Source organism: Bradyrhizobium sp. WYCCWR15520 (assembly GCF_056174665.1).
In genome coordinates, this window is the sequence record NZ_JBWBWM010000014.1 from 1 (window position 1) to 56338 (window position 56338).

The 56338-nt window shown below is 63.2% G+C and carries 53 protein-coding genes and 1 pseudogene (1 of these 54 cut by a window edge); 29 read left to right on the forward strand and 25 right to left on the reverse strand.

All coding sequences use genetic code 11. The features are described from left to right. Window positions 1–358 precede the first annotated feature (358 nt). The 3 genes from AC0QUY_RS17205 to AC0QUY_RS17215 all read right to left on the reverse strand — a co-directional run bounded on the left by AC0QUY_RS17205 (window position 359) and on the right by AC0QUY_RS17215 (window position 2488). The gene (locus AC0QUY_RS17205; protein ID WP_475387682.1) at window positions 359–805 is read right to left on the reverse strand and encodes a hypothetical protein; all 447 of its coding nucleotides are present in this window, start codon (window positions 803–805) and stop codon (window positions 359–361) included. Window positions 806–925: 120 nt separating this feature from the next. After that, on the reverse strand, window positions 926–1285 hold the full coding sequence (locus tag AC0QUY_RS17210) for an ElaB/YgaM/YqjD family protein (RefSeq protein WP_161850218.1): 360 nt from the start codon (window positions 1283–1285) through the stop codon (window positions 926–928). Window positions 1286–1360: 75 nt separating this feature from the next. Continuing rightward, window positions 1361–2488 (reverse strand): AI-2E family transporter, encoded by a 1128-nt coding sequence (locus AC0QUY_RS17215; protein ID WP_475387815.1) that lies wholly within the window; start codon window positions 2486–2488, stop codon window positions 1361–1363. Between the two features lie 264 nt (window positions 2489–2752). On the opposite strand from AC0QUY_RS17215, the gene AC0QUY_RS17220 reads away from it, so the two are divergent. Then, on the forward strand, window positions 2753–3508 hold the full coding sequence (locus tag AC0QUY_RS17220; protein WP_475387683.1) for a L,D-transpeptidase: 756 nt from the start codon (window positions 2753–2755) through the stop codon (window positions 3506–3508). A gap of 35 nt (window positions 3509–3543) precedes the next feature. After that, entirely contained in the window at window positions 3544–4191 is a 648-nt protein-coding gene (locus AC0QUY_RS17225; RefSeq protein ID WP_475387684.1) for a DUF2865 domain-containing protein, read from the forward strand. A gap of 39 nt (window positions 4192–4230) precedes the next feature. On the opposite strand, the gene AC0QUY_RS17230 is transcribed toward AC0QUY_RS17225, so the two are convergent. Beyond that, window positions 4231–6324, reverse strand: a complete 2094-nt coding sequence (locus AC0QUY_RS17230; RefSeq protein WP_475387685.1) for a methyl-accepting chemotaxis protein — start codon at window positions 6322–6324, stop codon at window positions 4231–4233. Window positions 6325–6524: 200 nt separating this feature from the next. On the opposite strand from AC0QUY_RS17230, the gene AC0QUY_RS17235 reads away from it, so the two are divergent. After that, window positions 6525–6677 carry a Thivi_2564 family membrane protein gene (locus AC0QUY_RS17235; protein WP_475387686.1) on the forward strand — a complete coding sequence of 51 codons (153 nt, stop codon included), beginning with the start codon at window positions 6525–6527 and terminating at the stop codon, window positions 6675–6677. 86 nt (window positions 6678–6763) lie between these two features. Here AC0QUY_RS17235 and AC0QUY_RS17240 read toward each other — a convergent pair whose 3' ends face one another. The 5 genes from AC0QUY_RS17240 to cysD form a co-directional block, all read right to left on the reverse strand. Next, a complete protein-coding gene (locus AC0QUY_RS17240) occupies window positions 6764–6964 on the reverse strand; it encodes a CsbD family protein (RefSeq protein ID WP_057837434.1) in 201 nt (66 codons plus the stop codon). Between the two features lie 99 nt (window positions 6965–7063). Next, entirely contained in the window at window positions 7064–9757 is a 2694-nt protein-coding gene (locus AC0QUY_RS17245; protein WP_475387687.1) for a DUF2235 domain-containing protein, read from the reverse strand. A gap of 235 nt (window positions 9758–9992) precedes the next feature. Continuing rightward, on the reverse strand, window positions 9993–12155 hold the full coding sequence (locus AC0QUY_RS17250; protein WP_475387688.1) for a malate synthase G: 2163 nt from the start codon (window positions 12153–12155) through the stop codon (window positions 9993–9995). A 199-nt stretch (window positions 12156–12354) separates the two neighbouring features. After that, window positions 12355–14271, reverse strand: coding sequence for an adenylyl-sulfate kinase (gene cysC, locus AC0QUY_RS17255; protein WP_475387689.1), 1917 nt, complete (start codon window positions 14269–14271; stop codon window positions 12355–12357). Between the two features lie 24 nt (window positions 14272–14295). Next, window positions 14296–15090 carry a sulfate adenylyltransferase subunit CysD gene (gene cysD, locus AC0QUY_RS17260; RefSeq protein WP_161856236.1) on the reverse strand — a complete coding sequence of 265 codons (795 nt, stop codon included), beginning with the start codon at window positions 15088–15090 and terminating at the stop codon, window positions 14296–14298. A gap of 255 nt (window positions 15091–15345) precedes the next feature. Between cysD and cysG the strand changes: the two genes are divergently transcribed. The 12 genes from cysG to AC0QUY_RS17320 all read left to right on the forward strand — a co-directional run bounded on the left by cysG (window position 15346) and on the right by AC0QUY_RS17320 (window position 26787). Continuing rightward, window positions 15346–16782 (forward strand): siroheme synthase CysG, encoded by a 1437-nt coding sequence (gene cysG / locus AC0QUY_RS17265; RefSeq protein WP_475387690.1) that lies wholly within the window; start codon window positions 15346–15348, stop codon window positions 16780–16782. Beyond that, window positions 16779–17093, forward strand: a complete 315-nt coding sequence (locus AC0QUY_RS17270; RefSeq protein ID WP_161850207.1) for a DUF2849 domain-containing protein — start codon at window positions 16779–16781, stop codon at window positions 17091–17093. Before cysG ends, AC0QUY_RS17270 begins: the two co-directional genes overlap by 4 nt. A gap of 12 nt (window positions 17094–17105) precedes the next feature. Beyond that, on the forward strand, window positions 17106–18761 hold the full coding sequence (locus tag AC0QUY_RS17275; RefSeq protein ID WP_475387691.1) for a nitrite/sulfite reductase: 1656 nt from the start codon (window positions 17106–17108) through the stop codon (window positions 18759–18761). Further along, window positions 18748–19263 carry a DUF934 domain-containing protein gene (locus AC0QUY_RS17280; RefSeq protein ID WP_475387692.1) on the forward strand — a complete coding sequence of 172 codons (516 nt, stop codon included), beginning with the start codon at window positions 18748–18750 and terminating at the stop codon, window positions 19261–19263. The genes AC0QUY_RS17275 and AC0QUY_RS17280 overlap by 14 nt, the downstream gene beginning before the upstream one ends. Before the next feature lie 5 nt (window positions 19264–19268). Then, complete coding sequence (locus tag AC0QUY_RS17285; RefSeq protein ID WP_475387816.1) at window positions 19269–19991, forward strand: phosphoadenylyl-sulfate reductase; 723 nt, start codon at window positions 19269–19271, stop codon at window positions 19989–19991. 138 nt (window positions 19992–20129) lie between these two features. Further along, window positions 20130–21119 carry a sulfate ABC transporter substrate-binding protein gene (locus AC0QUY_RS17290; RefSeq protein ID WP_161850203.1) on the forward strand — a complete coding sequence of 330 codons (990 nt, stop codon included), beginning with the start codon at window positions 20130–20132 and terminating at the stop codon, window positions 21117–21119. A gap of 69 nt (window positions 21120–21188) precedes the next feature. Beyond that, window positions 21189–21995, forward strand: a complete 807-nt coding sequence (cysT, locus tag AC0QUY_RS17295; RefSeq protein WP_475387817.1) for a sulfate ABC transporter permease subunit CysT — start codon at window positions 21189–21191, stop codon at window positions 21993–21995. Window positions 21996–22005: 10 nt separating this feature from the next. Beyond that, the gene (gene cysW, locus AC0QUY_RS17300; protein ID WP_475387693.1) at window positions 22006–22983 is read left to right on the forward strand and encodes a sulfate ABC transporter permease subunit CysW; all 978 of its coding nucleotides are present in this window, start codon (window positions 22006–22008) and stop codon (window positions 22981–22983) included. After that, entirely contained in the window at window positions 22973–24022 is a 1050-nt protein-coding gene (locus AC0QUY_RS17305) for a sulfate/molybdate ABC transporter ATP-binding protein (protein WP_161850201.1), read from the forward strand. Before cysW ends, AC0QUY_RS17305 begins: the two co-directional genes overlap by 11 nt. Window positions 24023–24176: 154 nt before the next feature. Further along, window positions 24177–24713 carry a CAP domain-containing protein gene (locus AC0QUY_RS17310; RefSeq protein WP_161850200.1) on the forward strand — a complete coding sequence of 179 codons (537 nt, stop codon included), beginning with the start codon at window positions 24177–24179 and terminating at the stop codon, window positions 24711–24713. A gap of 104 nt (window positions 24714–24817) precedes the next feature. Beyond that, complete coding sequence (locus AC0QUY_RS17315) at window positions 24818–25993, forward strand: DUF3734 domain-containing protein (RefSeq protein WP_475387694.1); 1176 nt, start codon at window positions 24818–24820, stop codon at window positions 25991–25993. 5 nt (window positions 25994–25998) lie between these two features. Then, window positions 25999–26787, forward strand: a complete 789-nt coding sequence (locus tag AC0QUY_RS17320; RefSeq protein ID WP_475387695.1) for a 3-hydroxybutyrate dehydrogenase — start codon at window positions 25999–26001, stop codon at window positions 26785–26787. A gap of 173 nt (window positions 26788–26960) precedes the next feature. On the opposite strand, the gene AC0QUY_RS17325 is transcribed toward AC0QUY_RS17320, so the two are convergent. After that, window positions 26961–28322, reverse strand: coding sequence for a flippase (locus AC0QUY_RS17325; protein ID WP_202639178.1), 1362 nt, complete (start codon window positions 28320–28322; stop codon window positions 26961–26963). Window positions 28323–28673: 351 nt separating this feature from the next. On the opposite strand from AC0QUY_RS17325, the gene AC0QUY_RS17330 reads away from it, so the two are divergent. Continuing rightward, window positions 28674–28856, forward strand: coding sequence for a hypothetical protein (locus AC0QUY_RS17330; protein ID WP_475387696.1), 183 nt, complete (start codon window positions 28674–28676; stop codon window positions 28854–28856). A 105-nt stretch (window positions 28857–28961) separates the two neighbouring features. Then, entirely contained in the window at window positions 28962–29216 is a 255-nt protein-coding gene (locus tag AC0QUY_RS17335; protein WP_475387697.1) for a hypothetical protein, read from the forward strand. A 181-nt stretch (window positions 29217–29397) separates the two neighbouring features. Here the strand turns inward: AC0QUY_RS17335 and AC0QUY_RS17340 are convergent, their stop codons facing one another. Further along, entirely contained in the window at window positions 29398–30234 is an 837-nt protein-coding gene (locus AC0QUY_RS17340) for a protein-disulfide reductase DsbD domain-containing protein (RefSeq protein ID WP_161850194.1), read from the reverse strand. A 137-nt stretch (window positions 30235–30371) separates the two neighbouring features. Between AC0QUY_RS17340 and AC0QUY_RS17345 the strand changes: the two genes are divergently transcribed. Further along, window positions 30372–31022, forward strand: coding sequence for a YqgE/AlgH family protein (locus tag AC0QUY_RS17345; protein WP_161850193.1), 651 nt, complete (start codon window positions 30372–30374; stop codon window positions 31020–31022). A 110-nt stretch (window positions 31023–31132) separates the two neighbouring features. On the opposite strand, the gene AC0QUY_RS17350 is transcribed toward AC0QUY_RS17345, so the two are convergent. Continuing rightward, window positions 31133–32020 carry a TauD/TfdA dioxygenase family protein gene (locus AC0QUY_RS17350; RefSeq protein ID WP_161850192.1) on the reverse strand — a complete coding sequence of 296 codons (888 nt, stop codon included), beginning with the start codon at window positions 32018–32020 and terminating at the stop codon, window positions 31133–31135. Between the two features lie 99 nt (window positions 32021–32119). Continuing rightward, window positions 32120–32899 (reverse strand): annotated as a pseudogene (locus AC0QUY_RS17355) (SDR family NAD(P)-dependent oxidoreductase). A 224-nt stretch (window positions 32900–33123) separates the two neighbouring features. Here AC0QUY_RS17355 and AC0QUY_RS17360 point away from each other — a divergent pair. Then, window positions 33124–33858 carry an SDR family NAD(P)-dependent oxidoreductase gene (locus AC0QUY_RS17360; protein WP_475387698.1) on the forward strand — a complete coding sequence of 245 codons (735 nt, stop codon included), beginning with the start codon at window positions 33124–33126 and terminating at the stop codon, window positions 33856–33858. A gap of 89 nt (window positions 33859–33947) precedes the next feature. After that, window positions 33948–34322 carry a CsbD family protein gene (locus tag AC0QUY_RS17365; protein WP_475387699.1) on the forward strand — a complete coding sequence of 125 codons (375 nt, stop codon included), beginning with the start codon at window positions 33948–33950 and terminating at the stop codon, window positions 34320–34322. A 148-nt stretch (window positions 34323–34470) separates the two neighbouring features. Here AC0QUY_RS17365 and AC0QUY_RS17370 read toward each other — a convergent pair whose 3' ends face one another. Both AC0QUY_RS17370 and AC0QUY_RS17375 read right to left on the reverse strand, forming a co-directional pair. After that, entirely contained in the window at window positions 34471–36189 is a 1719-nt protein-coding gene (locus tag AC0QUY_RS17370) for a DUF459 domain-containing protein (RefSeq protein WP_475387700.1), read from the reverse strand. Window positions 36190–36347: 158 nt separating this feature from the next. Continuing rightward, window positions 36348–37730, reverse strand: a complete 1383-nt coding sequence (locus AC0QUY_RS17375; protein WP_475387701.1) for a lytic murein transglycosylase — start codon at window positions 37728–37730, stop codon at window positions 36348–36350. 242 nt (window positions 37731–37972) lie between these two features. Here AC0QUY_RS17375 and galU point away from each other — a divergent pair, with 242 nt between their 5' ends. Further along, on the forward strand, window positions 37973–38851 hold the full coding sequence (gene galU / locus AC0QUY_RS17380) for a UTP--glucose-1-phosphate uridylyltransferase GalU (protein WP_475387702.1): 879 nt from the start codon (window positions 37973–37975) through the stop codon (window positions 38849–38851). Between the two features lie 164 nt (window positions 38852–39015). Here the strand turns inward: galU and AC0QUY_RS17385 are convergent, their stop codons facing one another. Further along, window positions 39016–40539, reverse strand: a complete 1524-nt coding sequence (locus AC0QUY_RS17385) for a sensor domain-containing diguanylate cyclase (protein WP_475387703.1) — start codon at window positions 40537–40539, stop codon at window positions 39016–39018. 132 nt (window positions 40540–40671) lie between these two features. Here AC0QUY_RS17385 and AC0QUY_RS17390 point away from each other — a divergent pair, with 132 nt between their 5' ends. Continuing rightward, the gene (locus AC0QUY_RS17390; RefSeq protein ID WP_475387704.1) at window positions 40672–40959 is read left to right on the forward strand and encodes a hypothetical protein; all 288 of its coding nucleotides are present in this window, start codon (window positions 40672–40674) and stop codon (window positions 40957–40959) included. A gap of 71 nt (window positions 40960–41030) precedes the next feature. Here the strand turns inward: AC0QUY_RS17390 and AC0QUY_RS17395 are convergent, their stop codons facing one another. The 4 genes from AC0QUY_RS17395 to AC0QUY_RS17410 all read right to left on the reverse strand — a co-directional run bounded on the left by AC0QUY_RS17395 (window position 41031) and on the right by AC0QUY_RS17410 (window position 45731). Next, window positions 41031–41333, reverse strand: coding sequence for a HigA family addiction module antitoxin (locus AC0QUY_RS17395; protein ID WP_475387705.1), 303 nt, complete (start codon window positions 41331–41333; stop codon window positions 41031–41033). 48 nt (window positions 41334–41381) lie between these two features. Further along, the gene (locus AC0QUY_RS17400; protein WP_475387706.1) at window positions 41382–41651 is read right to left on the reverse strand and encodes a type II toxin-antitoxin system RelE/ParE family toxin; all 270 of its coding nucleotides are present in this window, start codon (window positions 41649–41651) and stop codon (window positions 41382–41384) included. Between the two features lie 84 nt (window positions 41652–41735). Then, entirely contained in the window at window positions 41736–44612 is a 2877-nt protein-coding gene (locus tag AC0QUY_RS17405) for an EAL domain-containing protein (RefSeq protein WP_475387707.1), read from the reverse strand. A 120-nt stretch (window positions 44613–44732) separates the two neighbouring features. Beyond that, window positions 44733–45731, reverse strand: a complete 999-nt coding sequence (locus tag AC0QUY_RS17410) for an NAD(P)H-quinone oxidoreductase (protein WP_475387708.1) — start codon at window positions 45729–45731, stop codon at window positions 44733–44735. Between the two features lie 102 nt (window positions 45732–45833). Here AC0QUY_RS17410 and AC0QUY_RS17415 point away from each other — a divergent pair, with 102 nt between their 5' ends. Together AC0QUY_RS17415 and rcdA are read left to right on the forward strand one after the other, a co-directional pair. Next, on the forward strand, window positions 45834–46025 hold the full coding sequence (locus AC0QUY_RS17415) for a DUF1192 domain-containing protein (protein ID WP_161850179.1): 192 nt from the start codon (window positions 45834–45836) through the stop codon (window positions 46023–46025). Between the two features lie 554 nt (window positions 46026–46579). Continuing rightward, a complete protein-coding gene (gene rcdA / locus AC0QUY_RS17420; RefSeq protein ID WP_161850178.1) occupies window positions 46580–47092 on the forward strand; it encodes a protease adaptor protein RcdA in 513 nt (170 codons plus the stop codon). 226 nt (window positions 47093–47318) lie between these two features. Here the strand turns inward: rcdA and rpmE are convergent, their stop codons facing one another. Further along, window positions 47319–47546, reverse strand: a complete 228-nt coding sequence (gene rpmE, locus AC0QUY_RS17425) for a 50S ribosomal protein L31 (protein ID WP_057833964.1) — start codon at window positions 47544–47546, stop codon at window positions 47319–47321. A gap of 179 nt (window positions 47547–47725) precedes the next feature. Here rpmE and AC0QUY_RS17430 point away from each other — a divergent pair, with 179 nt between their 5' ends. Beyond that, complete coding sequence (locus AC0QUY_RS17430) at window positions 47726–49582, forward strand: ABC transporter ATP-binding protein/permease (RefSeq protein ID WP_475387709.1); 1857 nt, start codon at window positions 47726–47728, stop codon at window positions 49580–49582. Between the two features lie 80 nt (window positions 49583–49662). Then, window positions 49663–49863: a hypothetical protein gene (locus AC0QUY_RS17435; RefSeq protein ID WP_161850176.1), complete on the forward strand. Its 201-nt coding sequence runs from the start codon at window positions 49663–49665 to the stop codon at window positions 49861–49863. Here the strand turns inward: AC0QUY_RS17435 and AC0QUY_RS17440 are convergent. The 4 genes from AC0QUY_RS17440 to AC0QUY_RS17455 all read right to left on the reverse strand — a co-directional run bounded on the left by AC0QUY_RS17440 (window position 49860) and on the right by AC0QUY_RS17455 (window position 52777). Beyond that, window positions 49860–50096, reverse strand: coding sequence for a hypothetical protein (locus tag AC0QUY_RS17440; protein ID WP_161850175.1), 237 nt, complete (start codon window positions 50094–50096; stop codon window positions 49860–49862). The genes AC0QUY_RS17435 and AC0QUY_RS17440 overlap by 4 nt on opposite strands. A 78-nt stretch (window positions 50097–50174) precedes the next feature. Beyond that, entirely contained in the window at window positions 50175–50624 is a 450-nt protein-coding gene (locus tag AC0QUY_RS17445; RefSeq protein WP_475387710.1) for a GNAT family N-acetyltransferase, read from the reverse strand. Next, window positions 50624–51652: a peptidoglycan -binding protein gene (locus AC0QUY_RS17450; protein WP_475387711.1), complete on the reverse strand. Its 1029-nt coding sequence runs from the start codon at window positions 51650–51652 to the stop codon at window positions 50624–50626. The genes AC0QUY_RS17445 and AC0QUY_RS17450 overlap by 1 nt, the downstream gene beginning before the upstream one ends. 132 nt (window positions 51653–51784) lie before the next feature. Next, a complete protein-coding gene (locus tag AC0QUY_RS17455) occupies window positions 51785–52777 on the reverse strand; it encodes a flagellar motor protein MotA (protein ID WP_161856234.1) in 993 nt (330 codons plus the stop codon). A 441-nt stretch (window positions 52778–53218) separates the two neighbouring features. Here AC0QUY_RS17455 and AC0QUY_RS17460 point away from each other — a divergent pair, with 441 nt between their 5' ends. The 3 genes from AC0QUY_RS17460 to AC0QUY_RS17470 form a co-directional block, all read left to right on the forward strand. Next, the gene (locus AC0QUY_RS17460; protein ID WP_475387712.1) at window positions 53219–54247 is read left to right on the forward strand and encodes an SAM-dependent methyltransferase; all 1029 of its coding nucleotides are present in this window, start codon (window positions 53219–53221) and stop codon (window positions 54245–54247) included. Between the two features lie 318 nt (window positions 54248–54565). Then, window positions 54566–55771 (forward strand): efflux RND transporter periplasmic adaptor subunit, encoded by a 1206-nt coding sequence (locus AC0QUY_RS17465; RefSeq protein ID WP_475387713.1) that lies wholly within the window; start codon window positions 54566–54568, stop codon window positions 55769–55771. Window positions 55772–55780: 9 nt separating this feature from the next. Further along, a protein-coding gene (locus AC0QUY_RS17470; RefSeq protein ID WP_475387714.1) for a multidrug efflux RND transporter permease subunit crosses the window boundary here: on the forward strand, window positions 55781–56338 show its beginning. Its footprint extends 2598 nt past the window's final position; only the first 558 of its 3156 coding nucleotides appear in the window; it begins with the start codon at window positions 55781–55783; the stop codon falls past the right edge of the window.

Sequence of the window (56338 nt, forward strand, 5' to 3'; positions counted from 1 at the left end):
GCGCTTGCAAAGCCGACAGACCGGTGAACGGGCGGGGTCAAGGCCGCAGCCGCCGTAGGCGGGGGCGCGCCAGCGCCAGCCTTGAGGCCGGCCGATCACCGGGCTACTTCCAGCACAGTTGCTCTGAACAAGCGGGCGATGAAGAGCTGCAAACCTCGGGCATAACATGTCCCGAGATCGCGAAACTATATCCACGTCCTTGCGAGCCAACGGGTCGGCGCGAAGCGCCGCCCGATGACAGGCTCAGCGAAGCAATCCAGCTATCCGCGCGCGGCGCTATGGATTGTTTCGCTTCGCTCGAATGACGTCGAGAGGCCGCGGCATGCTGGTTGCTTCGCCGTCACGGAGTCCGGACCCGCTACTCCGCCGGCGCCTCGCTGTTGCTTGTGTTGGCGCGGCTTGCCAGAAATCCCAGCGCCAGTCCGCCGACGGCGAGAATCGGGATCAGCCGCTTGACGCCGATGGCGCGGATCACCTGGATGCCCATCGCAACCATCGCCGGATCGGAGAGCACGGTCTGCGCGGTGGACTTCGCGGCCTTCGCCGCCTGTTCGGCGCGCGCCTCGATCTGCCGCTTGCGCATCATGTAGCAGCCGCCAGCGATCATGGCGACCACGAAGAAGATGGCGGCCCCGGTCAGGCAGGCTTGCACGGGACCATAATTTTGCAACACGAACACGAAAGCCGCCGCGCAGAGAAAGGCGGTCGTGACCAGCAACGCCATCGCCGCCGCCGCCGCCAGCGACGTCAGTCGCACCACCGTGGCGGTCGATTCCTTGAAATCATCGATGAATCGTTGAAACATGGCGCGCCTCAATCCGAAAATAGCTTCAACAAAACAAGCAGCGCCGTGCAACCGCTACGACGATGCAAGGGATGGCTCTCCCGTGCGCGCCGCCCTGCGCTGGATTCACCTGCGCCAGAATCACCTTCGCCAGGTCACGCCGATCAGAAAGCCGATACCCAGCGCCAAGGCGACGGTCGCCAGCGGCCGCTGCGTGATGGCGTCCTCCAGCGTCTCCTCGATCGAGGACGCCGCGTCATGGGCGGCATCCATCATCGCGCTGCCGCGCTCCGACATGTCCTCGACCGCCTGCTCCGCATTGGCGCGCGCCTGCTTGTAGCCGCGCCGGGCCTGCTTGGTGGCGGTGCCGGCAAAACTGTTCAGCGCGTCGGTGATCTGCTCGGTCAGGGCTGCGATATCGTTTTTCACGGCGACTACATCCTTTTCCAGGCGTTCATAGGTTGCTTTGTCCGTGAGATTTTTCGTGGCGGCGTCAGACATCGAAAGCTCCCCGGTGCTGAATTTAGCTGCGGAACAAACGCACCGTCTGATCGGAAGTTCCCGAGACGAAACCGGTTAATCCTCCGGCAATTGCGGGGAATCGGGCGGCATCAAATGCTCCTTCACGATCAGCGCGACGATCAGAAGCGGCGACGACAGGAATGCGCCCATCGGGCCCCACAGCCAGGTCCAGAAGGCGAGCACGATGAAAACGGCGAGCGCGTTCAGGGCCAGCCGGCGTCCGACGATCATCGGCGTCAGGAAATGGCCCTCCAGGAAGGTCATCGCCGCAAACATTGTCGGCGCCAGCAGGCCGGCGCTGATGGTCGGGAACGCGACGAGACCGACCACGACCAGGACGGCGAACATCGCCACCGGGCCGATGATCGGAATGAAATTGAGAATCGCGGCCAGCGCGCCGAGGCTGGCCGGATTGGGCATGCCCGTGATCGCGCAAATCAGGCCAGTGGCGATGCCAACGCCGACATTGATCATGGTCACCATCAGCAGGTAGCCGCCGAGATGGTCCTCAATCTCGTTGAGGATCCGCAGCGTCCGCAGCCGCCACTCGCGCTCGCCGAAATTCATGATCAGGGCCCGGCGCAGGTCCCGCCAGCTCGCGATGAACAGGATCAGGGTTGCCATGAAGAGCAGGAACTCGGCAAAGGTCGGCGACAGAAACTCCAATGTGGGCTGCACCCAGTCGATCTTGGGCAGATGGAATGTCGTGAGCGTGCCGGGGCCGCCGAGCATGCTCTGCAATTCCTGCCAGAGTGCGAGCGGACGGTCGAACACGTGCAGCTTCTCCCTCAGCGCCGACCCCAGCTCAGGCAGCTTGCCGCTCCATTCCACCGCGGGCGAAGCGATCAGGCCGACCATGAAGGCGACCGCGGCGCTGCCGACGGCCACGATCACGACGGCTGCGACGGCTCGCGGAATGCGGAAACGCTCGAGGAGACTGGCCGCCGGCGACAGCATGGTGCCGACGATGAAGGCCATCGTGACCGGCAGAAAGAACGCCTTGGCGAGATAAAGCCCGGTGATGACGCAGATGATCAAGAGGCCGACGAGGGCGATCGCCACCACTTCCGTGCGGCGAATGACCGGCGGCGACTCGGCTTTGCTGTCCGGCACCGGCTCGCCCTCGTGCGGAAGCTTGCGTTCTCCGGGCGGAGGTTTGGTCGGTGTAGATTTGGCGGCCAAAGGCTTGGCGGAGGAGGGCTTGGTGGGCGAAGGCTTGGGGGGAATGACGCTCACAATGGTTTTCCCTCGCCCGAAGCGGCGATGACACGGCAAAAAGCAACGTCGCAAAACGAACCGCGGTCATAACGTGGCGCGGCGGCACGGGTTCCAACGCGCAAGATGCGCCCGATGTCGCGCCGGACAGCCGCAAAGGAACTGCCGGCCTGTAGCTGCGTTTTGTTTGGCAGAGCATCCAGCGATGCACATACCCCGCGGGGCAGTCCCATGACACAGTCTTCCGACCGCCGACTTTCGTCGCGCGTGGCAAGCGCGCTCGTCCTCATCAGCGCTTTGCTGACATCGTTAGTGGTCTTGAGCGCCGCGAATGCGCAGACGTTTAGCTATGCCCAGCCGAGTGCATATCCCACCGATGAGGTGATAGGGTCTGACGAAGGCGCGACGCCCGAGCGGCTTCGCCGTGCCGTCGTCGCCTTTGGGACGACGGAAGCGCCGGGCACGATCATCATCGATACCGGCAACACCACACTCTATTATGTGCTCGGCCAGGGCCGGGCCATCAGGTATGGCGTCGGCGTCGGCCGCGAAGGCTTTACCTGGTCCGGCGTGCAGACGGTCAGCCGCAAGGCAGAATGGCCGGACTGGCATCCCCCGGCGGAGATGATCGCGCGCCAGCCCTATCTGCCGCGCTTCATGGCCGGCGGCCCCGGCAATCCGCTCGGCGCGCGGGCGATGTATCTCGGCACCAGCCAATACCGCATTCACGGCACCAACGATCCCTCGACGATCGGAAAATTCGTCTCGTCGGGCTGCATCCGCCTGACCAATGAGGACATCACCGACCTGTTCAGCCGCGTCAATGTCGGAACGAAAGTCGTGGTGCTGCCGAAGAACGCGCCGGTCATGGCGCGCGGCGGAGATGGCAGGACGGTTCGTCCGGCCGGCGTGCAGCCACGGCCCCTTGGGATCGCGCCGCCTTCGGGGCGTCAGGCCATGAACCTGACGGCGGCGCAGCTCTACTGAGCGGATGCGTTGTGTTGGATAGGAGGAGAAGATTGATGCGACCTGGAAAACTGGCAGCGTGGGGAGCAGCCGCGGTGGTTTGCGCGTCCGCGCTGGCGCCTGCCGCGCAGGCCCAGGACTTCTTCTCGCAATTGTTTGGCGGCTTCGGCCGCCAGCGCCACCAACCCTATGTCCAGATGCCGTTCCCCAATGAAGATGGCCGCGTATACGCGCCGCGCGGCGAGGGACGGGCGAGGTACAGCGGAGGCGGCGGCAGCCAGGCCTATTGCGTGCGGACTTGCGACGGCCGTTATTTCCCGCTTCCGGCGTCCGACAATGCCAGCCGCGCCACGGCCTGCAACAGCTTCTGCCCGGCGAGCGAGACCAAGCTGTTCTATGGCAGCAGCATCGACGAGGCGACCACCGACAACGGCAAATCCTATTCCGATCTGCCGAACGCATTCCGCTATCGCAACGAGCTCGTCAACGGCTGCACCTGCAACGGCAAGGACCCGGTCGGGCTGGCGCAGGTAAAGGTCGAGAACGATCCGACGCTGCGCAAGGGCGACATCGTCGCCGGCGAAAACGGCCTGCTGGTCGCCGGCCGCAGTGGCGACAGGCGCGGCGCCGAAGTGAACTTCTCACCGGCCTCTAAAAAGGTGCGCGCCAAGTATGACCGCGTGCCTATCGTGGCGCGGGAGTGAGAAGTCTACAGTCTGTCAAGCCCGGGGCATGACGAGCGGTTAAGCCGCGCGGATCTTGCCGAGGAATTCGGTGACCTGATTGCCGAGTTGCTGGCTCTGCGTCTCCAGCGTCTGGGACGCGTGCTTCACATCCTCGGCAGCGGCTGCCGCCGCGTCGGCATCGGCCTTCACGCCGTTGATGTTGTCGGACACGTTCTTGGTGCCCTGCGCGGCAAACTGGGTCGAGCGCGTGATCTCCTGCGTCGCGGCGCCCTGTTGCTGCACGGCGGCGGCAATCGCGGTCGCGACCTCGTTGACTTCGCCGATGATGCTGCCGATGCCCTTGATGGCGTCGATGGCCTCGCCGGCGACCCGCTGGATGTCCGAGATCTGCTCGGAAATCTCCTCGGTCGCCTTCGCGGTCTGGCTCGCCAGCGATTTGACTTCGGAGGCGACCACCGCAAAGCCGCGGCCGGCCTCACCGGCGCGCGCGGCCTCGATGGTGGCGTTGAGCGCGAGCAGGTTGGTCTGCGCGGCGATGGTGTTGATCAGGCCGATCACCTCGCCGATCCGTCCCGCCGATTGGGCAAGCCCCTGGACGGTGCCGTCGGTATCGCGTGCCTGGCCGACCGCGCGGCTGGCGATACCGGCGGCGTGCGCCGCCTGCTGGCTGATGTCGTTGATCGAGGCGCTCAGCTCTTCGGAAGCCGCCGCAACCGTCTCGACGCTCATTGAGGCCTCGCCGGAAGCTTTCTCGGCGACCTGGACGCGCTCGTTGGTCTGGCGCGAGATGGTCGAGAGGCCGGACGAGGTGGTTCGCATCTGGCCGGAGGCATCGCCGAGCTGGCTGAGCGTCTGGCGCACCATGCCCTCGAACTCGCCGACATAGCTCTCGATCGCCTGTTGCCGCGCCATGGCGCCGGCGTTGCGCTCGCGCTCTTGTGCCTCGATCCGGGCCTTGTCGGCGGCCTGCTGCTTGAACGTCTCCAGCGCGCCGGCCAGCGCGCCGATTTCGTCCTGGCGCGCGGCGTAGCCGGTATCGACGTGGAGATCGCCGGCGGCGACCTTCAGCATGGAGTCGCGCATGATGTGCAACGGCTTGATGGCGCGGCGGGCGACGATCACCTGGGCGCCGAAGGCCAGTGCGAGTGCGCCGATCAGCAATACGAGCTGCATCGTCAGCGAGCGGCGGGCGGTAGCGTACAAATGCGCGGCGTGATCCTTGGCGGCGTCGAGCGCGGCTTCGGCAACATTGACGGCGGCAGAGAGCCGCCCGACCGTGACCGGGGTCCACTGGTTGGCGGTCAGTTCCGGCTTCTCGCCGGCTACGATCTGCGCCAGCAGCCGGTCGCGCAGGCTGAGATAGGACGGCTCGAAATAGGCGGTCTTGGTCGCGGCGATCGCGCTTGAGATCGCCGGCGGCAACTGCATTCCCGACGCGGTGAGTTGCAGCGCGCTCCACGCGGCGTCGATACCGCCGGAGTATTTCGTGTAGGCAAGGCTCGCCTCGGGCGAGACCTTTCCGGTGCTGAGCCCGGTCGAAACGATCAGCGAGGCTTCGCCCGCGGTGTTGCGCAGCAGCCAGGCGATCTGCTTGATCGCCAGCAACTGGTCGATGGTCGCGTCCTGGTGATTGACGGCGGCGCTAAGGGCTCCCGAAAGCTTCTCCAGCGTCTCCAGCATGGTGCTGGCGGCAGCAAAGTACTCCTTGGCCAGTTCGGGCCGGCGCTGTGCCTTCGGCTTGGCCACGGCGTCCCAGAATTCCTTCTGCAGCGCGGTCATCGTCTTGTACAGGCGGTCGAACTCCGGGACGAGCGTTTGCGCTTGCGCGAATTCCACGCTGCCGAGGAGGCCAAGTGCGTTGCTCATCGCCGGCATCTCGGTGTCGCGGATGTTGCGCAGATATTTTTCGATATCGGCGTCCATCGGCGCGTCGGAGTTCAGCAGCCGATTGGTCGTGGAGCGGTCGGTGCGCAGATTATGCATCGCCTTGAAGATGTTCGCGGAGGCGTCCGCGATCACCGCAATGCGGCTTGCCGCCTGCAGGCGGCCCCAGGAATCCCAGGCATTGAGCGAAAATCCGACCACCACGCAGAAGGAGGTGACGAGGATGACGGTCTTCAGCAGCGCGGATACGGTCAGACGGTTCAACATGATGCTCCCCCAAAGCGCCCGGTCATTTGGGGGGAGAACGGTAAATGGTTTGGCCAGTTATATCCGCGTAGAAATACGAGGATCCTTGAAAAGACTGCCATTTTTCGTGTGGCGGGTAGTTCCTTGCCTGGAACTCGCCGCTCTCATTCACGTTAACAAAATACTACCAGCGCACTCATACGAGCGCCGAAGGGGGCCACATGCTGATCAGTATCCTCATCACGTTTCTGGTTGTTATCCTCGTCCTCTATCTCATCAACCTCCTGCCGCTCGACGGCCGCGCCAAGCAGATCGCACGCGTCGTCGTGATCATCCTCGGCGTGATCTCGCTGTTGAGATACATCACGGTCTAGGGTGTGCGCGGCGGACTTGCCCGCAGCGGAACGTCGTAACGAAAAAGCCCCGGCATCGAGCCGGGGCTTTCATTTCGAATACCAACTTACTTCAAGGTGCTGAACCAGTCGTCCACGTCCTTGCGGATCTGGTCCTTCGCAAAGCCGTAGCGCTGCTGCAGCTTGCCTTCGAGTTGTTCGCGGCGGCCCTCGATGACGTTGAGATCGTCATCGGTGAGCTTGCCCCACTTCTCCTTGGCGGAACCCTTGAACTGTTTCCAGTTGCCTTCGACCCTGTTCCAATCCATCGCTGTCTCCTTCCATGTCGGGATGTCCAACAACGGACAAGAAGCTCCAGCGTTCCTCCTAAACCGATGCGGCATCGTGGCTCGCTGATCGAAAACCCCTCAGTTAGGCTGCCGGGCGCGTTGCACGCTTATCGTGGCCTTGCCGGAATTGTCTTCGTAGAAATAGTTGCGCTTTCCCGGCCATCCCCACACCGCATCGTTGGCGTACAGGAACAGTTCTCCGCTTCGCTTGGGAATGATCTGAACGTCGAGCCTGTTGGTCCGGGTATCCTCGTCAGGTTCCAGCACGCGCTCGTCACTTCCGATCGATCCGACGCGCGCGATGACCTTGAACGGCTCAACGAACAGGTGACGCTTGAGGGGCCATTTGATCGCCTCCTTCACCTTGGTGACAAAACCCGAATTCAACCTGCCGCGGGTGCTGACAATGGTGCCGTCGCCGTCTCGCCAGGCGTGATCACTGTCCTTCGGATCGGGTGGCGTCACGGTGATGGTGTATTTCTGACCCTGCTCGAGCCAGATGCCCGTCGCGTGGCAGACCTCGCGAATATCCAGCTGCTTCCGCTTTTCGCCGACCGGACCTATTTCGCAGGTAAAGGGACAGGTGGCGACATTGGCAATACGCGTTGAGGGCGGCTTGCCAGGTTCGGGCGGATTGGCAACCCGGCACACCGGCATGTCGTAACTGCAGTTGGCCCTGCGATCGTCGCAGTTGGGCTTGCGCATGGAGTCACAGATGGGTTGGCCTTCTCCGCAAAACACGTCGCGGCCGTTGCTGCATTTCGGTGGGTCACCCGGTTTTGGACAGGAGGCAATGCCGGGAGAAACACAGGCGCCCAGACCTTGATCCGTAACCCTAGCGCCGCGGGCAATGGCGTTCGTGATATTGTCGCTCTGGCTGCAGACCCTTCCGCTGGCTTCCTCGAAGCTGAAAACAAGATGGCTGCCGAACAGGACAGCAAGCACAATAAAGCTGCAGGCAAACACCAACGGCAGTATGAAGAGCTTCAGGCCGCGAACCGTTGCTCGGTATGGCCGCCACGTGCGCAGGTGGTAGACCATACCATTTGGGGTGAACAGCGCGATCCAGGTTGCCACCATGATAGCGGCGACCGAGTGGCTGATGTGAGCGGCCAGAAATTGCTCTCCGCTTCCGGGCAGGCGTATCCAGGCCGGAAGATGGGCGTGTCCAATGAGATAGGCGATGACCACAAGACTGATGACACCACAAGCGATCCCGAACTTTGACGGAACTGGCGTCGGAGCAGAGCGCCAGACACGCTCCATTCTGTCTTCGATTTTTCTTCCGAGCCTGACGCCAAGCCAGATCAGAAAAATGACGAGCAATCCGAGCATCAGAAAATGACTGGGATCGCGCGCATAGGCATTAATCCACAGCGCAAGGCCCCCCGGCAGAACATGACCGACAGCTCTGATGGCCCCGGATACCAAGCTTAGCGGACTGGTGAACTCGCCCGAACTGGGGATGATCCGCGAGAGCGGATAGATCGCGATATAGAGCGAAGCGAACACGGTAACAAAGTAGATGATGCGCCGCCGCCAGACGTCGTTCCAGATTTGCTCCTGCATGTCGCATCGCGCCGCCGCCTGCGCCTGGGTCTCCAGTTTTGCCTGCGGCTGGATGCCGGCGTCGGTAAGGAGGTCATACCGCTGCGGGATACCGATCGGCGCATATCGATGAGCGCCCTTCTGCGCTCGGATGATCGCCGTCTCGTGAATGGTTGGCGGATTGTTGTCGACGCGATCGCCCTCGCGAAGTGAGAACCGCATATGACTCAGGTCCTCGATCCGTCGCGGACCATAACGGTAGTAACCACCGAGCCCGTTGCGGGAATCGTACAGCCGGCCGTCCTTGTCGCGGCGCCATTCTGCATAGACCATCATGTCGGGATCGGGATTGGTCGGCTGGCTCGGAATGGTCTTGAACTGCAGGCCGAGCGACTGGGCCTCCCGCATCATCCAATAGAGCGGAATATAGGCAAGCGAGTCGTCAGGGTAGCCGCCGCCGACGTTGGAATGGACGCCAGCAAACCACACCTGGCTTAGACGCTCGCGCGGCACGCCTTGCTCGTTCCAGAGCACGGGATGGAATGTCGTCCGCTCGTCGTCAAGCGACAGGGCGTGGCAGGCGCGCTGGATCCTGGGGTCGAAGCTTCGATCGGGCAGTTCAAGCGGCCAGATATACTGGCTGACGCCGCGCGCCATCTCATCGATCGGTAATCCATAGGCAGCGACCGTGTCCCAGACACCCACGAAGTCGATGCGTTCAACAGGGCGGTTCTGCGCCTTGTCGTAGCGTTTACCCGCCAAATAGAGGACCGCGTCGCGAAGCTTCCGAAATGGCCACTCAAGGCGCAGGAACGTATGGAAGCGCTCGGCACGATAGGCGCGATAGGCCATCGCCGCCTTTTCGTAGAGCTCGGCCTTGGTCGCCCCAGTGACGAGCCCCTGGTGCAATACCAGGCCGATGACGACGCGCATGGTGAAAGCGCCGCGGCTGAAGCCGAAGCCGAATATCTGATCGCCCGGCTGGTAGTTTGCGCAAAGGAATTTATAGATGTCGAGAACGTTGCGCTTGAGGCCCCATCCGAACACGCCGCCCAAGATCGCAAGCGGCTTGAAAGATGAGGTGCCGACGCCGTCATCGTAAAAGGCGACCTGATCGTTTCCCCTGAGATCAAGGCTCTCGAACACGCGCCAGACGTTGGACTTCCAGACCCTGGCGGCCGAATTGCCGGTGCCATCCGACAACAGGATGATGCGCTTGGACATGGATTGCCCCCGGAAAAACAATTTTGAAAATCAGCGCAGCCAAAATCAATAATGGGAATGCCGCGTCCTTCGGACACCGGGTGCTTCAAATACTGCCTCAGGTTGAGTGTCCGCGCAAGTCACCCGTCGCAAATCGCGCCGTGATGCGATTCAGGATCGGCGGGTTGCTTGCCCACGGAGCAGTGCAATGAAAAAGCCCCGGCATTTGCCGGGGCTTTCGAAAACGTCGCGCTGATCAGCCTGCCGCCTTTGCTTCGCGGCGGCGCGCGGTGAGGATGTATTCAGTGTAGCCGTTCGGCTGCTCGCGGCCCTTGAAGACGAGGTCGCAGGCGGCCTGGAACGCGACGCCGTCGAACGAAGGCGCCATCGGCTTGTAGAGTGGATCGCCGGCGTTCTGCTTGTCGACCACGACCGCCATGCGCTTCAGCGACTCCATCACCTGGTCCTTGCTGACGACGCCATGCGCCAGCCAGTTGGCCAGATGCTGACTCGAAATGCGCAAGGTGGCGCGATCTTCCATCAGACCGACGTCGTGAATATCCGGCACCTTGGAACAGCCGACGCCCTGGTCGATCCAGCGCACGACATAACCGAGGATGCCCTGGCAGTTGTTGTCGATCTCCTGCTTCACATCATCGGGCGCCCAGTTCGACTGCGACACCGGAATAGTGAGGATGTCGGAGAGTTTTGCGCGCTGGCCACCCTTGGCGAGTTCCTGCTGGCGCGCGATCACGTTGACCTGGTGATAATGCAGGGCGTGCAAGGTGGCCGCGGTCGGCGACGGCACCCAGGCGGTGGTGGCGCCGGCCTGCGGATGGCCGAGCTTCTGGGTCAGCATGTCGGCCATTTTGTCGGGCGCCGCCCACATGCCCTTGCCGATCTGGGCATGGCCGGGCAGGCCGTCGATCAGGCCCATGTCGACGTTCCAGTCTTCATAGGCCTTGATCCAGGGCTGCGCCTTCATGTCGTTCTTGCGGATCATCGGACCCGCTTCCATCGAGGTATGGATTTCGTCGCCGGTGCGGTCGAGGAAGCCGGTGTTGATGAAGCAGATGCGCTTCGACGCATTCTGGATGCAGGCCTTGAGGTTGACCGTGGTGCGGCGCTCCTCGTCCATGATGCCAACCTTCATGGTATTGTCAGGCAGGCCGAGTAGCTTCTCGACTTCGCCGAACAACTCGCAGGTAAGCGCGACCTCGTCCGGACCGTGCATCTTCGGCTTGACGATATAGACCGAGCCGGTGCGGCTGTTCTTCGTTTTCGAATTGCCCTTGAGGTCGTGGATCGCGAGCAGGCCGGCGACCGCGGCATCGAGCAGGCCCTCCGGAATCTCCTCGCCCTTCTCGTCGAGCACGGCGTCGGTGAACATGTGATGGCCGACATTGCGCATCAACAGGAGGCTGCGGCCGTGCAGCGTGATGTCCTTGCCGTCGGGCGTCTTGTAGGTGCGGTCGGGGTTGAGAGAACGCTTCAGCGTCTTGCCGCCCTTTTCGAAATCGGCCGAGAGCGTGCCGTTCATCAGGCCGAGCGTGTTGCGATAGACCAGCACTTTGTCCTCGGCATCGACGGCGGCAACCGAGTCTTCCATGTCGAGAATGGTCGAGACCGCCGATTCCAGGATCATGTCGGCAACGCCAGCCGGATCGTCCTTGCCGATGACGTGGTTGCGGTCGATCTTCACTTCGACATGCATGCCGTTGTTGACCAGCAGCACCGCGCTCGGTGACGCGGCATCGCCCTGGAAGCCGGCGAACTGCGCAGCCGTTTTCAGCGCAGTGGCATTGCCGCTCTTCAGCTTCACGGCGAGCTGGCCGGCGATGACGCTATACGACGTCACGTCGGTGTGGCTGCCGGTCGCGAGCGGCACGGCGGCGTCGAGGAAGGCTTTTGCCTTGGCGATCACCTTGTCGCCGCGCGCCTTGTTGTAACCCTTACCGCTCTCGCTCGGATCATGCGGGATCGCGTCGGTGCCGTAGAAGGCGTCATAGAGCGAGCCCCAGCGCGCATTCGCCGCGTTCAGCGCGTAGCGGGCGTTGGTCAGGGGAACGACGAGCTGCGGTCCGCAGATCTTGCCGATTTCCTCGTCGACGTTGGATGTCTCGACCTTCTGCGTGGCCGGCTCGGGCAGGAGATAGCCGATCTCCTTCAGGAAGGCGGTATAGGCGGCCATGTCGAACGCCTTGCCCTTGTGGGCGCGATGCCAGCCGTCGATCTTGGCCTGCAGCGCGTCGCGGAAGGCGAGCAGCTCGCGATTCTTCGGCCCCAGCTTTTTGATGATGGCAGCGACACCGGCCCAGAACGCGTCGGGCGAAATCCCGGTTTTGGGGGTCGCCTCCTTGGCGATGAACTCGAACAGGACAGGGGCGATCTTCAATCCGTGGGTATCGACACGCTTCATGATGGGCTTTCTCAAAAGAAATGGCGTTTGCAGGCTGTTTTCAGGCCAAAACAGCAAAAAACGCGCCAAAGGGGCGGCGTTGGCCGCCCTTTTAGCCCTAAAGCCGGGTCGATGAGAAGTGCCTAAAAAGGAGTCGAAGGGCCTTATTTGGTCGCGTTTTCTTCACGCGAACCGGGCTCCACTTCGCTTGAAAACGCTCCTAGATGTTGGCCGCCAGATCCACCAATTCGTCGAACAGGATGCCGGTCTCCCCAAGCATCCGCTCGATCTCCTCCGTCGCGTCCGCAACCGAGCGGATCGACGTATCGATCCTCAACTCGCAGGCGGTCGGCGGCTGGTAATCGTTGGTGATCCCGGTGAACGACGGCAGCGCGCCGGAGCGGGCCTTGGCATAGTGACCCTTGGGATCGCGGCTTTCGCACACCTCGGCGGGTGCGGCGACATGCACTTCGCGGAACATGGTGTCGGCGATGCGGCGTGCCGCGGCGCGGTCCGCGATCGCAGGCGAAACTGCGGCGACAATCGCAACATGGCCGTTGCGCGCGAGATGGGTCGCGACCTCAGCGAGGCGGCGAATGTTTTCGCTGCGGTCCTGCGGAGAGAAGCCGAGATCGTTATTGAGCCCGGCCCGCAAGGTATCGCCATCCAGCAGGATCGGCGAGCCGCCGCGCGAGAACAGCCGCCGCTCCAGCGCACGGGCGAGCGTGGATTTGCCTGAGCCCGGCAGGCCGGTCAGCCAGATCACCGCGCCGTTGTGATGGTAGCGCGCCGAACGCTCTTCGGGACGCAGCGCGGATTCGACCGGCACGATGTCGATCGGGACAGCGCGCTGCCCGGCGTCGACCGACAGCACGAGGCCGCCGCCGGCGATGCGGCCGTTGACCTCGATCACCAGCCGGCCGGTGCGCGGATTGTCCTGATAGGGATCGGCCGCGATCGGCTGCGCCAGCGAGATATCGATTTCGCCAACGTGATTGCGCGCGATCGCCTTGGTTTCCTCATTGGAGAGCTCGCCGGGATCGACCGCCTTTTCGATTGCGACCACGCTGGCGCGGGTTTCCCGTGTGCCGAGGCGGATCAGGATCTGATCGCCCTTCGACAACGGCTTGTCGTGCAGCCAGAAGATGCGCGCGCGAATCCGCCGCGTGTCGCGCGGTGTGGCGCCGGCGTGCGCAATGACATCGCCGCGCTCGACGAACAATTCGCGGTCGAGCGTGATGCCGACCGAACGGCCGGCGCCGTGGCTGCCCTTCAGCGGCGTCACCGGCCAGCTCTCGACGGTTTTGATCTTCGCAATCTTGCCGGCGGGCATGATGACGATTTCGTCGCCTGCGCACAAATGTCCGGACTCAATACGGCCCGCCACGATGCGGCGGTCATCGAATTTGTAGATCGCCTGCACGGGCAGGCGCAGCGCAAGCTGCTCCAGCGGCCGCGCCGGTTCGAGCGCATCGATGGCTTCGACCACAGTCGGGCCCTGATACCAGCCGATCCTTGGCGTATGTTCGGCAACGCCGTCACCATCGCGCGCGGAAATCGGAATGATTGCCGACGGCGTTACGCCGAGGCCGATCAGATGCGCCGAAATCTCGTCGCTGATCTCCTTGAAGCGATCCGCGCCGAAGTCCACCCGGTCCATCTTGTTGACGACAACCGCGACCTGCTTGATGCCGAGCAGATGCAGCAGATAGCCGTGCCGCCTTGTCTGGTCGCGCACGCCTTCCAGCGCGTCGATGATCAGCACGGCGCCGTCGGCCTGCGAAGCGCCGGTGATCATGTTGCGCAGGAATTCGGCGTGGCCGGGCGCGTCGATCAGCACGACGTCGCGCGAGCGGGTGCGGAAGCGGATTTGCGTGGTGTCGATGGTGATGCCCTGGTCGCGCTCGGTCTGCAGCGCATCGAGCAGGAACGACCATTCGAACGGCATGCCGCGCCGCGCGCTGACCGCCTTCAGCATTTCCAGCTTGCCCTCGGGCAGGCTGCCGGTCTCATGCAGCAGCCGTCCGACCAACGTGGATTTGCCGTGATCGACATGGCCGACGATGACGATGCGCACCTGCGGACGCGTGGTGCCGTTCGGGGTTGCCGAAACGCTGGCGGGAAGGATCATGTTCATAGCGACGCTCACACCAGGTGTCCGTTAGAGATAGCCGGCGACGCGCAGCCGCTCGAATGCATCTTCGGTTTCATGATCCAGCGCGCGGCCTGCGCGCTCCGGCACCTTGGTGCCGTCGAGCTCGGTCAGGATCTCGTCAATGCTGGAGGCGGTGGAAGTGACGGGGAAGGTGATGTCGGCGTCACCGAGCGAACGGTAGCGCTTACCCTCCTTCGAGAGGTACAGCGGAATGATCGGAATGTTCTCGCGCTTGGTGTAGGCCCAGATGTCGGCCTCGGTCCAATGCAGGATCGGGTGGATGCGCAGATGTGCGCCTTGCGGCACCGAGGCGTTGAACTGATCCCAGAATTCCGGGGGCTGATCGCGGACGTCCCAGCCGCCTTCGAGCCCGCGCGGCGAGAACACGCGCTCCTTGGCGCGGGTGGCTTCTTCGTCGCGACGAATGCCGGCGATTAATCCATCGAAGCCGTATTTGTTAAGCGCCCACTTTAGCCCTTCGGTCTTGCGGGCGGCAGATCGCGCGGCCGGCGGCAAGGTCGGATCGACGGCGTCGATCGGCGGGCAGGGTTCAATCTTGAGATCGAGGTCCCACTCCTTCCCGAAGCGGTCGCGGAACGCATACATCTCCGGAAACTTCTTGCCGGTGTCGACATGGAGCGCCGGGAACGGCACGCGGCCGAAGAAGGCCTTGCGCGCCAGCCAGATCATGACGTTAGAGTCTTTCCCAAGCGACCACAGCAGCGCGAGCTTCTTCAGCCGCGCGAACGCTTCCCGCAGGATATAGATGCTCTGCGCCTCAAGCTCGTCGAGATGGTCCATCGAGGGCGGCGGCAGCATCTCGCCGGGAAAAATTTTCGGCACAGATGATGCTTCGTGCAGGGCTGCGGACTGCAACCTGTGTCCGCTGGATTCGGGGTTGAGAAGATGCATCTCTGGGCCTTGGACTTGGGAGTGGAAAAATTCTAAAGTTGCGCCGCAATAGAGAAGAAATAATTTTCTCTTTGCGGCCCTTGATCGAGACATAAATAGAAAATAATTTCAGTCAACCCCCCAATTGGGGAAAGCGAGTGTCTGATGCGCTACCTGCCTGTGTTTCTGGATCTGCAAAGCGGCAAGGTGCTGCTCGTTGGAGCGGGGGACCTCGTGCGCGCAAAATTGCGCCTGCTGGTGTCGGCGGGCGCGCGGGTCCGCTGGTATGCGACCGACGGCAATCATGATCTGGCCGGTCTCGACGCCAATGACGCCGGGCGGATAGAGCTGGCTTCCGGCGATCCGCTGTCAGCCGATCTCTCCGGCATCATCGCGATTCTCTGCGCCGGCGCCGGCGACATCGGCATTGCGATGTCGGTGCGCGCGAAGGCGGTCGGCCTGCCCGTCAACGTGATGGACGATCTCGTGCATTCCACTTTCATCTTTCCGGCGATCGTCGATCGCGGCGACGTCGTCGTTGCCGTCGGCACCGGCGGATCGTCGCCGGTGGTCGCGCGCCGTGTGCGCGAGCGCATCGAAGCGGTGCTGCCGGCGCGCATTGGCGATCTCGCCGCCTTCATCGGCAGCTTTCGCAAATCGATGCATGCGCGCATTCCCGAATTTCCGCTGCGCCGGCGCTTCTGGGAGCGCGTGATCGACGGTCCGATCGGCGCATTGGTTCTTGCAGGGCGCAAGGACGAGGCTGAAAAGGCACTGAACGAAATCGCCGATCCTTCCGCGTTCGCCGGCGCGAGCAAGGATGGCAAGGCCGAGGGCAGGGTGACGCTGGTCGGCGCGGGTCCGGGCGATCCTGATCTGCTCACCATCAAGGCGTTGCGGGCGCTGCAGGACGCCGACGTCGTTTTCTACGACGAGCTGGTGTCGCCGGAAGTTCTCGACCGCATCCGCCGCGATGCCTCGCGCATTCCGGTCGGCCGCCGGGTCGGCAAGCCCGGCATCGGCCAGGATGCGATCAACAAATTGCTGATTGACGCCGCGAAGGCAGGACAGCGCGTGGTGCGGCTGAAGGGCGGCGATCCCTTCATCTTCGGCCGCGGTGGCGAGGAAATCGAAGTGCTGCGCGCAGCCGGCGTTACCTATTCGGTGGTGCCGGGCATTACCGCCGGCCTTGGCGCCGCCGCGCAATTCGAGGCGCCGCTCACCTATCGCCACGAAGCGCTGCGCATCACCTTCCTGACCGCGCACAAGGCCAAGGACGCCGAGACCGTCGACTGGTCGGTGCTGACAGACAAGAAGATGACCATCGTGGTCTATATGGGCATGACCGCCGCACCATCGGTCCGCGCCGGCCTGCTGGCTGCCGGCCGGTTGCCGCAAACGCCGGTCGGCGTGTTCGCGCGGGTGACGCGACCGGATGCGCAGGCCGTGGTCGGGACGTTGGAAAACCTGCCCGCGCTGGTCGAAAAAATCGATGGCGGTCCCGCCATCCTCATCATCGGCGACGTCGTCGCGCATTCCGCGCCGTGGCGTCAGTCAAATCTCAACCAAGTCCTCTCCAAACTGCTGGAAGCTGCCGAATGACCTCTCCGCTCGAACAGAAGAAAATCAGAATTACCGGGCCGTCGGTGGTGACCGCCAACCGTACCTGGGATGGCGCCGTGGTCTACCGGACCGCAGATCGGGGCTGGTCGACGGCGCTGGCCGATGCCGCGATCGTCGGTACCTCGGATGATGCGCGCGCATTGCTTGCCGAAGGCGTCGCCGATGACGTCGGTGCGGTCGGCGCCTATATCGCGCCGGTCGAAATCAAGGAGGGCGGGGTGATCAAGCCCGGCAACCTCCGTGAACACATCCGGTCGAAGGGCCTCACCATCGACCTTCTTCCGGCCTGAGGCTGACCCATCATGTATGCATATGACGAACTCGACCGCACGCTCATCAACGAGCGCGTTTCGGAATTCCGCGATCAGGTGAAGCGCCGCCTCACCGGCGAGCTGACCGAGGACGAATTCAAGATCCTGCGGCTGCAGAACGGCGTGTACCTGCAATTGCACGCCTACATGTTCCGCGTCGCGATCCCCTATGGCACGCTGTCATCGAAGCAATTGCGCCGGCTCGCGCATGTCGCCCGCCGCTATGATCGCGGTTACGGTCATTTCACCACGCGGCAGAACATCCAGTACAACTGGATCAAGCTGGCCGAGCTGCCCGATGCGCTGGCTGAGCTCGCCGAGGTCGGCATCCACGCGATGCAGACTTCCGGCAACAACATGCGCAATGTCACCTCGGACCAATGGGCCGGCGTCGCGCCCGGCGAGGTCGAGGACCCGCGCATCTGGTCGGAAATCCTGCGCCAGCACACTACGCTGCATCCGGAATTCTCGTTCCTGCCGCGCAAGTTCAAGATTGCGATCACCGCATCCGAGCACGACCGCGCCGCGATCAAGATCCACGACATCGGCTTGCGCCTGCACAAGAACGCCGACGGCGAAACCGGTTTTGAGGTGCTGGTCGGCGGCGGCCTCGGCCGCACGCCGTTCATCGCCAAGACCATCAAGCCGTTCGTGCACGGTCGCGACATCCTGAGTTATGTCGAGGCGATCCTGCGCGTCTACAACCAGTACGGCCGCCGCGACAACATCTACAAGGCCCGCATCAAGATCCTCGTCCACGAGCTCGGCATCGAAAAATTCGCGCGTGAGGTCGAGGAGGAATGGAAGCTGATGGGCGATGTCGGGCTGACGCTCGACCATTCGGCGATCGAGGAGGTGCGCTCGCGCTTCTCCTATCCAGCCTATGAAAAGCTGCCGCACATGCCGGACGAGCTGAAGCAGGCCGCGGCTGACCCGCTGTTCGAGCGCTGGCGCAAGAACTCGGTGGCTCCGCACAAGGTGCAGGGTTATTCGATCGTGACGCTGTCGCTGAAGCCGGTGGGCGGCCCGCCCGGCGACGCCACCGCCGACCAGATGGACGCGGTCGCCGATCTCGCCGACAAATATTCATTCGGCGAAATCCGCGTCGGCCACGAGCAGAACCTGGCGCTGCCGCACGTCGCCAAGCGCGACCTGCCTCAGCTCTGGAGGGCGCTCGACCGGCTCGGGCTCGCCACGCCGAACGTCAATCTGGTCACCGACATCATCGCCTGCCCGGGGCTGGATTATTGCTCGCTCGCCAATGCGCGCTCGATCCCGATCGCGCAGGAGTTGACCCGGCGTTTCGCCAACCACGATACCGCCGACATGATCGGCCGGCTGCACATCAACATCTCCGGCTGCATCAATGCCTGCGGCCATCACCATGTCGGCCATATCGGCATTCTCGGCGTCGAGAAGAACGGCGAGGAATTTTACCAGATCACTATCGGCGGCCGTGCCGACGAGAACGCGCAGATGGGCGTCCTGATCGGTCCAGCCGTTCCCTATGCGGAAGTTGCCGACGTGATCGAAGACATTGTCGAAGCCTATCTCGCGCTGCGCGACCGTCCCGAGGAGCTGTTCGTCGATACGGTGAAGCGCCTGGGCGTCGAGCCATTCAAGGAGCGGGTCTATGCCACTCGTTAAGCAGGGAAGAATCACCACCGATCTGTTCGTCCATGTTGCCGACGGCGCCGAATTGCCGGGCGACGGCGCGATCCTGATTTCAGCAGCGCGGTTTCTGGAGGATCCGGAAGCCATTCTGAAGCGCGCCGGCAAGACCGGCGTGATCTGGCCGAACAGTCGCGCCGTCGACGATCTCGTACCCTATCTCGACCGCCTGGCCGCTGTCGCACTGGTGTTCCCGACCTTCCGCGATGGCCGCGCCTATAGCCAGGCGCGCCTCTTGCGCGAACGCCACGGCTATGACGGCGAGCTGCGCGCCACCGGCCAGATCCTGCGTGATCAGTTCGTATTCATGTCGCGCGCCGGCTTCGATGCGTTCGAGGTGAAGAAGGATGCCGACGCCGACGCTTTCGCCGAGACGATGAAGCGGTATTCGGTGTTCTATCAGCCGACCGGCGACGGTCGCGTCACCGCCCTCAATCGGCGGATGCAGTTGCGTCATTCGGAGAGTGCCGGCCAGTGACCACGATTTCGCAGCCCGCCGTCACCGCTGAAGCGACGATCCTTCGATCGGCGCAGACGCTCGACCATGCCCTGCGTGACGCTTCGCCGGCGCAGGTCATTGAAGCCGCGCTGAAGGCCGTCGGCCGCGAGCAGCTTGCGCTGGTGTCGTCATTCGGCACGGAATCGGCGGCGCTACTCAAGGTGATGGCGGACGTCGATCCCGCCATTCCCGTGATCTTCCTCGATACCGGTTGGCTGTTCGAAGAGACGCTCGCCTATCGCGACACGCTGATCGCTGCGCTTGGCCTTCGCGATGTCCGTTCAATCAAGCCGCTGGAAGAAGCGATCTCGCGGCAGGATCCCGATCGCGAATTGTGGTTTACCGATCCCGACGCCTGCTGCCGTATCCGTAAGGTTGAGCCGCTGGCGCGGGCGCTCAAGCCGTTCTCGGCCTGGATCAACGGGCGCAAGCGTTTTCAGGGCGGCGCGCGCGCCGAGATTCCCGTCGTCGAGGAGGACGGCGCGCGGCTGAAGTTCAACCCGTTCGCCAACGTGTCGCGTGAAGAGATCGAGGCGATCTACAAGCTTGCCAAACTGCCGCCGCATCCGCTGGTCGCCTCGGGCTACCTCTCGGTCGGCTGCATGCCGTGCTCGAGCCGCGCCGCGGCGGACGAGGACGCGCGTGCTGGCCGCTGGCGCGGCAGAGCCAAGACGGAATGCGGCATCCACACGATGAAAACTTCGTAGAGTCCGGTCTTGATAGGACAATGAAGCTGCGGAACCAAAAACTATGAAACGCGGTTTCATTGACTAAGCGACCTTTCGTCGCGACTTATGCGCTCCCGCTTTGATGATATGTTTCATCGAGCCGAATGGAGATCGATGATGATCCGTCGCATTCTGCCCCTCGTTGCTGGATTGCTCTGGGCGAGTTCGGCTTTCGCTGCCGACGTTACACTGCTCAACGTATCCTACGATCCGACGCGCGAGCTCTATGCCGATTTCAACAAGGCGTTCGTCGCGGCCTATCAAAAGGAAACCGGCAAGAGCGTCGAGATCAAGCAGTCGCATGGCGGTTCGGGCTCGCAGGCGCGATCGGTGATCGACGGCCTGCAGGCGGATGTCGTGACACTGGCGCTGGCCTATGACATCGACGCCATCGCCGCCAAGGGTCTGGTGGCGCCGGATTGGCAGAAGCGTCTGTCGCTCAATTCCGCGCCCTATACTTCGACGATTGTGTTCCTGGTCCGCAAGGGCAACCCCAAGGCCATCAAGGATTGGGACGATCTGATCAAGCCCGGCGTGCAGGTGATCACGCCGAACCCGAAGACTTCGGGCGGCGCGCGCTGGAATTACCTGGCGGCGTGGGGCTTTGCGGAAAAGAAATTCGGCTCCGCTGACAAGGCGAAGAAATTCGTCGGTGATCTCTTCAAGAACGTGCCGGTGCTCGACACCGGCGCGCGCGGCTCGACGGTGACCTTCGTCGAGCGCGGCGTCGGTGACGTGCTGCTGGCGTGGGAGAACGAGGCGTTCCTGGCGCAGCGCGAATTCGGCAAGGACAAGTTCGAGATCGTAGCGCCGCCTTTGTCGATTCTTGCCGAGCCGCCGGTGGCCATCGTCGACAAGGTTGCCGATAAGAAGGGCACCCGCGCCGTCGCAGAGGCCTATCTGAAGTATTGGTATACCAAGGAAGGTCAGGAAATTGCCGCACGCAATTCCTATCGTCCGCGCGATTCGGAAATTGCGAAGGAATATGAAAAATCCTTCGCCAAGGTCGAACTTTTCACGATCGACGACGTTTTTGGTGGTTGGACCAAGGCGCAGAAAGATCACTTCGGCGAAGGCGGCATTTTCGACCAGATTTACAAGAACTGATCTGGCGAACGGGCGGCCGGAGCGGAAGCAGGGGGATTTGTGAGCACAGCGGTCGCACGGCGGAGTACCCTGCCCGGGTTTGGTCTTACCATGGGCCTGACCCTGACATGGCTCTCCGTCATTATATTGATTCCCCTCGCTGGCCTCTTTCTGAGGACGCTTGAGCTTTCTCCGGGGCAATTCTGGGAAATCCTCACCAGCCGCCGCACCTTGAATGCGCTGAAGATTTCGTTCGGCCTCTCCTTTGCCGCGGCCTGCGTCAATCTGGTGATGGGCACCATCATCGTTTGGGCGCTGGTGCGGTATCGCTTTCCAGGCCGGCGGATATTCGACGCCATCGTCGACATTCCCTTTGCGCTGCCGACGGCCGTCGCCGGCGTGGCACTGACGCAATTGTTCGCGCAGAAGGGCTGGTTGGGCGCGCCGCTGGCCGAACTCGGCATCAAGGTGGCGTTCACGCCGATCGGCATTTTCGTGGCGATGGTCTTCATCGGCATCCCCTTCGTGGTGCGGACGGTGCAGCCGGTCCTGATCGATCTCGACCCTGAAATCGAGGAGGCGGCCGCGAGCCTCGGCGCCAACCGATGGCACACGGTGTTCAGGGTGATCCTGCCAAGTCTCATGCCGGCGCTATTGACCGGCTTTGCGCTGGCGTTCGCCCGCGCGGTCGGCGAATACGGCTCGGTGATCTTCATCGCCGGCAACCTGCCCAACGTGTCGGAGATCGCGCCGCTCTTGATCGTCATCCGGCTTTCCGAATTCCGTTATGCCGATGCAACGGCAATTGCCGTCGTCATGCTGCTGGCTGCGTTCGTGATCATCTTCGCCGTCAATCGCCTGCAACGCTGGGCGCAAACCCGCGTTCCCGCGTACTGAGGGCCTGGAGATGTCGACTCAAACGAGCTTTGTGACGCCAGCGACCCGGTTGCAGGCCTATAGCTCCACGGCAGATCTCGCCATTTCTCCGCCGTCCGCGCGCGAGGCGAGCACCCGTGCCCGCGCGGCTGTCGCCTCCAACAAGGATCTGCGGAGCGAGCCCGGGCCGATCCGCTTCATCATCATTGCGCTGGCGATTTCCTTCCTGACGATCTTCGTCGTGCTGCCGCTGGTGGTGGTATTCGCATCGGCCTTTTCCAAGGGCATCAGCGCCTATTTCACCGCGCTTGCCGAGCCGGAGGCGCTTTCGGCGATCAGGCTGACGCTGCTGGTGGCGGCGATCTCGGTCGGGCTCAATCTGGTGTTCGGGGTGATCGCGGCCTGGGCGATCGCCAAGTTCGAATTTCCCGGCAAGACCTTCCTGATCACGCTGATCGATCTGCCGTTCTCGGTCAGCCCTGTCATTTCGGGTCTGGTCTTCGTGCTGCTGTTCGGCGCGCAGGGCTATTGGGGCACGTGGCTGCAGGCGCACAATGTCCAGATCCTGTTCGCCGTGCCCGGCATTGCGCTGGCGACGATCTTCGTGACGTTCCCGTTCGTCGCCCGCTCGCTCATTCCTTTGATGCAGGAGCAGGGCACGCAAGAGGAAGAGGCGGCGATCTCGCTCGGTGCGTCAGGTCTGCAGACCTTCTTCCGCGTCACTCTGCCCAATATCAAATGGGGCCTGCTGTATGGCGTACTGCTGTGCAACGCGCGCGCCATGGGCGAGTTTGGCGCGGTGTCGGTGGTCTCGGGCCATATCCGCGGCGAGACCAACACCATGCCGCTGCTGGTCGAGATCCTCTATAATGAATATCAATTCGTGGCGTCGTTTGCGATTGCTTCGCTGCTGGCGATGCTGGCCCTGATCACGCTGGTCGTGAAGACCGTGCTCGAACAGCGCCTGGACGAAGGACAACCTCCAAGGGACGAGCCAAGTGACCATTGAAGTCAAAAATATCGTCAAGAAGTTCGGCTCGTTTGCCGCGCTCGACAATGTCGATCTGAAAGTCGGCAAGGGCGAATTGCTGGCGCTGCTCGGCCCGTCCGGTTCAGGCAAGACCACGCTGTTGCGCATCATCGCAGGCCTCGACTGGCCGGATGCCGGCGAGGTGACGATCGACGGCGAGGATGCGCTGGGTCACGGCGCCAGCGAGCGCCATGTCGGCTTCGTCTTTCAGCACTACGCGCTGTTCCGCCACATGACGGTGTTCGAGAACGTCGCCTTCGGCCTGCGCGTGCAGCCGCGCGCCGTGCGCAAGGACGAGGCCACGATCCGCGCCCGTGTCAAGGAATTGCTCGACCTCGTGCAGCTCGATTGGCTGGCCAACCGCTATCCGAGCCAGCTCTCCGGCGGCCAGCGTCAGCGCATTGCGCTGGCACGCGCGCTCGCGATCGAGCCGCGCATCCTCTTGCTCGACGAGCCCTTCGGCGCGCTCGATGCCAAGGTGCGCAAAGAGCTGCGGCAATGGCTGCGCTCCCTGCACAATGAGATTCACGTCACCTCGATCTTCGTCACCCATGATCAGGAAGAAGCGCTCGAAGTCGCCAACCGCGTGGTGGTGATGGACAAGGGCCGCATCGAGCAGATCGGCTCACCCGGCGAGGTCTATGACAACCCGGCCACCGCCTTCGTCCACGGCTTCATCGGCGAATCCATCGTGCTGCCGGTGGAGGTGACAGGCGGTTTGGTACGGCTCGGCGACCGGCCGCTCAACATCGCCGCCGATGGTGCGGCCTCCGGCGCCTCAAAACTGTTCGTCCGCCGCCATGACATGCAGATCGGCCCGGCCGGAACCGGCTCGCTGGAGGGCGCGGTGCGCCATGTCCGCTCATTCGGCCCGATCCAGCGGGCGGAGGTGGCGTTGACGGGCGGCGAGGGCAAGACCGTGATCGAGATCGACGCCCCCCGCGACCGGGAACTCCAGGCCGGCGAGATTATCGGCCTGCAGCCCCGCCGCTACCGGATCTTTGCCGCGCAGGATTGACGACGAAGTCGTCATTCCGGGATGGTGCGCTAGCACCAGACCTCAGGGGCGCAATTGCGCCCCGGGGAATCTCGAGATTCCGGGTTCGATGCTCCGCATCGCCCGGAATGACGATCCAACTAAGCCCCCCGTTCACCATTCAGCCACGGTTGGTATGCAACAACGGCCGTCCAACCTTGGGGGATTCCTTTCCGTGAAACGGGCGACCACCGCCATTATCGGGCTTTTGCTGCTTGCCGGCTGCTCGGCCGACGTCAAAATCCCGGATCAGCCGGCCATGTATCTTGATATGGCCCAACCCGGCGCCACGCTCGATCCGGTCGCTGCAGCGGTCATGATTTCGCAATACCGCCAGAATAACGGCCTCGGGGCCGTGGTCGTCGATCCCGAGCTGACCAAGCTCGCCGAGCGGCAGTCGCAGGCGATGGCGGCCCGCAACAAGATGGACCACAATGTGAAGGGGCCGCTGGAGAAACGGCTCGGGGCCTCCGGCTATCCGGCGACGCTTGCGGTCGAAAATGTCTCGGCCGGCTACCACACCCTGGCGGAGGCCTTCTCCGGCTGGCGCGACTCTCCGCCGCACAAGGCGAATATGCTCAAGAACGGTGTCACAAAATTGGGCATCGCGGCGAGTTATGCTCCCAACACCAAATACAAGGTGTTCTGGACGCTGATTCTCGCGTCGACCTGAGGCGCGATAAAGCAGGCGTGATCCTTGCTTGGAACCCGCCTGATTGACGCCGTCGCGAACTGCCGCCACGGTGCCGCGTCTTTGGCAGCCATCTGACGGTCATTATGGATCATTCCGATACCGCGCCGGCGACCACGCCCGCCAAGGCGCAGCGGGTGCTGGTGTTGCAAGGCGGCGGGGCGCTCGGCTCCTATCAGGCCGGCGCTTTTCAGGCGCTGTGCCGTTCGGGCTTCGAGCCGGAATGGATTGCGGGCATTTCGATCGGCGCCATCAATGCCGCCATCATCGCCGGCAACGGGCCCGAGACCCGCGTCGACCGCCTCAAGGAATTCTGGGAGATGGTGTCATCCCCGGTGCCGTGGAATCCGATTTCGAATGGCGACCGCGCGCGCTCGCTGTTCAACGAAACCTCAGCCGCTTTGATTGCGACCTTCGGAGTGCCCGGCTTCTTCACGCCGCGCATTCCGCCGGCGCCGTTGTGGCCGCCAGGCAGCCGGCAGTCGCAGAGCTATTACGACACAGCGCCGCTGAAGAAGACGCTGGAGCGGCTGGTCGACTTCGACCGCATCAACGATCTGAAGACGCGGCTCAGCGTCGGCGCGGTCGGCGTGAGCTCGGGCAATCTCAAATATTTCGACAATTTCGAATTCAGGAAGCTCGGCAAGAAGATCGGCCCGGAGCACATCATGGCCTCCGGCGCGCTGCCGCCCGGATTCCCTTCCGTCGAGATCGAGGGCGAGCACTATTGGGACGGCGGCATTGCCTCCAACACGCCGCTCGATCACGTGCTGGGTGAGGAAAGCAATCGCGATCTCCTGATCTTCCAGGTCGACCTGTTCAGCGCGCGCGGCGACTTGCCGACATCGCTCCTGGAAGCCGCCGAGCGCGAAAAGGACATCCGCTATTCCAGCCGCACCCGCATGACCACCGACAAGAACAAGCAGGTGCACAACGCGCGCAAGGCGCTGCGCGAGCTGCTCGGAAAGCTACCCGATGATCTCAAGAACGATCCGGCGGTGGCAGTCCTCTGCAACGCGGCCAAGGAAAACACCGTCACCGTGGTGCACCTGATCTACAAGAGCAAGAACTACGAATCCTCGTCGAAGGATTACGACTTTTCGCACGTCGCCATGATCGAGCACTGGAATGCGGGCGTCCGCGACGTTCATCTGTCGATGCGTCACAAGGATGTGCTCGAGCGCCCGCAATCCGGCCAGACCATGATGGCATACGATATGACGGGGGATGTTCCCAGGTCCCCCGGAAGCAAGCAGGAGTGAATGCAATGGGTACATTAAAGGGCAAGACGGCTGTCGTGACCGGCTCGACCAGCGGCATCGGACTGGCTTACGCGCGCGCTTTCGCCGCCGCAGGCGCCAATGTCGTCCTCAACGGCATGGGCGTGCCGGCCGATATCGAGCGTGAGCGCTCCGGCATCGAGACCGATTTCAAGGTCCGCGCCGCGCATTCGTCCGCCGACATGACCAAACCGGCCGAAATCGCCGAAATGATCGCGCTCGGCGAGAAGACCTTCGGCTCGGTCGATATCCTCGTCAACAATGCCGGCATTCAGTTCGTGTCGCCGATCGAGGAGTTTCCGCCCGAGAAGTGGGAAGCCATCATCGCCATCAACCTGTCGTCGGCGTTTTACGGCATCCGCGCCGCGGTGCCCGGCATGAAGAAACGCGGCTGGGGCCGCATCATCAACACGGCGTCCGCCCATTCGCTGGTCGCCTCGCCCTTCAAGTCGGCCTATGTCTCGGCCAAGCACGGCATCGCCGGCCTCACCAAGACGGTGGCGCTGGAGCTTGCGACCTTCAAGATTACCTGCAATTGCATCAGCCCTGGTTATGTCTGGACGCCGCTGGTCGAGAAGCAGATTCCCGAGACCATGAAGGCGCGCAACATGACCAAGGAGCAGGTCATCAACGACGTGCTCCTCGACGCGCAGCCGACCAAGGAATTCGTGACCTCGGAACAGGTCGCAGCGCTGGCGCTGTTCCTGTGCAGCGACGATGCCGCCCAGATCACCGGCGCCAACCTGTCGATCGACGGCGGCTGGACCGCGGAGTAGTGTCAAGGCTTCCGTCATTGCCGGGCTTGACCCGGCAATCCATCAAACGAAAGTCTTTACGAAGAAGATGGATGCCCGGGTCCCGGCTACGCCAAGGCTTCGCCGTGGCTTTCCGTGTTGGCGCGCCGAAGCTTCAGCGGAGGCGGCAAGCCCGGGCATGACCAAGAAGTGGCTCAGCCGTGCTTCCCGAAAGCCAGCACGTGCAATCCGAGCCGCCGGCGCACGATCCAGAACAACAGCACCGTTTCGAACGCCAGCGAGATCGAGGTCGCGGCTGCCGCGCCGTGGCCGCCGAAGCGCGGTACCAGGGCGACGCAGAGCACGACGTTCATGACAAAGGCCAGCGCATAGGCCAGCGCGCAGATGTGCTGATGGCCGAGCATGTTGAGCAACCGCTCGACCGGGCCGATGGCGGCGCGCACCAAAAGTCCAATCGCGGCAATGAACATGATGTCGTAGCCGACCACGAATTGCGGGCCGAACAGCCACAACAGCGGCTTACCGAATGCCAATAGCGCGATGGTCGCGGCCAGCGACGGCCAGAACGTCCACTGGATGGCGTGCGCCACATAGGCCGCCAGGCGCGCCTTATCGCCTTGCGCGTGATATTCGGCAAAGCGATGCGCCGTCGTTGCCGCCATCGCATAATGAATGAAGGAGACCAGCGCCAGCGTCTTCACCACGGCGAAGTAGATGCCGACTTCTTCCGAGGAGCGGAATTGCTGCAGCACCAGCACGTCGGTGTAGGACAGCAGCAGGTAAAAACTTTCGACCATCAGGATGGGCAGCGAGACGGCGAGCCAGCCGCGGAAATCATAGGCCCTGGCGCCAGGCTCGACATGGTTGCCGAGCTTGCGGTTCAGCACGATCATCTGGCCGATCATCGCAATCCATACCGCCGCGGCGCTCGCACACATCGCGGCGGTGGCGCCGAGATTGAAGCCGAGCACGACGGCGCCGGCGGTCAAGCCGATAATCAGCGATTGCCGCACGATGAATTGCGGCATCAGGCCGAGTTGCATCCAGTCATGCGAACGCGCGATGCCGTCCTGGGTGTTGGCGACGACGAAGGCCGGTAGCGTTAGGCAGCCGACATAGAGCGGAACGATCGCGTTGGCGTCGATCCACGGCGACAATCCCTTCACCACGCCCGCCAGCAGCAGCGAGACGATCGAGGAAACGATGAACGTCATCCAGCGGCTGCCGGAGAGAAAGCCGCGCAGCAGGGCATGCTCGCCGCGGGTACGATATTCCGGAATGATCTTCTGGGCCGACGCCGAAATGCCGAAATCCATCATGCTGCCGAGCAGCAGCACCCAGGTCCAGACATAGACATAGACGCCGTAATCCGAGCCGCCCATCCAGCGCGCCAGCAGGATCTGCGAGAGATAGGCTAGTGCGGCGCTGAGCACGCGGATGATGAAGATCGTGCCGGCTAGCCGCTTCGTGACGGAGGCCTCATGCGTGCCGCCGAGCAGCGCGCGCAGGCGCGCGATCAGGCCGGCCGGCGGAGCGGTTGCGGATTGCGTATCCATCACGGCCACAAGGGTGCATCCCCGAAACGCGCCGCGAGGCGGCGGCGATGATCGGATGTATCAACCATTCGTTAAGATTCGGTTGGGTGGGGGCCGTAGGACGTAAGGACCGATACCGAACGCGGCTTTGCGCAACTGCAATTCGGCGTCCACCTGATCAGGCCCTGGAATTGCTGCCGTTTGATTGCCGACACCGCAAATGATGAAGCGATTAGGAACAAAACTGCCGGGCCGTCGCTTAATGCCGCGGAGCCATCGCCCGCCGTTCACAACGGCGCATGTCGCGGATAGCCAAAGGTCTTCGGATCCGCCGTTATTCATACAAGGCGCTCGCGCGGATAGCCAAAGGCGATGGCTGCCATCCGATCCGCCCGCAAGATGGATGACCCAAGCGATCTGGTTCTGGCCTTGTTGGGATTGGCGGTGGCTGCCGTCATGCTGGTGGCGGGCGCGCTGTATCTCATCATGACGCCCGATCCCATACCGGCCCGCACGGTGCCGCCGGCCGTGCAGGCAGTATCGGCGGTTTCGTAACTTCGATAGAGCGTGGGTGCCTCTTGGCTCCCTGGGCTGGCGGGAACTTTTCTGATTTTCCGTAATTTTGAGCTTTGGCTGCATTGTGCGGCCGGGGAGGAAAGAATGAAACTGCTTATCACCGGTGTAACGGTTGCCGCGGCGCTGGCCATCAGCCCGGCTTCTGCGAAGATGATGGCTTGCACGAGCGAGAACATGGCCAAGCTCGTCACGTCCAGCAACGCTATGCCTGACACGCCTGGTAAGGCGGCGATGATGAAGGAGATGGGCGCGGCAAATGCCGCTATGGCGAAGGGCGATATGCGAGGTGCTTGCAAAAGCTATATGCGCGCCCAGCAGATAAGCGGGCAGAAAGGCTAGGGTGTTTATTACACAAAGGAGAGCCGGCGTGGCCGGTTCTCCTCGGATCGAAAGCACTCGCTGAACTGGCTTGGAAAAGCCTGCTGGGGCCCTCGGCGAGCAATGGCATCTTGCGCGCCGCTGATGGCACGGACGGCAGTGGAGGACGTCGCGAAGGCTGCGCCCGTATTGCCGTCGGACGTCAATTCAGATTCACGTTGAACTCGTAGGCCCGGTCGCCACCGACGAGCGTCAGCTTCAGCGCGGCGCCGTCCGGGCTGGCGCCGGGCGGCAGGCCGTCGAGTTCGAAGGCAAAGCGCTTGACGCCGGGCGGGCTGTTGCCGACGAGCTTTGGAACCGGCAGCGCCCAGTCGGGCGTCGGGCCCTCGACGAACAGGCTGACTTCCTTGGCCTCGGGCGCGGTCACGTCGACCAGTACGTTGTTCTTTCCCTCGCGCTTGACGTCGCGGATGGTCAGCGGAATGGGGTCACCGATATTGGCCGGCTTCGGCACCGTATTGAGCGCATCGGACAGGTTGCCGTCCTCGGTGCTTGCGACGCTGGAAAATGCGAGCTCGGCATTGGCATCGACGGGAATGCAGATCTTGTCGCAGACCGCGTAGCTGATGTGGGCCCGCAGCGTCACCGGCTTGTCGGCATTCTTGGCAACGATCCGCAACGGCAGCACGACCTGCTGCTTGTATCCCAGTGCGGTGCCGCCTGCGCCGTCGTCAAATTTCATCGGCGCCGGCCACAGCACGGTAACGGCTTCGACATTGTCGGATTTGGAGAAGTCGAAGCGCGGCGGCACGCCGGAATCGCCGGGTGTTCGCCAATAGGTTTTCCATCCCGGCTGCAACTGGATGGCGACGCCGCCGAGCAGCACCGTGCCGCTGCGCGAACCCGCCAGCAACCGCACCGCGGAATGCGCGTCGCGTTGCCATGGCGAAGCATCCTCGGCGCGAACTTCCGACGTCGCACACGCGACATATAACGCGGCGACGCCGAGTGCGGCGCGCAAGGGAACTATGACGCTCATGGCACGTCTTTACAGGCAAGTTTCGAGGCAAACCATTGAATTGCGTGTGATCGGTTGCCCGATGGTGTCGGAAGCTTGATTGACAGAAACCGTACCCGATATCAGGATATGAGCCAGCAAGAGAAAGGCCTTTGCGGATGAGCCCTGAAGGCAAGACACCGAAGCCTGTCCGCCGCAAATCTGCCGACTTTGGCGATCATTCGCCCGGCGACGGTTACCTGGACGGCCGGCTGCTGATTGCCATGCCGGTCATGGGCGATCCGCGCTTCGAGCGCTCCGTCATCTACATGTGCGCGCATTCCTCGGAAGGGGCGATGGGCATCATCGTCAACCGTCCGGCCGGCAGCATCGACTTTCCCGGTCTCCTGGTGCAGCTCGACATCATCGAAAGGGCCGACCAGATCAAGCTGCCGGAAAACGCCGAGACCATGCAGGTGCTGAAAGGCGGTCCGGTCGATACCGGGCGCGGCTTCGTGCTGCATTCGAGCGATTTCTTCATCAAGGACGCGACGCTGAACATCGACGACGGCATCTGCCTGACCGCGACGGTGGACATTCTCAAGGCGATCGCCAAGGGCACCGGGCCGAAGCACGCCATCCTGGCGCTGGGTTACGCCGGCTGGGCGCCCGGGCAGCTCGAGAACGAGATCCAGCACAATGGCTGGCTGCATTGCGACGCCGATCCGGATCTGATCTTCGGCGACGATGTCGAAGAAAAATACCAGCGTGCGCTGCGCAAGATCGGCATCGACCCCGGCATGCTGTCGAACGAAGCCGGGCACGCCTGATTTCGTCATTGCCGGGCTTGACCTGGCAATCCATCCAAAAAGATGCTTTTGCGGAGGTGAGTCATGCGCGGGTCAAGCCCGCGCATGACAGTCTGCGCGCGTCGATGGACCTACTCCGCCGCCTGCTGCTGCACCGTCGGTTCGGTGCCGGCAACAGTCGCCCGGCGCATGTCGCGCGGCTGCGACTGGTCGTAGCGGCGCACGCGGTGCATGGTCTGGCGGTTGTCCCACATCACGAGGTCATGCACGGTCCATTTGTGGACGTAGACGAATTCCGGCTGCGTGGCGTGCTCGGTCAAGTCGCGCAGCAAAAGCCGCGCCTCGGGCATGCTCATGCCCAGAATCGCGCCCGCATGCGATGACAGATACAGCGACTTGCGGCGGTGCACCGGATGCGTCCGCACCAGCCGCTGCAGCACCGGCTTGAACATCTCTTTCTCTTCGTCGCTATAATCCAGGAAGCCGAGCGAGCCGCGCGAATACATCAGCGAGTGCTCGCAGATCAGGTCCTCGATCTCGGCCTTGGTCTCGTCGTCGAGTGCGTCATAGGCCGCGCGCATGTCGGCGAATTCGGTGTTGCCGCCCTTGGGGTTCACCACCCGCGCCGACAAAAGCGAAAACTTCGCCGGGATCGGGCGGAACGAGCTGTCGGAATGCCACAGGCAGTTTCCGAGATTGAACAGATGGGTGCGGCTGTCGCGCGGCAGCGGCTTGCCGTCCTTGCCGAGATTGGAAACGTCGTTCAGCCCCGTGGTCAGCCTGTAGTCTTCCTTCTTGGTGATGGTGCCGCCGCGCGCTTTCTCGCGCTCGCCGAAATTCAGCGCAAAGGCCAGTTGCTGTTCGTCCGTGATGTCCTGGTTGCGGAACAGCAGTACGGCGTATTTGTCCATGCCGGCTTCGATGTCGGCCGCCTCCTGCGGCGTCAGGGGATTGCGCAAATCAACGCCCGAAACCTCGCCGAAAAAATGCGGATGAAGCTGCCGGATCGTGACCGTCATGGCGTTTTCTCCAGGATGAGGCGGGCGGTTTGTCCCGCTCTGTTTGTGAGAAAAATTACTCCCCGACGTGTCCAAGTCAACGCTGCGGGTGCATGCCCGCTACGCATTCCGCGCCATCAACCCGCCGTCGACCGGGATCACCGCGCCGGTCAGGAACGAGGCGGCCGGCAGTCATAGGCTGAGTGTCATGTGTGCGACTTCCTCAGGATCGCCGTAGCGGCCCAGCGCGGTGCGGCGCTTGGCGTAGATCGTCTTGTGCTCTTCGGAAATCCGCTCGGTGATCGCGGTGCGGATCGGGCCCGGGCAGATGCAATTGACGGTGATGCCCTCGCGGCCGAGCTCGACGGCGAGCGAGCGGGTGAGGCTGGTGACGCCGCCTTTCGCGGCGGAGTAGGGGCTGTGCAGTGCGGTGGCGCCGAGTGCCTCGGTGGAGGCAATATTGACGATCCGCGGACATTTCGACCGGCGCAGATGCGGCAGCGCGGCGCGGATGATGCGGGGATGCGCGGTCAGCATCACGGCCAGCGCCCTGTCCCAGGCTGCTTCATAACCGTCGTCGCCGATCGCCACGCGCACGGAGATGCCGGCATTGTTGATGACGATATCGAGCGAGCCGAAATGGGCGGCAACGTCGTTGACCACCTTGGCGATCTCGCCGGGATTGGCGACATCCAGTGCCCACGCTTTCGCCGCACCGCCCTTTGCCGCGATCTCGCCGGCGACGGCCTGCGTTGACTCGGCATTGATATCGGTGACGGCGACATTGGCGCCTTCGGCCGCGAACACCAGCGCGGTGGCGCGGCCCATGCCGCTGGCGGCGCCGGTGACGAGAACGGTCAATCCTTTGACCGAGCGGCTGAGCTGTTTGAAATCTGACATGATGCGATCCGGACAGAGATGCAAGGCGCGTTGCAGGATTGACAAGGCTGGCACCGATCCGCAGACAGGTCAAACCAAGCCGAGCGAGGTGAGAACGTGACCACTATTGGCGGTCTGCAGATCCGGCGCCTCAAGCAGAACGGGCGGTATTGCGACCAGACTCTCATGGTCGAATTCCTCGACGAAGGTTCGAAATAGAACACACAACAAGAAGGATCGCAGGGATGAACGAACTCGATTTCAGTGGCAAGCAGGTGCTCGTGATCGGCGGCTCCAGCGGCATCGGCAACGGCATCGCGCAGGCGTTCCGAGCCAAGGGCGCGCACGTCGCCGTCTGCGGCACCCGCGCCAGCGCCGCCGACTATTCGGCCGACGAAGGCTCGCATCTTGATGGGCTCGATTATTTCAAGCTCGACGTCAGCGACGCGCGGGCCGTTGAAGCCTTCCAGCCCTCCTTCGCGCAACTCGATGTACTCGTTCTCGCGCAAGGCGCGGTGATCTACCGGCGCGGCGAATTCGAGATGGACGGTTTTCGCAAGGTGCTGGAGGTCAATTTGATGAGCCTGATGGCATGTGCGACCAAATTTCAGACGATGCTGAGCGCGAGCAAAGGCTCGCTCATCATCGTTAGCTCCACCGCTGCCTATCACTCCACCATGGGAAATCCGGCCTATAACGCCTCGAAGACCGGCGCGGTGGGGCTGACGCGCACGCTCGGCGAGGCATGGGCCGAGAACGGCATCCGCGTCAACGGCATCGCGCCGGGACTGGTCGACACCAAGATGACCAAGGCGACGACATCAAATCCGAAGCGCCTCGAAGGCGCGCTGGAGCGGATCCCGCTGAAGCGGCTCGGCACGCCGGCCGACATGGCCGGCGCCGCGCTGTTCCTGGCCTCGCCGCTTGCGTCCTACATCATCGGCCAGACCATCGTGGTCGATGGCGGGCTGATTTTGTGAGCCCGGTGCGGTGACCAAGGGCGTTTCGAACGGGCAGGAACCCGACCGGGTCTCGCTGGTTACATCCTCTGAAAACAGGAGTAACCGCGATGGACAAGGATCGGATTGCCGGCTCGGCCAAGGATTTTGCGGGTAAGGTTGAAAGCACGGTCGGCGACATGGCCGGCGACGCCAAGACGCAGGCCGAAGGCCGCGCACGGGAGGCGGCCGGTACAGTGCAAAATCTGTACGGTCAGGCCAAGGATGCCGCCCGCGACGCTACTGATGCTGCCGTCAATTATGCCAAGGATGCTTATGAAAACAGCGGCGACACCGTTCGCAGCGGTCAGAAGGCAGTGGCGAAAACCGTGCAGGAAAATCCACTCGGCGCGCTCTTGGTCGCTGGCGGGATTGGATTTGCGCTGGCGCTGTTGATGATGCGCCCGCCACGCCGTCCGCCGTCACGCTGGCGCTACTACGGCTGAGCGCTCGTTTAGCCAACCGTTCGTCATTGCCCGGTGCGCAGTCGTGCATCCTCTAAGGATGCGCGTTGGCGCAGGCCCGGAAATCCCCACTCACGATGTGAATATGCTTGCCGGACGCGTCGCTGTGCGACGCCCAGAATGACGTAGATTATCGCGTGAAATTGCCAGGTGGGACTTCGGCCGATCGTCCGACACTACCCGGCGGGCGCGGCGCACCGGGAGCAAACGGTCCACGCGGCGGCGCGGCTGTGGGGGGCGGCGCGGGCTGGCGCGGTGCGGCGCCGAAGCCGCCGAAGAAATCGCGCAGCGACGGCCCGTTGTTTTGCGCCGGCCGAATCTGCATCGGTGGCGGGGGCGGCGGTCTCCTCTGCTGCAGCGTTTGCTGCGGCGGCGGAAGCAAGAGCTGCTTCTGTCCGGGCACTGCCGCCGCGGTTCCGCTCGGCGAGGCGGCCGCTACCGGCGTATCGCCCTTGGCCTGCTCGCGGCCGATTTCCCGCCGGGGCCAGGCGTAATCGTCCGCACGGCCCGCCGGCGCGGCCAACGCTTCACCCTTCACCAGCGTGCGCGCCGCGAGCGCATCGACCGCGGCCGGACGCGAGCCGGGGCCACCCAGCAACTGATCGGTGCCGACGGAGGAGGCGACGAGCGGCATAACCGGTCCGGCCAACGGACGCGGCGCCGGCTGGCCGGGCGCGACACTGGCCTCCGGCGTTGTCGGCTCGATCGGCACCGCGATCGGTCCGGAGCGCGCGGCAAGCAGGCGCGTCACCTCGCGCTCGACATAGTGCGCGAGTTTGCGTGCGCCGGGCCTGGTGAAGAAGACGCCGTCGGCGGTACGGAGCTGGCGGATCTGGCCTTCGAAGTCGGGACCCTTTTGCAGGAAGCGGCCCGCTTCATCGACAAAGCCGTCCCAGATATCGACATAGGTGATGCCAGCCTTGCCGGCGCCGTCGCGATAGAGCGCATCCAGGAACAGCATGTCGGCCGTTCCCTTTGGTCCGCGGATCGCAGGCAGGCCGACCCACAACACCGGCACGCCCTTGGTTTTCAGCACGCCGATCAGCTCTTCGATCTTCTTGGCGTAGAGTTCGACCCAGCGCTCGTCGCGAAACTCGTAGACCCCGCCGCCCGAGCGCGCGCTCTTCTCGGGGCCTGTTTGCGGCGTGTCGTTGTCGGCGTCATCCGGCGACAATTCGGCGTCGACCGGCTTTTCGTCGCGTTTGGCCGGGTCGGTCGAGCCTTCCGGCTTCGGCTTGGCGTCGCCGGGTTTGGCGTCCGGCTTGCCGCGCGCGTCCTTCTTCTCTTCCTTCTTGTCGGTCTTCTTCTCAGGAACCGCCTCGCGGATCGCCACGCGGTCGTTGAGGCCGAGCATGACGACGATGGCGTCGGGCTTTTCGGTCGCGAGGATGGCCTTCGCGGCGGCGGCCCAATCGGCGGGCTCTCCGCGCGGCTGATACTTGATCAGGCCAGAGACGGTCTTGTGCTTGCGGATCACGCCCATGTCGGGCTGCTCGGAATAGGCGTCTTCCAGGCCATAGCCGAGCCAGTCCGCCATCGCGTCGCCCAGCACCAGCACGTTACGTTCAGGCAGCGTGTCGCGCTTGGCCGGCCCGGGAGCACGGGAGAAATCCTGGCGCGGCGCCTGGGGCTGCTGCTGCTGTTGAAATGGCGCAAAGAAATCGCCACCGAACCAGCCGCCGCCACGCTGCGGCGCTTGCCGCTGCGGCGGCCCGCCAAAGCCGCCGAAATTGAAAAACTGCGCGGAAGCCGGTCCCACGATCCCGACCAGCATCGCGATCACGACCGCCAGCACGGCCAGAGGACCGGTATCGGTGAACACGCGCAAGAAGGACTTTGGCTTTCGCATCCGGCTCGGTCGCAAAATGGATCGTGAACGGTCAAATATAGTAGCGGAATCGGGCCGCAAGCGGGCAGATTTCCTCATAAACCGGGGTTCCGGCCCAATCGTCAAGGCTCTCGCAAAATCGTGGCTTTCAGGGTTACTTTCGACCCCTGAATGCGGGTTTAACGGCTCCGAAGGCGCTCCAGCACGTCGGAAGAGGCAAATCCGTCCGCCGGTGCCCCGATCGAGGCCTGGAAGCTGCGCAGCGCCTCCCGCGTCTGGCCGCCGAACTGGCCGTCCGGCGTGCCCTTGTAGAAGCCGCGCTGGGCCAGCAATTGCTGCAGTTCCAGCCGCTCCGCCCGCGACAGCACCCGTTCCTGCCGCGGCCAGGGCTGCACGAACGGCGGTCCGCCGCGCAGGCGATCGGCGAAATGGCCGATCGCGAGCGCATAGGCCTCTGCCGGGTTGTATTTCATGATCACCCGGAAATTCTGCAGCATCAGGAAACCCGGCCCCTGCGTGCCGGCCGGTGCCAGCAGATAGGCCTTTTCGGTTGAATCGGGGAACGGCTTGCCGTCGGCCCGGACCAGGCCCTGCTGCTGCCACTGCGCAATCGACATCGCCTTGGATTTGTCGGCGAGCATGAAGTTGAAACCTTGCGGCAGCACCACCTCATAGCCCCAGCTCCGGCCGGTCTGCCAGCCGTCCTTCTTGAGGTTGTTGGCGGTCGACGCAATCAAATCGGCGGCGTTGTCGACGACGTCGCGGCGGCCGTCGCCGTCGGCGTCGACGGCATAGCGCTTGAAGGCGGTCGGCATGAACTGCGTCGGGCCGAATGCGCCGGCCCAGGAGCCGCGCATCTGTTCGGGACGCAGATCGCCGCGGTTGAGGATCTCGAGCGCGGTCAAGAATTCGTCCTTGAAATAGGCCTGGCGACGGCCGATGCAGGCCAGCGTTGCTGTCGAATTCACCACGTTGCGGTCGCCCATCTGCGTCGAGTAGTTGGATTCGATGCCCCAGATCGACGCGATCGCGTAGCGGTCGACGCCGTAGGCTTTTTCCACCGCATCGAATTGCGGCTTGTACTTCGCGAGGATCTCGCGGCCCTTGGCGAGGCGGTTGTCGTTCACGAGGATGTCGAGATAGTCCCAGATCGCCTTGGTGAATTCGGGCTGCGAATCCATCAGATCCATGATGCGCAGATCGGGCTCGAGGCCTGCGGTGAAGCGCTGGAAATTTTCCTGGCTGATGTTGCGCCGTGCGGCATCAGGCCACATCGAGGCGACGCAGTTTGGAAAGTTCGCAGCCGCCTCGCGGATCGCGCTCGCGGTCATCAAGGGGTGGCCGGAGGCGCCGTCCTCACCGCTCCACGGCGGCGGGCCACCGTCGGGGCCGGGCGCAGCTTGCGCGGAAGGCGCGGATTTCTGGCCGGAGAAGAGGTTGCCGAGAAAGTTCGAAACCCCATTGTTCCCTGAGGATTGGGCATGGGACGGGCTGACAAAAGCGCTTCCGCTGGAACACAGCAGCGTCGCCGCGATTATGATCGCGCCGGCTCGATTGCTCATCGCTCGTTCAGCTAGGCACATGCAGTGTCCGTCCGTCGTTCTCACCCCGGGGTCAAAAGGCCCGGTCGCGGTTTCCAATAGCTTAACAATGGGCATTTTGTTGTCGCGCCGTCCGCGCACAAGGGGAGGCGAACCGCCACCATACATCCGCCTTTGTTCAGGGGTGCAAACCGGCTATCAACGTGCAATCAAAGGACTTTCCTTATTGCCAAATTTCTCACTATCAAGGCTCCCGATATCCCATGAAAATCCGTAAAGCCGTTTTCCCGGTCGCCGGTCTCGGCACCCGCGTCCTTCCCGCCACCAAGGCGATGCCGAAGGAAATGCTGACCATCGTCGACAAGCCGCTGATCCAGTATGTCGTCGACGAGGCCAAGGAGGCCGGCATCGAGCATTTCGTCTTCGTCACCGGGCGCAACAAGGGCGTGATAGAGGATCATTTCGATCGGATGTTCGAGCTCGACACCACGCTCGCCGCCCGTGGCAAAAAGGCCGAACAGGATATTTTGGCGCGCGACCAGCCCGAAGCCGGCGCCATGAGCTTCACCCGCCAGCAGGCGCCGCTCGGTCTCGGCCACGCAGTCTGGTGCGCGCGCGACATCGTCGGCGATGAGCCGTTCGCGGTGGTGCTGCCGGACGAACTGGTGCTGAACAGCCCGGGTTGCCTGAAGCAGATGATCGAGGCAGCGGCCAAGCTCGGGGCTAAGTCCAATCTGCTCGCGGTGGAAGCGGTGCCCGACGATCTCACCCACCAATATGGCATCTGCGGTGTCGGCAAGCGTCTCGTCAAGAACATGTTCGAGGTCGACGGCATGGTGGAAAAGCCGCCGAAAGGCACCGCGCCGTCAAACCTTTCGATCACCGGGCGCTACATCCTGCAGCCGGAAATCTTCAAGATTCTCGAGACGCAGGAGCGCGGCGCGGGCAATGAGATCCAGCTCACCGATGCGATGAAGACTCTCGCCAAGACGCAACAATTCTACGGTGTCGAATTCGAGGGCGAGCGGCACGATTGCGGCTCCAAGTCAGGCTTCCTCCGCGCCAACATCGCCTACGGCATGGCGCGCGCCGATCTGCGTGACGGCCTGCGCGCCGAGATGAAGAGGTATCTGGAGAAGTGAGGGGGGAGCTGCGGCGGCCTATCGCATTATTGCGATGAGCGATAGCGGCGACTTGTCCGCCCTCGCTCGAAGAGCGAAGGCGGAAGTAATCCATCGTTCCGCATTCGCTGAAGCATAGATTGCTTCGCTTCGCTCGCAATGACGGGTGGTTCGGCGTTTGCGCCTTAAGCCACCAGCGCGAGCTGCGGGATCGCGGCGACCACTGACTGATTGCGGCCGTTGGCCTTGGCGGCGTAGAGCGCCTTGTCGGCTGCTTCGATCAGATTGGTCCAGTCGATCGCTGCCGTGGGCGTCACGCTCGCCACCCCGATACTAACCGTCGTGACGGGATCTTCCGACCATTGCACGACTTTCGCGCGAATGGTCTCGGCGATGGCGAACGCTTCGATCACCGAAAGGCCCGGCAAGAGTACCGCGAATTCCTCGCCGCCGTAGCGCGCCGGACAATCGCCGGCCCGCCGCACCGAGTCTGAAATACAGATCGCAATGCCGACCAGCACCTGATCGCCGGCCTGATGGCCGAACGTATCGTTGTAGGCCTTGAAATGGTCGGCATCGATCATCAGCACCGCGACCGGGGTCTGGTTGCGCGACGCCCGCCGCCATTCCGCGTCGATCTCGATATCGAACTTGCGCCGATTCTTCAGTCCCGTAAGCGCGTCGGTGGTTGCCAGCTCTTCCAGCTTGTCCTCGGCTTCGGCGCGGCGGCCGATCTCGCGCGCGAGAAACAGCGCGGTGCCGACCACGAACAGGATCAGCACCAGCATGATCACGCCGATCCGGATCACTTCCCGGTGCCAAAGGTTGAGGATGGTCGAGAGCGGCTTTCCGACCACGACAAAGAACAGACTAGTGCTGCCGCTTCGAACGTAGAGCCGCGGCGTCGGATCGACCGGTCCGACGCCGGCATAGGCCACGCCTTGCTTCAGATTGTCCGCGCGCCAGTTCGGCCGCTCGGCCAGATTCTTCCCAATGACTTCGATGTCGAACGGTGTCCGCATGATGATGGTTCGGTCGCGGCGCAGCACGGTGATCGTATCGCCGGGATTGAGAGTGAGCCGGCCGAACAGTTCATGGAAATAGCTGAACCGGATCGAGCCCACCACGACGCCCATGAAGCCGCCGTCGGAATCGTTGATGCGCCGGCTGAGCACGACCGAATAGGCGCTGCGACGCAGCATCGGGCGGCTCATGTAAAGGCCGATATCGGGATTGGCGCGATGAACCTGGAAATAGTCCTCGTCGCTGCGATTCTCCGGCGCCGGATCGAGGCTTGCCGCATCGTGTGTCAGGTTGCCTTGCGCGTCGAACGCCTGGATCACGCCGAAATGTTTGGCGGTAGCGGCATGATCGAACAGGATCAGGTGCTGGATCTCCCTGGTGACGCCGTTGATCTCCGGCATCACGAGGTTGCTGGCGACGGCGCGCAGCGACAGGTCGTAAAGTTCGATATTCCGGCTGATGTCGGCATCGATGCCGGCGGCGAGATTTTCCAGGGTCTGGCGTGCGAGTTCTTCCTCACCGCGGCGCATGTCGAGCATGACGCTGGTGCAGATCGCGGAGAAGCCGATCACGGTCGCGATCGATGAGGCGATCAGGAGCTTGGTCGACAGCCGCCAGCGTCGGCGGCCGGAGACTTTTCCGAACCAGCCCTTTCCGGCCACGTCGCTTTGCCGTCCGAATAGCATCGTCTGTTCCTGGCCATCCGGTATGCGCTTGATAAATTGTTGCGGCCTTAAGCGGCGAGCGCGATATGATAGAGAGTTAATGGTTGGTTGCCCGCGCCGACGGTTTTATGCAAATCGCCATTGAGGACACGCGTGAACGTTTACGACCCGTTACGGGACTATCTGAAGGCGCAGACGCTTTCCGAATTCGTGCTGAGCTTCGAACAGATCGAGGAGATCATCGACGCGGCGCTGCCGCGCGCCGCCCAGCGCGCGTCATGGTGGGAAACCCTGCGCAGCCCGCAGGAGAAGATGCCGCAGCGCGAAGCCTGCCTGGAAGCCGGCTACATCGCGACCCGGCAGGCGGACGCGAAAAGCGTGAAGTTCAAAAGGATGCCCCGCGACAGGCGAACGCAGGGCAAGAGCGGAGGTCCGGAGTGACGGTGCGCTAGACGGGCCGAGGGTGCGGGATTTCGATCTCCGATCCGTGGGAGACTTGCGGGGTTGCTACTTCAAGCAGCATCAGCGATCACCGGCTTGATCTTTTCCAGTTGCTTGCCGAGTTCGCGCTCAGCCGTCTGCACGTCATAGGCGTTCTGCAGATTAAGCCAAAGCAGGGCTGACGTATTGAGCGCCTTGGACAGCCTGAGCGCTGTATCCGCCGTGATGTTGGTGGTCTCGCTCGCAATGCGCTCGATCCTGGTGCGGGGGACGCCGCATGCCTTTGCCAGCGCGCCTGGCGAGAGTCCGAGCGGCTTCAAGAACTCTTCCCGGAGAACTTCTCCGGGGTGCATCGGTGCCAGTCTCTTTGCCATGTGCGACTTCTCCAAGTCTGGGCCTGCCCTACCGGCAGTCTCTGTTGGCTAGTGGTAGTCCGTAAATTCGACGTCTTTCGGTCCGTCCTTGGTCCAGACGAAGCAGGTGCGGAACTGATCGTTCACGCGAATTGAGTGTTGTCCGTCCCTGTCACCCTTCAAGGCTTCCAGCCGATTGCCTGGAGGGGAGCGAAGGTCTTGCAGGGATATCGCCGCGTTCAGATACTGAAGTTTGCGGCGGGCGACTTTGAGCAGATCGGCCGGGAAGCCCTTTGTGAAGGCTGAACGAGCCAAGTCGTTCTTGAAGCTCTTGATCACAGTCCATACGTATCACGTACTGATACAATCCGCAAGGACTTTGTATCGTGCGACGATACGCGCTTCAGGAGGCTTGCGCCGGGATCAGCTCGCCGCCTCGAGCCGTTCTTCCGTCAGGAGCCGCATCGCGGCATCGGCGTCCATCGGTTCGCCGAAGGCGAAGCCCTGCGCGTATTCGCAGCCGAGCTGATAGAGCTCGACCGCATCCGAGTCCGTCTCCGCGCCTTCCGCCACCACGTCCATGCCGAAATCGTGGGCGAGCGCGATGATCGATTTCAGGATCACCGGCCGCGTGCCGCGGCTGGTGGTGCGCACGAACGACTGGTCGATCTTGATGGTGTCGAACGGGAAGCGCTGCAGATAGGCCAGCGAGGAATGGCCAGTGCCGAAATCGTCCAGCGACAGGCCGGTGCCGAGTTCGCGGATCCGCGTCAGCATCTGCGCCGCGTGCTCCGGATTCTCCATCACCAGCGATTCCGTCAACTCCAGTTTCAGCGTGCCGCGCGCCACCGACGAGCGCGACAGCACGGTGCGGATATCGTGGATCAGATCGTGGCGCAGCAACTGGCGCGAGGAGACGTTGACGGAGGCGAAGATCGGCTCGCGCGAACGCATTGCACGCTGCCACACCGAGAGCTGCCGCGCGGTCTGGTCCAGCACGAACATGCCGAGATCGACGATCAGGCCGATTTCCTCGGCGATCGTGATGAATTCGGAAGGCGACATCCGACCGAGCTTGGGATGGTCCCAGCGCGCCAGGGCCTCGAAGCCGGCGATCGAGCGGTCTTCGAGCCGCACGATCGGCTGGTAGAGGATCGTGATTTCCTGCCGCTCGATGGCGCGGCGCAGTTCGCTTTCCAGCGTCAGGCGGTCGGTCTTGCGGGCGCGCATCGCCGGCTTGTAGACGTCGATGCGGTCGCCGCCGATGCGCTTGGAATGATACATCGCAAGCTCGGCGTCCTTGATGATCTCCTCGGTTAGCTGCGTCTGCGGGTCCGACAGCGCGAGCCCGATGGATGCGGTCAGGAAGATCTCGCGGTCGTTGAAGGCGATCGGCGCGCGGATGGTCTTGCGGATGGTCTCCGCGAAGGCGGTGATCCGCGCCGGATCCTGCTCGGACATCAGGATCAGGCCGAACTGGTCGCCGGCCAGCCGCGCCAGCGTGTCCTGTGGCTTGAGAATGCGCGTCAGCCGCCGCGCCAGCGTCAGCAGGATGGAATCGCCGACCGCGATGCCGACGGAATCGTTGACCTGCTTGAAGCGGTCGAGGTCGATCACCATCAGCGTCGGCCGCAGCGTCGGCATGCTCTTGACGAAATTGGCGACCGCGCCGAGGCGATCCATGAACAATTGGCGGTTGGGCAGGCCGGTGAGATTGTCATGCACGGAGTCATGAAGCATCCGCTCTTCGGCGTTCTTGATCTCGGTGACGTCCGTGAGCGTGCCGACCACGCGCGAGACCTCGCCGTCGGAGCCGACCACCGGGCGCGCCTTCAGCGCGAACCACATGAAGTGGCCGTCGGGGGTGCGCAGGCGGAAATCCTGCACCAGCCGGCCGCGGCGCTGGTCGAGCACGCTGTCGAGCGCGGCGCGGAAGCGATCCTGGTCGAGCGGGTGCAGCACTTCGAGCCATTTCGCGGCCGGGCCTTCCAGCGTGCCGCGCTTCAGCCCGAGCAGGCTTTCTGTCTCGGGACTCGTGAACACCTTGTCGGCGGAAACGTCCCAGTCCCAGATCAGGTCGCCCGAGCCTGTCAGCGCCAGTGCGCGGCGCTCGACATCGGAGACGATGCCGGTGGTGGCACCGCCGCCGGCGAAGGCGTGCTGCATCACCGTAAATCCGATCAGCATCACGATCAGCACGAGGCCGCCGAGCAGCGCGGGCCCTACGATGTCGTTGGTGACGCTGCCCGCCACCGTCATGCCGGCCGCGATCACCCAGACCACCAGCAGGAACCAGGTCGGGATCAGCAGCACCGCGCGGTCGAATCCATGCGTCGAGAGATAGACGATCAGCGCAAAGCCGGCGAAGGCGATCAAGACCAGTGAGATACGCGCAATACCCGAGGCGACGGCAGGATCGAACAGCGCCAGCGCCACCAGTGATCCCAGGAAGGCGAGCCAGCCAACGGTGATGTGGGAATAGCGCACATGCCAGCGGCTCAGATTGAGATAGGCGAACAGGAACACCAGCAGCGTCGCTGCCAGGATCGCTTCGCCCGCCGCGCGCCAGACGCGCTCGGCGTTGTTCGACATGTCGAGCACCTTGCCCCAGAAGCCGAAATCGACGCCGATATAGACCAGAACCGCCCAGGCGAGCGCTGCCGCAGCGGGGAACATGATGCTGCCCTTGACCACGAACAGAATGGTGAGCACGAGGGCCAGGAGTCCGGAGATGCCGATCACGATGCCTTGGTAGAGCGTGAACGAATTGACCTTGTCCTTGTAGGCGTCGGGTTCCCACAGATAGAGCTGCGGCAGCTTGTCGGTGCGCAGTTCCGCGACGAATGTGACGACGGCGCCGGGATCGAGCGTGATGCGGAAGATGTCGGCGGTCGCGCTTTCCTGACGCTCGGGGCGATCGCCGACCGATGGCGTAATGGTCGCAACGCGCGACAGGCCGAGGTCGGGCCACAATAGGCCGGACGACACGATGCGATAATGCGGGGCGACGATCAGGCGGTCAAGCTGGTCGTCAGTGTTGTTGGCAAGCGCGAACACCACCCAGTTCTGTCCGCCCTCGCGGGCGCGGACCTCGATGCGGCGGACGATGCCGTCAGTTCCCGGCGCCGTCGAAACCTGGATGCGGTCGGTCTCGCTGCGCTGATGATCGAGCACCGCAGTGAGATCGATGGCAGGCGCGTCGCTGCGGACGCTGACCGCGTCAATGGCATGCGCCGAAGGCGCCGCCGCAACAATCATGAGGCCCAGCGCAAGCAGCGCCAGGCACCTGATCAGACGCAATGTCAGTACTCCGCGACCAACGATTCTCCCGGCCCAGCGAACGGGTCGGCGTAGCCGCGATAAATGACATGAAAGCGAAGCAAATCAAAGGGTTTCCACCCACGCTTCGCTCTCGATCCGTTAAACCGCCAACACAATTTTGCCAATATGTGCGGAGGTCTCCATGCGCCGGTGCGCATCAGCTGCTTTTTCCAGCGGGAATGAGCTGTCCATCAGCGGTTTTACGCGTCCTTCGCGCAATAGTGGCATGACCTTGGCCTCAATTGCGGCGACCATCGCCGCCTTATCCGCATTAGTACGGGGGCGCAGCGTGGAGCCGGTGTGGGTCAGCCGCTTCACCATGACCTTGGCAATGTTGACGCTAACCTTGGGGCCGTTGAGCGTTGCAATTTGCACGATACGGCCATCGACCGCGGCCGCGTCATAGTTGCGATCGACATAGTCGCCCGCGACCATGTCGAGGATCAAGTTGGCGCCGACATTGTTGGTCTCTGCCTTGACCACGGCGACGAAGTCCTCGGTCTTGTAATTGATGGCGCGGTCGGCGCCGAGCTTGAGGCAGGCGTCGATCTTGTCCTGCGAGCCGACGGTGACGATCACCTTCGAGCCGAACGCCTTGGCAAGCTGGATCGCCATGGTGCCGATGCCGGACGAGCCGCCGTGGATCAGAAGCGTTTCGCCCGGCTTCAGCGCACCGCGCTCGAACACATTGTGCCAGACGGTCATCAGCGTTTCCGGAATCGCGCCGGCTTCCTCGATCGAGAGCGAGGAGGGCACCGCCATCGCCTGCGCATCCTGCGCGATGCAATATTGGGCATAGCCGCCGCCTGCCACCAGCGACATCACCTTGTCGCCGAGCTTGTGTTTGGTCGCGCCTTCGCCGAGCGCGACCACTTCGCCGGCAATCTCGAGGCCGGGCAGGTCGCTGGCGCCGGGCGGGGGCGGGTAGGCGCCGGAGCGCTGCGCCACGTCGGGCCGGTTGACGCCGGCCGCCATCACCTTGACCAGGATCTCACCCGGGCCAGGCTTCGGAACGCTGCGGGTTTCCGGCAACAGCACTTCGGGACCACCGGGCTTGCTGATGCCGATGACGGTCATTTGCGCGGGCAGCTTTTCCATGATTTGTCCTTGCGAAAGGCTGAGAATAAGGCGGCCCCTGATTAGCCAGCCCGGCTGCGGCTGGCAACCGCTTGGGGAACCGCACTGAGCAAGGAGAAACGCATGGCCATCGAGGATGACGACAAGCCGCGGAAGAAAATCACCCACGAGATCGGCCAGGACCTTTCGCTGCTATCGGTTGAGGAATTGACCGATCGCATCGCACTGATGAATTCGGAGATCGCGCGGCTGCAAGAGGCCGTCACCAAGAAGCGCGCGTCGAAGGATGCGGCGAACAACTTCTTCAAGTCGTAGGATTAGAACGCGATCTCATTCCGAGCCGTCCCTGGTGCGCAATTGCGCACGGGAGCAGGGACCGATACGCCACGGCCTCATCCTGCGGCAGGCCACTGGCCGACTTCCCTCAGCGTGTAGCCCGGGTGGAGCGCAGCGCAATCCGGGAACGCTCGATCCGGTTGTCCCGGCCCCGGATTTCGCTGCGCTCGATCCGGGCTAACAAGAAGGTCAATCAAAAACTCGGCCATTGGCCGACATGGCAAATAATCTCTAAAGAAAATCGCTCGTTTACGAAGGATTAAGCTTTCTCGATTATGACTGGCATTGTCCTCGTTTGGACACCGAGTGGCTCCTGTCCACTCTGTTTGACGCCTCCCTGTTATCAACTTCAAAAGCCGCCGGAAACGGCGGCTCTTTTTTGTGCGCAGCGCGGCTATTTTGTGCCCCCATACGCTGGAAACCATAAATCCGGTTGTCGCTGGACTCTCGATCTCGCCCGAGCAATGATTTGTTCATCATAAGCCGGTGGGTTCACAGCCGGCGGGGCAAATAGTGGCGTGAGGGCGTTAACCATGGCGGATCGTTCGCAAAGCGAACCCGCGCTCGTGTTGTTCAGCGAGCGGCTGACTAATTCGGCGGCTTTCGGAACTCTGTTCCGGGAAGGCATGGATCTGGTCGAGGAAACTGCCGCCTATCTCGACGGCGAGGGCCGCACCGACGCCAAGGCGCTCGAACGTTCCGTCAGCCTTACTTACGCAACTGAGAGCATGCGCCTCACCACCCGCCTGATGCAGCTCGCGTCCTGGCTGCTGCTGCATCGCGCGGTCAAGGAAGGCGAGATGACGCTGACCCAGGCCAACCGCGAAAAGACCAAGGTCAAGCTCACGGCCGCCGATCCCGGGCCGGAGGACATGATCGCAAAGTTGCCGCAGCCGTTGCAGGATCTGATTGCACGCTCGATGAGCCTGCAGGCGCGGGTCCGCCGGCTCGACACCACGATCCACGCGCCATCGGCCGAACGTGCGCCGATCGGCAATCCGCTGGTGCCGCAGCTCAACCGCCTGAAGGCGGCGTTCGAGCAGTAAGTTCTCGAAAATCCCAACCGTCATTCCGGGGCGATGCGTAGCATCGAACTATGGTGCGCAATTGCGCATCTGAGAATCTCGAGATTCCCCGATGCGCAATTGCGCATCTGAGGTCTGGTCCTTCGGACCATTCCGGAATGACGACGGTGAAAAGCAAACGAAAACGCCCCGGGAAACCGGGGCGTTTTTGCATGCCTGGGCGGGAGTGGAGGGGGTCCGAAAACCCTCAATCCTTCTTCAGAAAACCCGAAAACTTCTTCTGGAAGCGCGACACTCGGCCGCCGCGGTCGAGGATCTGCTGGGATCCGCCGGTCCAGGCCGGATGTGACTTGGGGTCGATATCGAGGTTCAGCTTGTCGCCTTCCTTGCCCCAGGTGGAGCGGGTCTGGTACTCGGTCCCGTCGGTCATCACGACTGTAATCGTATGATAATTCGGGTGAATTTCGGCTTTCATGGCATATCCTTCGGCGCGCCGGCGCCCGTCTCAATTGGCAATAGGTACGGGATTTGGGCGGCTCTATAACGTAAGGCGGCCGCCAAAACAAGCTACGTATCCTTCCTGATTGGGAATCTCCCGGATTTGCCAGCGGGGACGGCGGGGCCTATCTGGGGGCGGCAAAACGGTCGGATTTCATGAGCGCAGCGGAACAGCTTGAAGACGTCAAAACCGCGCCCCCACAGCGCGACGCCCTGCTCGAGGAAGAGGCCTTCATCGAGGCCCAGCTGACGCAGTCGCCGGCCAAGACGAGCGCCAGGCTCCGTCCGTTGCTGGCGCTGGCGCCTTACGTCGCGCGCTATCGCGGACGCGCGGCTCTTGCCTTCATCTCGCTGACGATTGCAGCGATCACCACGCTGGTGGTGCCGATCGCGGTTCGGCGCATGATCGATTTCGGCTTCAGCCCCGAAGGCATCGCCCTGATCAACAGCTATTTCAGCGTCATGATCGCCATTGTCGCGGTGCTGGCTGCGGCAAGCGCGTCGCGCTACTACCTCGTCATGACAATCGGCGAGCGCATCGTCGCCGATATCAGGCGCGACGTGTTCGCGCATCTGGTCTCGCTGTCGCCGGCATTCTTTGATTCCGCGCGCTCGGGCGAACTGGTGTCGCGGCTGACGGCCGATACCACCCAGATCAAATCCGCGGTCGGCGCGTCGGTGTCGATCGCGCTGCGCAACATGATGCTGTTCATCGGCGCCGTCGCCATGATGGTGATCACGAGCCCGAAATTGTCGGGTTTCGTGCTGCTGGCGATCCCGCTGATCGTGATTCCGCTGGTTGCCTTCGGGCGCTGGGTGCGGCGGCTGTCGCGCAACGCCCAGGATACGCTGGCGGACGCCAGCGCCTACGCGTCCGAACTGGTCGGCGCGATCAGGACCGTGCAGGCCTATACCAGCGAGCGGATGGCGACGACCCGCTTCGGCGGCGAGGTCGAGCAGGCCTATGAGGCGGCGCGCAGCTCGACGCGCGCGCGCGCCGTGCTGACGCTGATCATCATCTTCATCGTGTTCTCCAGCGTGGTCGCGATCCTCTGGGTCGGCTCGCACGACGTGCTGACCGGCCAGATCACGCCGGGCCGGCTCGGCCAGTTCGTGCTGTATGCGGCGTTTGCCGCTACCGGCCTCGGCCAGCTCAGCGAGGTCTGGGGCGAAGTCTCGGCCGCCTCCGGCGCCGCCGAGCGGCTGTTCGAGATCCTGCGGGTCAAATCGCAGATCACGGCGCCGCCGCAGCCGGTCGCGCTGCCGGTGCCGGCGCGCGGCGATGTCGGATTCGAGAATGTCAGCTTCGCCTATCCGGCCCGGCCGGACGTGCTGGCGATCGACAACGTCTCGCTTTCGGTCAGGGCCGGCGAAAAGGTCGCGATCGTAGGTCCGTCGGGGGCGGGCAAGAGCACGCTGTTTCACCTGCTGCTGCGCTTCTACGATCCCGCGCGCGGCACGATTTCGCTCGATGGCGTGCCGGTCAAATCGGCCGATCCGGTCGACGTGCGCTCTCGGATTGCGCTGGTGCCGCAGGACTCGGTGGTGTTCGCGGCCAGTGCGCGCGAAAACATCCGCTTCGGCCGTCCGGATGCGAGCGATGCCGAAGTCGAGCGCGCCGCCGATCTGGCGCACGCCACCGAATTCCTGCGCCGCCTGCCCGGCGGCTTCGAGGCTCAGCTCGGCGAGCGCGGCGTGACGCTGTCCGGCGGCCAGCGCCAGCGCATCGCGATCGCCCGCGCGATCCTGCGCGACGCGCCGCTATTGCTGCTCGACGAGGCAACCTCCGCGCTCGATGCCGAAAGCGAAACGCTGGTGCAGACCGCGCTGGAAGAACTGATGCGCCATCGCACCACGCTCGTGATCGCCCATCGCCTCGCGACCGTCTTGTCCTGCGACCGCATCATGGTGATGGACCAGGGCCGGATCGTCGAACAGGGCACGCACGCCGAGCTGGTTGCAGCAAACGGACTCTACGCGCGATTGGCGAGGCTGCAATTCGAGGGCGTGTAGCCGATTTGGCGGGAACTCAAACCGTCGTCCTGTTGTTGCAACGCTGTGCTTTTGTCCGGTCCATTCAACAGGAGATGATTATGCCCTTTCGCCGCGGTGGTTTTGCCCTGACGCCTCCCTCGGTTGTTATCTTCCTGATTTCGTTCATTCTCGCGGTTTGCGCGCTGCTCGTGCGCTACGCCCATGTCTCGATACCCATCATCACCCCATCGCGCGCGTTTGACGTGCTGGCGATCGCCTATGTCGTGTTGACAGCGGGGGTGCTCATTCGCGGCGTCTAGCTGTGTGGCCTGGCGTCCTCGCGGCATTTTGGCGAGAGCGCCGGTACGTTCGGCCACGGCCAATTTTTCCAACCGCCATCCGCGCTGACGCAGGCGGCAGTCGAGGCAGGCGGTGCGTCCGAACGCGCGGCGCCAGCCGCAAATTGACGATCCACGTAGACGGTCGACAGCAACCCGGCGACGATCACGACCAGGAACGTCGCAGAACCCTTGGCAAATTCGGCCAGCGTCATCGGATCGCCTCCGCAGGGCTTGAGCCTGTAACCGCCCAAGCGGCTAAAGGATCCAGCCCGTCAGGGCCGTGACCGACGTCACGGTCGCCATGCCATTTTCAGTACTGGCCTTCCCGACGTCGGATTCACGTCCTCGCCGGCATGTTGAAAGCCGTTGCGCTCGTAAAAGCGGATGGCCCGACCGTTGTCCTTGTTGACCAGCAGTGTCACGCCATTGGGCGACAGCCGCTTGGCTTCATCGACCAATGCCGTCGCAAGCGTCGAGCCCCAGCGATCCGGGCTGATTACGAGCTGATCGAGATAACCTCGTCCGTCGATGGTCACAAAACCGATCAGGGCTTGTGCCTGTTCGGCGACGACGATCTGGGCGTTCGCTACCAGTTCATTGCGCCAGCGCTCGCGCCACCACGGCACGCGCGTGGTGAAATCAATCGAAGGGTAGGCGTGTTGCCACGTTAACCGCCACAATTCGATCGCTGTGTCTTCGTCCTCGACGCGATAGGGACGAAGCGTGAAATTTGCAGCCACTACCGTTCCGTCAGCTTCAGCTCGATGCGGCGGTTGCGCTTGTAGGCGTCCTCGTTGGGGGCCGAATCCAGCGGCTGGAATTCGGCGAAACCGGCGGCGACCAACCGCTGCGCGGGCACGCCGAGCGAGACCAGATATTGCACCACGGAGATGGCGCGGGCCGACGACAATTCCCAGTTCGACTTGAACAGCGGCGAGTTGATCGGCCGCATGTCGGTGTGGCCGTCGACCCGCAGCACCCAGCCGATCTCGCTCGGAATCTGCTTGTCCAGATCGATCAGCGCCGTTGCAAGTTTATCCAGCTCGGCACGGCCCTCGGGCAGCAGCAATGCCTGACCGGTGTCAAAGAATACTTCCGACTGAAAGACAAAACGGTCGCCGACGATGCGGATGTCGGGGCGATTGCCCAGGATGGCGCGCAGGCGGCCGAAGAATTCCGAACGGTAGCGCGACAATTCCTGCACGCGCTGCGCCAGCGCGACGTTCAGGCGCTGGCCGAGGTCGGCGATCCTCCCTTGCGATTCCTTGTCGCGCTTCTCGGAGGCTTCCAGAGCCTCCTCGAGCGCGGCGAGCTGGCGGCGCAGCGCGCTGATCTGCTGGTTCAACACCTCGATCTGAGCGAGTGCGCGCGAGGAGACGGTTTTTTCGGATTCGAGCGCCTTGTTGAGCTCGCTGGCGCGGCCCTGGGCGTCGCCGCCGGCGCCGGCCAGCCCCTCGTAAAGTCCCTTGACGCGGTCGCGTTCGCCTTCCGCGGCGGCAAGGCCGGCGCGCAGTTGCGAGACCTGGTCATCGAGCGCGATCTTGCCGAGCTTTTCCAGCGACAAGAGGTCGTTGAGCTGCGCGATCTTGGCGTTGAGCTGCTCCAGCGCCTTGTCCTTGCCGGTGACTTCCTGCGACAGGAAGAACTGCACCACCAGGAACACCGACAGCAGGAACACGATCGACAGTACCAGCGTCGACAGCGCGTCGACGAATCCCGGCCAGTAGTTGAAACCGGATTCATTGCGGCGGGCACGGGCGAGGGCCATTTATTGTCTCCGATATCGTGTCCCGGACGCAGTGCGGCGTGAAACACCGCGCCGCAGTGCCGGAACCTACTCGCAGTTGGTCCCGGCTCTACCGCATCACTGGTGTGCTGCGTCGCGTCCGGGACATCCACTTCAGCTCTTCTCGGGCTGCTTGGCGATCCGCTCCAACAGCTTCTTGATCTCGCGGTTCTGCTCGCCCTGGCCGTCGGCCCATTCGCGGATCATCTGCTGCTCGGTGCGCATATGCGCGACCAGACCCTGAATGGCCTCCGCGAGATTGGCCATCGCCGCCGTGGTGCTGCGGCTGCCGCCGCTTTCTTCCACTACCGCGCGGATGCGCTCCATCGCATGCTGTATTTCACCGCCCATACCGGATCCATCGCCATATTCGCGCACGGTGGAGGCGAGCCAGTCCTCGAGGTCGGTATAGAAGCGGTTCTGCGCCTGGCTCGACTGCAGGTCGAGGAAGCCGAGGATCAGGGAGCCGGCGAGGCCGAACAGGGAGGACGAGAACGAAATGCCCATGCCGCCGAGCGGCGCCGCCAGCCCGTCCTTCAGGGTATCGAACAGGGCGCCGGAGTCGCCGCCGACCTTCAAGCCTTCGATCACCTTGCCGACGGAGCCGACGGTTTCGATCAGGCCCCAGAAGGTGCCGAGCAGGCCGAGAAACACCAGCAAGCCCGTCATGTAGCGGGAGATGTCGCGGGCTTCGTCCAGCCGCGTCGCGATCGAATCCAGCAGGTGCCGCATGGTCTGCTGCGAGATCGTCATCCGTCCCGAGCGCTCGCCGCCGAGGATCGCCGCCATCGGCGCCAGAAGCTTCGGACGCCGGTCGATCGCCAGCCCGGGGTCGGCGATGCGGAAATTGTTGACCCAGGCTACTTCCGGATAGAGCCGGATGACCTGCCGGAACGACAGGATGATGCCGATCAGCAGGACCCCGCCGATCAGGGCGTTGAGGCCGGGATTGGCAAAGAACGCCGCGATGATCTGCTTGTAGAGCACGATCGTGATCAGCGTGCACAGCACCAGGAACACCAGCATCCGCACCAAAAAGATCCGGGGCGAGGACAGTTTGCTCAGTTCGATCTCCATTTCGGAGCGGGAGGAGTGGCCTGAGGGCATTTGCGGGGTGTCATCCATTACCAAAGCCGGACTGGCGGCCAATATGGCACAGCGGGCCGGAGAAAAAAGCTGGAAGCCGAGATTTCGGGCAGATGATGGCGGAACCTCTTCCTAAAACCAGGCTTTGACATCAGCGTATTTTGGAACTGCTCGATGTCCAACCGGGATTTTTCATGACGGGCTTATATCTCGAGGCGCTGGTGACCATTGCTGCATTGCTTTCGGCACCGGGCGCCTGGGTGGGGGCAACAGCGAACCGGCAACCCCGGCCGAGTCGGCTGCCCGCCCGCTGCCCGGCCATGGCGCCGTTGCGACTGCCAGTTGCGAATCGGCCGGTTCTTCCCGCGGCCATCGCCAGCCTGATTCCAGTCCGGAGGGTCGCGTCAGCACAAAAGTGAGACCTGTTTTCGAAAGGATCGTGCCAAAGCGGAGGGAGTGGTCATGAGCTTCGTCTCCACCATCATGGTTACCGCCGAGCGGGTGCCGCTGCCTGATGCCATTATCCGGGCCGCGATCCAGCGGCTGTGCTCACGCACCGCCACCAGGCTCGCCACCGGAAATGCGGAAAGCGACGCCTGGCTGGCCGACGAAATGGCGGCGCGTGCGATCACCGAATACGTCGACGGGGCCGACGCCCAGCGTTACGAGTTGCCGGCTCCGTTCTTCGCCCATGTGCTCGGCCCTAACCGGAAATATTCCTGCTGCTTCTACAAGGAGGCGGCGTCGACATTACAGGAAGCCGAGGAAGAGGCGTTGCGCCAGACGGTGGAGCATGCCGATCTCGCCGATGGGCAGTCGATCCTCGAACTAGGCTGCAGCTGGGGGGCGCTGTCGCTGTGGATGGCGCGGCAGTTCCCGCATTCCCAGGTTACGGCGGTTTCCAACTCGGATGCGCAGCGCGAATATATCGAGGGCGAAGCCGCAAAGCGCGGCCTGTCCAATCTGCGCGTCATCACTTCGAACGTGAACCTGTTTGCGCCGGAAGCGCGGTACGACCGCATCCTCGCGATCGAGATGTTCGAGCGCATGATGAACTGGCGCGAATTGATGGTCCGGCTGCGCGCATGGCTGAAGCCCGACGGCCGCTTCTTCCTGCACATCTTCACCCACCGCTCCGGCGCCTATCTGTTCGATCGCGCCGACGGCGAGGACTGGATCGCGCAGCATTTCTTTACCGGCGGCGTGATGCCGAGCCATCATCTGATCAGGCAATATGCAGACGTCTTCGGGGTCGAGAAGGAATGGCGCTGGAGCGGCGTGCATTATCAGCGCACCGCGCACGATTGGCTGGCAAACTTCGATTCCCGTCGCGACGAGGTCGAGCGCGTGCTTCGCAAGGTCTATGGCGGCGAGTCCGCGCTATGGATGCGGCGCTGGCGCTGGTTCCTGCTCGCCACCGCGGGCCTGTTCGGCTACGCCGACGGCAGCGAGTGGGGCGTCAGCCAGTATCGGATGAACGCGGCCGATTAGGCCGCGATTAACCAAATCGTGCCTGTTGGCTCGCGATTCGGCATCTGCTGCAATCTCATGCAGCCAAATGACATGCTTTCATGGCAGTCGCTGCCCAAAGGCGGCGATGGAACCGGCTCACAATCGAGTGAGTCTATGAAAACACGCGGGAATTCAGCACGATAGCGTCGTGTGGCATTGGGCCGCCACGCCAGCGTATTGCATCGCAATAGGCTGTCCTTATCCTATCTTCCATCAACCGTGAGTTCCAATACCTCCCACTACACGTCGCGAATACTCAATTCGCGCTTTCCAACCTGAACTGGGGCAATGCTTTCAATGTCCGGACTTCGAACGCAATCGGCATGCATCGTTTTGATGTTGACTGCGATGGCGCCGCTATTGGCTGGCTGTAAGGAGCCGACCGCCGTCGCGGCACCGGTACCTGTCGCTGAGCCTGAAGTGGGAACCTTTACCGTGCGCCCGCAGTCGCGGGCTATCATCCGCGAATTGCCTGGACGGATCGCGCCGACCCGCGTTTCCGAAGTGCGTGCGCGCGTCTCGGGCATCGTGGTCGAGCGGCTGTTCCAGCAGGGCACCGAGGTCAAGGCCGGCGATCCGCTGTACCGCATCGATCCCAAGCCGTTCGAAGTCGAATTGCAGGCGAGCGAGGCGGCGCTCGACAAGGCTGTGGCAGCGCTCGATCTGGCCGCGCAGCACGCGAAGCGAATTGCCACGCTGACGAGCCAGCGCGCTGCGCCCGAGGCCGAAAATGAGAAGGCCGTCGCGGCCCAGCGTCAGGCGGAGGCCGAGGTCGGCAGCCGCCGGGCCGAAGTCGCGCGTGCCAAGCTCAATCTCGACTATGCGACGATCCGCGCGCCGATCAGCGGTGTCGTCGGCGCGGCACTGGTGAGCGAAGGCGCGCTGGTGGTGCAGAACGAGACCACCAGTCTCGCCACGATCCAGCAACTCGATCCGATCTACGCCGACTTCACCCAGTCAGTCTCGGAGATGAACAAGCTGCGCCGCGCCCTCGAAAGCGGCGATCTCGACCGCATCGCGCCCGACGTGGCCAAGGTCCGCCTCGTGCTCGACGACGGAACCGTTTATCCGATCGCCGGCAAACTGCTGTTTTCCGAAGCCAAAGTGGATGCCTATACCGGGCAGGTCACGCTGCGCGGACAGTTCCCGAATCCAAATCGTGAATTGCTGCCGGGCATGTATGTCCGTGTGCTGATCGAGCAGGGTATCGATTCCGACGCCATCGCCGTGCCGCAGCAGGCGATCCAGCGCGATGCTGGCGGCGGCAGCGAAGTCTTCGTGGTCAAGGATGACGGCCGCGTGGCGACGCAGGCGGTCCGCACCGGCCCGGCACAGGACGGCGTCTGGCTGATCAGCGAGGGCCTGAAGGAGGGAGACCGCGTCGTCGTCGACGGGTTCCAGAAGTTCGTGCCAGGCGACAAGGTCAAGGCGAAGTCGTGGATCGATGCGGATGCCTCGGTTGGTGCAGTATCGGGCTCACTGGCGACGCACACGTCGCGTTGAGATCGATAGATGCCTAGCTTCTTCATTGACAGGCCAATCTTCGCCTGGGTCGTCGCGCTTTTCATCTGTCTGGTTGGCGCGATCTCGATTCCGCTGCTGGCGGTAGCGCAATATCCGATCATCGCGCCGCCCTCGATCTCGATCTCGACCAGCTATCCCGGCGCGTCGCCTGAAAACCTCTACAATAGCGTCACCCGTCTGATCGAGGAGGAGCTCAATGGCGCCTCCGGCATTCTCAATTTCGAATCCACCTCCGACTCGCTGGGGCAGGTCGAAATCATCGCCAACTTCGTGCCCGGCACGGAGACCGGCGCCGCCTCGGTCGAAGTGCAGAACCGTCTCAAGCGCGTCGAGGCGCGGCTGCCGCGCGCGGTGATCCAGCAGGGCATCCTGGTCGAGGAAGCTTCCTCCGCCGTGCTGCAGATCATCACGCTGAACTCGACCGACGGTTCGCTCGATGAAATCGGCCTCGGCGATTTCATGATCCGCAACGTGCTCGGCGAGATCAGGCGCATTCCCGGCGTCGGCCGCGCCACGCTCTATTCCACCGAGCGTTCGCTGCGGATC

Excerpts from the sequence above, each read along its gene's own strand:
- AC0QUY_RS17205 (WP_475387682.1), bottom strand. The coding sequence starts at position 805 with ATGTTTCAACGATTCATCGATGATTTCAAGGAATCGACCGCCACGGTG.
- AC0QUY_RS17210 (WP_161850218.1), bottom strand. The coding sequence starts at position 1,285 with ATGTCTGACGCCGCCACGAAAAATCTCACGGACAAAGCAACCTATGAA.
- AC0QUY_RS17220 (WP_475387683.1), top strand. The coding sequence starts at position 2,753 with ATGACACAGTCTTCCGACCGCCGACTTTCGTCGCGCGTGGCAAGCGCG.
- AC0QUY_RS17225 (WP_475387684.1), top strand. The coding sequence starts at position 3,544 with ATGCGACCTGGAAAACTGGCAGCGTGGGGAGCAGCCGCGGTGGTTTGC.
- AC0QUY_RS17230 (WP_475387685.1), bottom strand. The coding sequence starts at position 6,324 with ATGTTGAACCGTCTGACCGTATCCGCGCTGCTGAAGACCGTCATCCTC.
- AC0QUY_RS17235 (WP_475387686.1), top strand. The coding sequence starts at position 6,525 with ATGCTGATCAGTATCCTCATCACGTTTCTGGTTGTTATCCTCGTCCTC.
- AC0QUY_RS17240 (WP_057837434.1), bottom strand. The coding sequence starts at position 6,964 with ATGGATTGGAACAGGGTCGAAGGCAACTGGAAACAGTTCAAGGGTTCC.
- AC0QUY_RS17245 (WP_475387687.1), bottom strand. The coding sequence starts at position 9,757 with ATGTCCAAGCGCATCATCCTGTTGTCGGATGGCACCGGCAATTCGGCC.
- AC0QUY_RS17250 (WP_475387688.1), bottom strand. The coding sequence starts at position 12,155 with ATGAAGCGTGTCGATACCCACGGATTGAAGATCGCCCCTGTCCTGTTC.
- cysC (WP_475387689.1), bottom strand. The coding sequence starts at position 14,271 with ATGAACATGATCCTTCCCGCCAGCGTTTCGGCAACCCCGAACGGCACC.
- cysD (WP_161856236.1), bottom strand. The coding sequence starts at position 15,090 with ATGGACCATCTCGACGAGCTTGAGGCGCAGAGCATCTATATCCTGCGG.
- cysG (WP_475387690.1), top strand. The coding sequence starts at position 15,346 with ATGCGCTACCTGCCTGTGTTTCTGGATCTGCAAAGCGGCAAGGTGCTG.
- AC0QUY_RS17270 (WP_161850207.1), top strand. The coding sequence starts at position 16,779 with ATGACCTCTCCGCTCGAACAGAAGAAAATCAGAATTACCGGGCCGTCG.
- AC0QUY_RS17275 (WP_475387691.1), top strand. The coding sequence starts at position 17,106 with ATGTATGCATATGACGAACTCGACCGCACGCTCATCAACGAGCGCGTT.
- AC0QUY_RS17280 (WP_475387692.1), top strand. The coding sequence starts at position 18,748 with ATGCCACTCGTTAAGCAGGGAAGAATCACCACCGATCTGTTCGTCCAT.
- AC0QUY_RS17290 (WP_161850203.1), top strand. The coding sequence starts at position 20,130 with ATGATCCGTCGCATTCTGCCCCTCGTTGCTGGATTGCTCTGGGCGAGT.
- cysW (WP_475387693.1), top strand. The coding sequence starts at position 22,006 with ATGTCGACTCAAACGAGCTTTGTGACGCCAGCGACCCGGTTGCAGGCC.
- AC0QUY_RS17310 (WP_161850200.1), top strand. The coding sequence starts at position 24,177 with ATGCAACAACGGCCGTCCAACCTTGGGGGATTCCTTTCCGTGAAACGG.
- AC0QUY_RS17315 (WP_475387694.1), top strand. The coding sequence starts at position 24,818 with ATGGATCATTCCGATACCGCGCCGGCGACCACGCCCGCCAAGGCGCAG.
- AC0QUY_RS17320 (WP_475387695.1), top strand. The coding sequence starts at position 25,999 with ATGGGTACATTAAAGGGCAAGACGGCTGTCGTGACCGGCTCGACCAGC.
- AC0QUY_RS17325 (WP_202639178.1), bottom strand. The coding sequence starts at position 28,322 with ATGGATACGCAATCCGCAACCGCTCCGCCGGCCGGCCTGATCGCGCGC.
- AC0QUY_RS17330 (WP_475387696.1), top strand. The coding sequence starts at position 28,674 with ATGGCTGCCATCCGATCCGCCCGCAAGATGGATGACCCAAGCGATCTG.
- AC0QUY_RS17335 (WP_475387697.1), top strand. The coding sequence starts at position 28,962 with ATGAAACTGCTTATCACCGGTGTAACGGTTGCCGCGGCGCTGGCCATC.
- AC0QUY_RS17340 (WP_161850194.1), bottom strand. The coding sequence starts at position 30,234 with ATGAGCGTCATAGTTCCCTTGCGCGCCGCACTCGGCGTCGCCGCGTTA.
- AC0QUY_RS17345 (WP_161850193.1), top strand. The coding sequence starts at position 30,372 with ATGAGCCCTGAAGGCAAGACACCGAAGCCTGTCCGCCGCAAATCTGCC.
- AC0QUY_RS17350 (WP_161850192.1), bottom strand. The coding sequence starts at position 32,020 with ATGACGGTCACGATCCGGCAGCTTCATCCGCATTTTTTCGGCGAGGTT.
- AC0QUY_RS17360 (WP_475387698.1), top strand. The coding sequence starts at position 33,124 with ATGAACGAACTCGATTTCAGTGGCAAGCAGGTGCTCGTGATCGGCGGC.
- AC0QUY_RS17365 (WP_475387699.1), top strand. The coding sequence starts at position 33,948 with ATGGACAAGGATCGGATTGCCGGCTCGGCCAAGGATTTTGCGGGTAAG.
- AC0QUY_RS17370 (WP_475387700.1), bottom strand. The coding sequence starts at position 36,189 with ATGCGAAAGCCAAAGTCCTTCTTGCGCGTGTTCACCGATACCGGTCCT.
- AC0QUY_RS17375 (WP_475387701.1), bottom strand. The coding sequence starts at position 37,730 with ATGAGCAATCGAGCCGGCGCGATCATAATCGCGGCGACGCTGCTGTGT.
- galU (WP_475387702.1), top strand. The coding sequence starts at position 37,973 with ATGAAAATCCGTAAAGCCGTTTTCCCGGTCGCCGGTCTCGGCACCCGC.
- AC0QUY_RS17385 (WP_475387703.1), bottom strand. The coding sequence starts at position 40,539 with ATGCTATTCGGACGGCAAAGCGACGTGGCCGGAAAGGGCTGGTTCGGA.
- AC0QUY_RS17395 (WP_475387705.1), bottom strand. The coding sequence starts at position 41,333 with ATGGCAAAGAGACTGGCACCGATGCACCCCGGAGAAGTTCTCCGGGAA.
- AC0QUY_RS17410 (WP_475387708.1), bottom strand. The coding sequence starts at position 45,731 with ATGGAAAAGCTGCCCGCGCAAATGACCGTCATCGGCATCAGCAAGCCC.
- AC0QUY_RS17415 (WP_161850179.1), top strand. The coding sequence starts at position 45,834 with ATGGCCATCGAGGATGACGACAAGCCGCGGAAGAAAATCACCCACGAG.
- rcdA (WP_161850178.1), top strand. The coding sequence starts at position 46,580 with ATGGCGGATCGTTCGCAAAGCGAACCCGCGCTCGTGTTGTTCAGCGAG.
- rpmE (WP_057833964.1), bottom strand. The coding sequence starts at position 47,546 with ATGAAAGCCGAAATTCACCCGAATTATCATACGATTACAGTCGTGATG.
- AC0QUY_RS17430 (WP_475387709.1), top strand. The coding sequence starts at position 47,726 with ATGAGCGCAGCGGAACAGCTTGAAGACGTCAAAACCGCGCCCCCACAG.
- AC0QUY_RS17435 (WP_161850176.1), top strand. The coding sequence starts at position 49,663 with ATGCCCTTTCGCCGCGGTGGTTTTGCCCTGACGCCTCCCTCGGTTGTT.
- AC0QUY_RS17440 (WP_161850175.1), bottom strand. The coding sequence starts at position 50,096 with ATGACGCTGGCCGAATTTGCCAAGGGTTCTGCGACGTTCCTGGTCGTG.
- AC0QUY_RS17450 (WP_475387711.1), bottom strand. The coding sequence starts at position 51,652 with ATGGCCCTCGCCCGTGCCCGCCGCAATGAATCCGGTTTCAACTACTGG.
- AC0QUY_RS17455 (WP_161856234.1), bottom strand. The coding sequence starts at position 52,777 with ATGCCCTCAGGCCACTCCTCCCGCTCCGAAATGGAGATCGAACTGAGC.
- AC0QUY_RS17460 (WP_475387712.1), top strand. The coding sequence starts at position 53,219 with ATGAGCTTCGTCTCCACCATCATGGTTACCGCCGAGCGGGTGCCGCTG.
- AC0QUY_RS17465 (WP_475387713.1), top strand. The coding sequence starts at position 54,566 with ATGTCCGGACTTCGAACGCAATCGGCATGCATCGTTTTGATGTTGACT.